The organism is Streptomyces sp. RPA4-2 (genome assembly GCF_012273515.2).
GTDB classification, from domain to species: domain Bacteria; phylum Actinomycetota; class Actinomycetes; order Streptomycetales; family Streptomycetaceae; genus Streptomyces; species Streptomyces kaempferi.
Genome location: NZ_CP050975.2, coordinates 4244595 through 4301090, shown reverse-complemented (window position 1 = coordinate 4301090; position 56496 = coordinate 4244595). Strand labels below are relative to the sequence as shown.

Sequence of the window (56496 nt, the reverse complement as noted above, 5' to 3'; positions counted from 1 at the left end):
GCGGGCGAGGGCGAGGGTGGCGACGGCGTCGCGCTCGGTGTGGAAGTCCGCCATGTCGCGCAGCGAGAAACGGGTCCAGATGTCGCCGTTGGTCGCGTACCAGGGCTGCTCCGGGTGCGGGAGGTGCGCGGCGGCGTACTTGAGGCCGCCGCCCCGGCCCAGGGGCTCCTTCTCCACGACCGTTATGACGTTGACCGGAAGGTGCGCCGAGTCCAGCCAGTCCTGGAGGACTTCGGCGAGGTGGCCGCAGGAGACGACGACGTCGGTGACGCCCTCTTCGGCGAGCCAGGTCAACTGGTGGCCGATGATCGGTGTCCCGGTGCCGGGGATCTCGACCATCGGCTTGGGCCGGTCGTCGGTGTAGGGCCGCAGTCGGGAGCCCTGACCACCGGCCAGGACAACAGCTTGAACGGGGCGCGACGCGGCGTTCGGATCGGTCATGCCCGAACTGTACGTGGCGCCCCGCTGGTGGTTTCTGTCGGCAACCGTTCCCTTAAGCAGCTGTTACCTGGCGGGCGGGAAGGGGCCGTTCCGGCCTCGGACGAGGCCCCGCGGGTTCAGAGGTGCGTGGCCGCGACCCCCGATGCGAAGGAGGTGTCGCAGACCGGGCGCGCGAACGCCTGGGCACGTGTCGGGCCGTACGCGCGGACCGCGGCGCGGCCGAGGGCGCGGGCGATGGAGACGCAGTGCTTCGCGAGCGACGGGCGGCCGTTCACCGCCTCCTGGAGGTGGGTGAGGGCGGTGCCCGGGTCCTTCTCCTGGAGTTCGAGCAGGAGCCGGTCACGCAGGACGTCCTGCGGGGCGCGGGAGACGGCACGCGAGGAGACGTCCGAGGAGGAGGCGGTGAGCACCGACTCCGAGGAGTTCCCCGACCAGTTGACTCGGGTGACCGCGAGGGTCCCGGAGAGCACCAGGACGACAGGCAGAACGAGGGCGAGGGTGCGGCCGATCCGGCGGGCGGGGCCACGGCCATGCCGGGTCCGTTGGTTAGTGGTGGAGTGCTTCACGCGAGTGAGGGTAGCGCGGGGTGATGATTTGGCGACATTTAGTCACCGGTTCGGGGGACGAGGAAGTGATGGTTTCCGGGTGGCGCGTTGACGTACACGTATCGAAATGACCGGCTTGCCGGGGTATTTGTCGACAACGAGGAGGGCCCCGCAGCAGGCTGCGGGGCCCTCCTCGTCAACTTGGGTGAATTCACCCGCTCCGGTGGTGTCGGAGCCGTGCGGGTTGCCTCAGTCGGAGAGGCGCTCGCCCGTGGAGGTCGAGAACACGTGGGTCTCGCCCGGACGCGGCACGACGTGCAGCGTGGCGCCCTTGTCCGGGACGGCGCGGCCGTTGACGCGGACGACCAGGTCGGTGACGGTGTCGTCGACCTTGGCGCTGCCGTAGACGTAACCGTCGGCGCCGAGCTCCTCGACGACGTTCACCGAGACGGCGAGGCCGGCCGGGGCGTCCTCGGTGTCCTTCGTCAGCGACTTGGCGGCTTCGCCGTTGTGCTCGACGATGTCGAAGTGCTCGGGACGGACACCGACCGTGACGGTGCGGTCGCCCTTGTCCGTGGCGGCCTTCAGGGCCTCGCGGTTGACCGGCACGACGGAGTTGCCGAACTTCACGCCGCCGTCCGTGATCGGGACCTCGACGAGGTTCATGGCCGGGGAGCCGATGAACCCGGCGACGAAGAGGTTCGCGGGGCGGTCGTACATGTTGCGCGGCGAGTCGACCTGCTGGAGCAGACCGTCCTTGAGCACGGCGACCCGGTCGCCCATGGTCATGGCCTCGACCTGGTCGTGGGTGACGTACACCGTGGTGATGCCGAGGCGGCGCTGCAGCGAGGCGATCTGCGTACGGGTGGAGACGCGGAGCTTGGCGTCGAGGTTCGACAGCGGCTCGTCCATGAGGAAGACCTGGGGCTCGCGCACGATGGCACGGCCCATCGCGACACGCTGGCGCTGACCGCCGGAGAGGGCCTTCGGCTTGCGGCCGAGGTACTCGGTGAGGTCGAGGATCTTCGCCGCGTCCTCGACCTTCTGGCGGATCTCGGCCTTGTTCACGCCGGCGATCTTGAGCGCGAAGCCCATGTTGTCGGCGACGGTCATGTGCGGGTACAGCGCGTAGTTCTGGAACACCATGGCGATGTCCCGGTCCTTGGGCGGCAGGTGCGTGACGTCGCGGTCACCGATGTGGATGGAGCCGGCGTTGACGTCCTCGAGCCCCGCGAGCATGCGGAGCGAGGTGGACTTGCCGCAGCCGGAGGGACCGACGAGGACGAGGAACTCGCCGTCCGCGACATCGAGCTCGAGCTGGTCGACGGCGGGCTTGTCGCCACCCGGGTAGATGCGGGTCGCCTTGTTGAACGAGACAGTGGCCATGGTGAGGGGCCCCCTTCACCGGCAGGAACGTGCCGGACGATCCGTTGTAAAGGTGGTGTCCACCGTGAAGCCTCACGGTGGTGTAGTCCACAAGAGTGAACTGATTCTGGACGGTACCTCCCGTTCACGTGCTCTGTCAGTACCCGCAGCCCTGTGAACTTCGCGGAAATTTTCGGCAGGGGCCCGCTGTGACGTGGGTACACTGCACGGGCACGCACGTGCCAGGCACGCGGCACGCGCGCGTGCAGGCCTCCTTAGCTCAGCTGGTCAGAGCGCCGCTCTTGTAAAGCGAAGGTCGTCGGTTCGAATCCGACAGGGGGCTCCGCCGCTCACCGGCGCCAACGCCCCCGCGATCTTGGACCATGGGGGCGTTGACGGCGGAATGTGACGGGGGTCTCGGTTGACGGCGCCGTTTGAGCCGGCCCAGGTGGCCCGTGGGTTCCCCGCCGGTCGCCGCCGCTCACGTGGGTGCGGACGTTCATCGTCACCGCGGTCCGCGAGTGCCCCGATGAAGACGTGATCACTGTCGTGCCGGTCCTCGCCGACCGCTTGCCTCGGGCCGGGCTGGTCGAGCGTGACGACGCAGGCGGGGGGCCCGCCTCGTGAAGAGGGAGACGCGGCCGCCGCGGATCTGAAGGTCATCATCAAGAGGGCGCTGTCCGAGGTGCCGAACGCCGGTATGGCCCCGAAGGCCCGAAGACGTTCCGGGCAGCGCACGGGCACGCGGGTCTCGGCTCCGGATACGCCAGAAGCGGTCCAGGGCGGCGACCCGTCGCCGTACAGGCTCCTGAGCGGCCGTCAGTCCCACCAGAAGCGCCAGACCGACCGCTCCAGCAGATCGCCGGCGTATTCGGGGAACGTGCACATTCCCTGCTCGACGTTGTCGGGGCAGGTGAGGTAGTGCTCCAGGGCGAGCACGTGCGCCTGATCGAGGTCGGCGGGCCTGGCCGCGACCGAGACGAAGGCGGTCGCGTGGCCGAGGCCGACGAGCCGGGCGCCGAAGCGGTCCTCCCAGGAGCGCAGTACCGCGGACAGATCGCCGGCGGACAGGCGGTTGGCCATGCCGGTCCATCCGATCGCGGCCGGTATGTCGGCACTGCGCGCTGCCGGTACCAGGGCGAGATGGCGAAGCGACTCCTTCCGTACGAGATGCGCCGCCGCGGCGGCGGCGCTGTCGTCGGGTCCGGCTTCCCTGGCCGGTGCCACCGCCAGGCCGGGCCAGGCGTCGAAGGTCGGGCTGCCGTCGGGCCAGTCGCACTCCTCCTCGTCCTCCTCCTCGGGAGACGAGGGCACGGGCGGCAGGGCCTCCCGTTCCGCCTTGTGCCGACGGTAGTTGCGCCACTCCTCCAGGAGGTGGTGTTCGGCCTTCGTCCCGGATCCGTCCCGGGCGTCCCCCGGGTGCAGTGCGTCGTCGGGGTACTCGAACAGGACGGGATGCAGGCCCGTCGTCAGCCGGTCCCGGTAGAGGCTCTCCCACCACACGTCCGCGTCGTCCAGCGGTTCGTCACTGACCCACAGCACCGGTGACCGCGGCGGACCGACCCGGAGAAGTCCGTCCTGGCGTGGCCGGAGGAGCCGTCCGGCGGGCAGTCCCGCGGGCAGTTGACGCAAGGCTTCGGGAACGTCCGGGGGAGTCATGAGGCGGAGGCTATTGCCCGGGTGTGACAGCGAGTTGACGATCCCGGTCCCGGGAAGGGACATCAGGCGCCGTTGCCCGTGCTTTTCGCTGCCACGCCCCGTGGTGCGGCCTTACCCTGTTGGGCACCATCAGGGAGCCGCGCCAGCTGTGTGGAGGTATACGGGGTGAAAGGGCGCAGTCCGGATCGGGTCCGCAACGAGCTCATCGTCTCCATCGTGGACGCACTGCAGAACTCGGCCACGGTGAGCCAGGCCGGCAGCCGTGAGGTCTGGCGGGAGATGCTGGCCGGCGAGCTGGCCTCGCCCGTGGAACCCTTCGGCGGGGACCGGCTGCGGCCCTGGCTGCTGCAGGTGGTGAAGGCGTGCACCGATGTCGGTGACGGCCTGGCCTGCCTGGTGCGGTCGCTGGAGTACGTGGAGCAGCAGTCGGCGACGGTCGTGGAGCTGTGGCCGCTCGTGGACGAGTGGGAGGCCGTCGACTTCTTCAACAACGCGGATCTCGGGCATCTGCGGCCCGTCCTGCTGGCGATGGGGTCCTCGGACCTGGCCGTCATGGCCCGCCGCTCCAGCCGGTCCCGGGTGCAGGAGCTGCCCGCGTGGTGCCGGACGGGATGGCAGGTCTTCCTGCGGCTGGCGGGTGAGAACTCCCCGGCCGGTGAACTCCCGCCCAGCATGGCCTTCCTCGCGCTGTCGGCCGACCGGCTGGTGGAGGACGGCCAGGCGGAGGGCGCCGAGGTGCTGCGCCGCTTCAACCGCGGCCAGGCCGCGGCCCTGGGGGTGGAGAGCGTGCTGGCGGAACGGCAGCAGGCGGACTTCCCGCATCCCGCGCCGTCCCTCGTCCCCGCCTATCTCATGATCCAGTTCGAGCCCGACCGGATCGAGGCGGACCACTACTACCTGTCGCACTGGCGTCAGTCCGACTCCGAGGGCTGGCACCCCGTGCGCGGCGAGACCGCCCATCTGGGCCGGGAGGAGCTCCCGGGCGCGGTGGAGCGGCTGATCGAGGAGGCCGAGGAGAAGTGGGCCGATCTGCGGCAGCCGGTGATCCTCGAGTTCATACTCCCGTGGGAGCTGCTCAACGAGCCGGTGGAGTGGTGGTCGAAGGAGTCCGGTTCCGGGTCCCCGACCCCGCTGGTCCTGGACTATCCGGTGGTGGTGCGCAGCATCGAGCGGTTACAGCGTGCCGCCTGGCACCGGCCCTGGCACAACAAGTGGCGGCAGCTGCGCGAGCGCCCGGCGGACAGCCATCCGTACTGGAGCAGTCCGGAGCGGGACGGGGCGTACTTCTTCCACCTGGAGCGCGAGCTGAAGGAGGACCAGCACGCGGTGTGCCTGGTGCTCAGCCAGCCGCCGGGCGACGAGTCGGGCACCGGCCGCCGTGAGGTCCTGGCGGGGCTGCGGGCCGGGGTGCCCGCGATGATCTGGCACCGCAGCGACTGCGCGGACCCCAAGTTCAAGGACGCCATCGGCGAGATCCTGCAGGACCGGGGGCTGGGCAGTCTGGCGGAACGGGTCGGGGAGTGGCGCAGGGAGGCGCTGGCCCTCGGCCCCGCGGCCTGGGACGGGCACGTCGGTCGCCATCTGGCCATTCTGCTCGACGATCCCGAGCGCAAGCCGAGCCCGCCCGGACCGGTGTAGGGCGTCATGCCCCCGCCGCCCGGAAGGGGCCCGCGACCGGCACGCGGAGGCGGGCACCCCGTGGTCTTGCACGGACCATCGCCGGGTGCCACGCTGGTGCCGAGACAGACTCACCGGCCGTCCACAGGGGGTGGGTACCGCCGAACGGGTGTGTGCCGCCCGGTTTTTGAGTTTTCATCAGTCCTGCCGCCCCCTGTGGCCTGCCGTCTTGCACCGCACGCAGACCACTGCCAGGCTTGGCACGTGGATGTCACGCATGCCCGCGGACTGCGGGACTCCTCCTCGGTGCTCCCTCCGTCGTCGGGCATGACCGGACGCTCTGAGGGCGCTTATGCAGCGTGACGACGGCCCACGACCACCATCGGCGAGGGCTTCTGGCGACGTGTCACCGTGCGCGGTGGCGCATGCTCTGCGGGGCCTGGAGCGGGCCGGGTCCGCGGACCGTCCGTCCGTCCTGCTCGTCGTCGACGACTATGTGAGCATGCGGATCTGGGCCGAGACGGTCGACCGTCTGGCGGAGGAGCTCGCCGCCCAGGAGTCGTCCGGCCCGGTCACGCGCTTACGGCTGCTGGGCTCCGACGACACCGAGCCGGGCCGGATCCGGCTCGAGCACCTTCCCCCGCCCGTGGGTGAACACCGGGTGGTGCTGGTCCTGACCGATGGTCTGGCGGCGGGCTGGCGGTCCGACGCGGTGCTGCCGCTGCTGAGGGAACTCGGCCGTTCCGAACCCCTCGCGGTGCTCCACCTGCTGCCGCAACGGCTCTGGTTCCGCACCGGCCTGGACGTGCACCGTATGCGGCTGAAGTCCGGGCGTCCCTGGGCGCCGAACGACGCCCTGCGATGGGAGCTGCGCACCTCCCCCCTCGAACCCGTGGACGACGATCCGGCGGCGCGCTCCGGCGTGGTGCCGGTCCCCGTCCTGGAGCGGACCGATCACTCGCTCTCCGACTGGGCCGACCTGGTGGCGGCGCGGGCCGGGGACTGGGTGGAGATGTCGGGCGTCCGGGCCCGGGACTGGAAGCGGCGGCCGGACGCCGCCCGTGCCGTCCCGTGGGTCGACGACGTCCCCGACCCCGCCAGCGCGATGCCGCCGTGGGAGCGGGTCTCGGAGTTCCGGGCGGCCGCGTCGCCCACCGCGTTCGCCCTGGCCACCCGTCTCGCGGCGGCCCCGCTGACGCTGTCCGTGATGAGCGCGCTGACGGCCTCGGTGCCCGGCGCCGGACCGGCCCACCTCACCGAGCTGCTGATGAGCGGCCTGGTGCGGCCGGCGGGCGCGGAGGCCGAGCGCGCGGCCGAGATGGTCTTCGCCTTCGGTCCGAACATCCGCCAGGAGTTACTGGCCTTGGCCCGCCGCCGGGACACCGTCCGGGTGCTGCACGACGTACGGGTGCTGATGGCGGCCGCCCCGGAGGGCTCCGAGCCGGTCCTGCCCGCCCCGGACGAACCCGTCGAGGCGACCGGTGTGCCGCCCGTGACCGCACGCAACGTGGCGTTCCTGCGCGTCGAACTGACCGCGCTGCGCGCCCTGTCCGGACGATTCCTGCCCCGGGCCGAGCGTCTCGCGCGGGCTCTGCGCGCGTACGACCGGCAGAACACCGTCGACCTGGGCAAGGACGCACGTACCCACACGCGGGACCAGGCCCCCGCCACCCGGGCCCGCCGGGATGCCGCACACGCCCCGAGGGGGCCCGAGACAACTTCAGAAGGAGCCACGACCATGGCGACCACGCAGCAGCCGACGGTGGAGAGCGCGCGCTCGACGCAGCCGCGCATCTGGGGGAACATCCCCCCGCGCAATCCGAACTTCACCGGCCGCGTGGACCTTCTGGAACGACTGCGAGAGCGCCTTCAGGAAGGCACGACCACCGTGCTTCCCGAGGCCATCCACGGCATGGGCGGTGTCGGCAAGACCCAGATGGCGATCGAGTACGCCTACCGGCACCAGTCCGAGTACGACGTCGTCTGGTGGATCCCCGCCGAGCGCCCGGGGCAGATCGGCCAGGCACTGGTGGAGCTTGCGCAGCGGCTGGGCCTGGGCACCAGCGCCGAGGCCAACATCGCGGGTCCCGCGGTGCGCGAGGCACTGCGCGAGGGGCGGCCGTACTCCCGCTGGCTGCTGATCTTCGACAACGCCGACAGTCCCGAACGCGTCCGCGACTACTTCCCCACCGGCGGCAGCGGCACCATCCTCGTCACCTCCCGCAACCGGCGCTGGAGCGTCGTCGGCCCCTCCCTGGAGGTCGACGTCTTCACCCGCGAGGAGAGCAAGGAGCTGCTGCGCCGCTCGGGTTCGCCGGGGGACCTCGACGACGCCGAGGCGGATCGCCTCGCCGATGCCCTCGGAGACCTCCCGCTCGCGCTCGAGCAGGCCGCCGCCTGGCGCGCGGAGACCGGGATGCCGGTCTCCGAGTACCTGCGCCTGTTCGAGGACAAGCGCAGCGAACTCCTCGAGGTGTCCCCGCCCCCGGACTACCAGCTTCCGGTCGCGGCCGCGTGGAACGTCTCCCTGGACCACCTGGAGACGCGCAGCCTCGCCGCCCTGCGTCTGCTCCAGCTGTGCTCCTACTTCGCGCCGGACCCCATCTCCCGTTCGATCTTCTCCGGCCTCGGCGGTTCCAGCATCGACCCCGAACTCGACCGGGCCCTCAACGACCCGATGCGGCTCGCCCGCGCCATTCGGGAGATCAACCGCTACTCCCTCGCCCGCATCGACCACCGGACCAACTCGATCGAGATGCACCGCCTGGTCCAGGCCGTGTTGATCAACCGCATGACGCCCGAGGAACAGAACCGCATGCGCAAGGGGGCCCACACCCTTCTGGCCGCCTCCGATCCCAAGGGACCCAACCAGTCGGTCAACTGGACACGCTACGCGGAGCTCTACGGCCACGTCATCGCGTCGGGCGCCGTCGAGTCCGACCAGCCGTGGGTGCGCGAGCTCGTGATGAACGTCGCCAAGTACCTCTGGTACTGGGGGGACCACAAGGTCGCGCGCGAGTTCATGGAGCAGGCCTGGCAGACCTGGCGGCAGCTGTTCGGCGAGGAGGACCAGCAGACGCGGCTGATGGCATGGTGGCTGAGCTTCGTCTATCTCAAGGTGGGTCGCTACGACGATGCCTCGCAGCTCGTGGCCCAGCTCAAGGACGTCTATGCCCGCACTGCGCCCGCGGACCGGGAGGACACCCGTGAGGACGCGCTGGAGACCCTGAACCTGGAAGCCGCCGTGCGACGGGTCCAGGGGGACTTCGCCGCCGGGGCCGAGCTGGACGAGGCGGCCTACGACCGGGCCCGCCGTGCCTTCGGCGAGGACGATCCCACCACGCTGGACAGGGCCCACAACCTCGGGGTGAGTCTGCGGCTGATGGGCGAGTTCCAGCGCGCGCTGGAACTGGACCAGCACACGCACGCCCTGAAGGCGCGGCTGTTCGGACGTGACCACCAGCAGTCGCTGATCACCGAGGCGAGCATCGCCGTCGACGTGCGCGAGACCGGCGACTACGTCGGCGCCCGGTCTCTGCAGCAGGCGGTCGTCGACGGTTTCCGCGCGGTCTTCGGGGCCGGCAACCCTTCGACCCTGGGTACCGTGCGCCAGCTCGGTGAGGCCTGCCGCAAGGAGGGCGACCCGGTCACCGCGCTGGTACTGGCGCGCGAGGCGTTCGACCAGTTCACCCGTCGGTACGGTGACACGCACCCGGAGTCCCTGACCGCGTCCCTCGCGCTGTCGGTGGCGCTGCGGCACAACGGTGAGCTGGAGGCGGCCCGTGACCGCGGGGAGAAGGCGCGTGAGCGTTACCGCAGGCTGTTCCAGCCCGAGCACCCGCACGTCCTGGCGGCTGACATCGACCTGGCCGTGACGTTGCGGTTGTCGGGCCGGGCGCAGGAGGCCCAGCGGCTGGACGAGACGGCGCTGGAGTCGCTGACCGAGCGCCTCGGGGCGGGCCATCCGATCGCGCTGGCCTGCGCCATCAACCTGGCGAGCGATCTGAGCGCGCAGGGACAGTCGGCCGAGGCCCGCCGCCTCGGCGAGAAGACGCTGGAGCTGTGCCGGGAGCGACTGGGCGAGGACCACCCCACCACCTTGGTGTGCGCGGCCAACCTCTCCCTCGACCTTGTCGCCGTCGGTCAGGAAACGGAGGCCATGGCCCTGCACGCGGACACGCTGGAGCGGATGGAGCGGGTCCTCGACGGGCCCCGGCTGAGCTCCGCGGAGCCCTCGCCGCACCCGGCGACGCTGCAGACCCGGGCGATGAAGCGGGCCAACTGCGACATCGACCCGATGCCGCTGTGAGGTGAGGGGCGGGTCCGCGCGACCGCCGACGGCTACCGCGAGCCCGTGGGCGAGGCGAGCCAGGCGGCCAGGCGGACAGGGTCCGGTGCGGTACCGGTAGCGCGTGACACGGCTTGGTGGACCGCCCGTGCCCGCTCGGGCCAGTGGCAGAGCAGGTGGGCCGCCGCGGGTTCCGTGCCCGCCGCCTTCAGGGCGTGCCCGAGGCCCGCCCAGGCGCCCGCCCGCTCAGGTTCGACGGCCAGGTGGGCCGCGTAGGCGTGCCGGGCCGCCGTGGGGTCTCCCGCCGCCAGCAGTGCGTCACCGGGCAAGGCCCCGGTGACGTGGGCCGCGGCCTTCTCGGGGTCTTCGGACGGCGCACGTTCGCCGGGGGTGGTGCTGAGGTGGTGGCGGGCGAGCATGGCCATGCTGTCCAGCCAGCGTGCGGACAGGTCGGGGACGAGTTCGGGCTCGGCCGTCAGGGCGGCGGGCGGTCCGCTCGCCCCGACCGACCAGGCGCGTACGGCCGCCTCCACCGCGGGGGCGGGGGGCCGCAGGTGGTGGACCCGCCAGCGGGCGACGTGGTCGGCGGCACACAGCCGCGCCAGGGCCAGTTGCTCCTCGGGAACCGGTTCCTGGAGCCACTGCGCGCAGTGGCCGCGCAGGGTGTCCAGCAGGGTGGCACCGAGCGGTGTGCGGCGCGGATGGCGGTGGACCTGTTCCAGCGCCGCGGCCACATGGGCCCGACACAGCGCGAACTCGAAGTGCGCGATGGCCTTGTGGGCGTCGGGGTTCTCCCGGTGGGCGCGCCAGAAGCGGGTTATCCCCATGAACGCGTAGATGCCCTGGAGCAGCCCGTCGAGAGGCCGGGGGTCGTCGCGCCAGGGCGCGTACCACAGCTCCGTACTCGCGTCGGCACCGTCGGTCAGCAGAGGTGCCAGGTGCAGGAGGCCGCCCAGTTTGGTGTGCTGGAACTCGTGCACGAGCGTGACCGCGAGCTGAACGGCGTCGTCGGGTTCCGAGGCCTCGATGCCGCCGAAGGCGTCCCCGGACGTCACGCTGCGCGGCCGAAACCTTTCCCTCGCCGGGGTCGGAGTCAGCGAGAACACCCCCCGCCGCATGGCCTCGGCCGTCCCGGGAAGTTCCCGCAGCAGCACCCCCCAGGCCCGCTCCAGCTCCTGCCGCCACTGCGTCACCGCCTCCTCGGACAGCGGGCGCGGCTCGGTCGGCTGCGGATACGTGCGATACGGGTCCAGGTCGTCCAGTGCCACGTCGAGCTGTCGCCCGGCCGGGCCGACCGCGAGCCTGCGCACTTCATGCCACCCTGGTCCGGCCGACCCGGGCGCAGCCGGTACGCCGATCGTGACGCCGGCCCTCTCCACCACCGCGCGTCCGCCCTGGGCGCGCACCGTGGCCGTCGTCCACGGCTCGGTCGCCGGCAGTACCGCGCAGCCGAGAGTCGGCAGCGGCACCCGGCCGTGCCGAACCGGGACCTCGATGCTGAAGTCCAGCTCCGCGCGTAGCGCCGCCACGGCGGCGAGCGCCGAGAAATGGCCGAGCACCACCCACAGCGGCGGATCATCCGGCGGGACCGACCCGCGCAGCCGACGTAACGCGGTGGCCAGCCACATTCCCGTCTGCGGATACATCAGCAGTTCGTCGACGACGGAAGGCGAGCGTCGCTGGGCCTCGCTGAGGAGGTCCCAGGCGGGACCCGGGTCCATGGCGTCGTCGAGCATCCGCAGCAACAGCAGACGGCGGCTGCGTTCGGCTTCGAGCAGGAGGCCCACGGTGGCCGGACCGCCTTCGCCACGGGCCAACTCGGCCAGCGCGGCGGAGGGCAGGTGATGATGGGGCGGGGACGGGTCAGCACTCATGGGCGGCCCTGGCGTCGTCAGTCGAAACGCTCTGCGGGGTTGAAGTCGCTGACACTGGCCTGCGGCAGGTCGATGCGCTGTTGCAGCTCCTCCAGCGACGCGGCGAGAACCCGGCGGTCAATGGAGCGCAGCGTTTCAAGGGATACCCCCGCGAGATCGACCAGGCTGGACTCGACGGCGGCCACAGGCGGCTCCATGACGGCCAAACCCCTTCCCCCCGGCTGCATTTGTGGATGCGGGCTGCTCACATCCTCCTGATAATGGCCCGCCGCACGGGGGATGAAACCCCGCACCTGCGGGGCGGCGCGATATCAGGTCAGCGGCGCCCATCGGATCGACGGTGGCGCCGGGACAACTCCACCGCCTCTTGGTCCATGCGGGCCACCCCTGCGGAGTCGCCCTCCAACAACCGTATCGCTTCGAGAAGTTGATCCAGGGTCCCTGGGTAGCTCAGGCAGGTCCGCAGGATCCCGAACAGATCGGGACGCAGCGCCGGCATCCGGGGACTCATCGCCGCGACGACCGGGTCGATGCTGCTCAGGACCAGGGCCAGCGTGGTGCGGTCCCTCACCGTGGGCAGTGTGGTCAACGCGGTGACCAGCCCCGCGAGTTCGCCGAGAGGCAGATCGTCGTGGAGGCCCGCCAGGGTGACCGGGACGGCGACGGTGGTGTCCGCGGGCGGGAAGCGGACCAGCCGGCCCGCAGACGCGGGAAGGCCCGCGTTCTCGTGCAGCAGAGCCAGTTCGGCCCCGGTCAGCAGCTCGTACCAGCGGTCCACACGCACCGCGGCCAGCCGGCCGAGGCCGTCCGCGCGGTGGTGGGCGCTGACCAGGCCGACGAGTGTGCCGTCGTGCCAGACGGCCGCGCCCGACATGCCCTCCCAGGGGGAGCGGTCCGGTTCGCTGTCCGACTCCGGTGGGGTCACCGCGAGTTCGAGCGTGCCCTCGCGGCGGTTGGACAGCACCGAGGTCATGCCCGTGGCGTGGCAGGAGTCGCGGTACTGGGACGCCGAACCGTCGTCGAGCAGCCGCATCCGGTCCTCGCGCAGCTTGAAGCGCGGAAAGCCCATCGCGCCGCACGGCAGGACGACGTCCGTGTCGGGCAACGTCCCGTACGAGGGAGATCCGGTCGCGGCCGCGTGCACGCCCTGTGGCACGGACCCGGTGATCTCCAGGAGCGCCACGTCCGCCTTGTCGGAGGCGAGGAGCACCCGCGCGGGCGCCGTCCACTCCGCGGCGCGGTCGGCCTCGAACCGTACGCCCGCGGTTCCTCCCTCGGCGTCGCGGACCACGTGCGCGGCGGTGAGCACCCAGCGGAGCCCGACCCGGTACCCGGAACCGCGCCGCCCGGGACCCCGGCCCGCCGCCGGACGCACCATCACCTCGGCCACCCGGACCGGGTCCAGTCCGCGGCGCGGTTCCTGCCCCGGCACGGCTCAGCGCTCCCGGTCGGCCTCGGACCCGCCCACCCACGGCGCGCGTCCGCCGCCGCTGTGGGTACGCGGATCGAGCGTCAGTTTCACCCGGTGCGTGACGCCCTCGGCCACGCGTCCGTCCGCGCCGGCCTCCACCACCCAGAAGCGGATCTTCCCGCCCGCCGTCGCCGACCGCTCCACGACCACGGCCGCCTCCAGCTCCACCGGACCCACCTCGAAGTACAGATCCTCCCCCTCCGCCGCCGTCCGGGCCGCGGTCAGTTCCCTGCGCAACTCCTCGATCAGTTCAGCGAGTTCAATCACACCCGGTCCCTACCCGCGGCGCCCGCGCGTCACTCGGTCCGGGGACGTCACCCGATCCGGGACGATTGCGCGATGTGGCTCTGTGTGACCTCCCTGATGCACTAGGGTCACTCAAGCAGCCTTAAATCACTGAAAAAGCCATATTTCAGTGATATATAGGGCATTGATCGCAGACGTTGCATCAGGCACTGCATCAGACGTTGCATCACAGACCTTGACCGCACACCTTCACCGTCACAGGGGCGCCGCCATGGAGAAGTCCGGAGTCGAGTCCGAGCTGATCGACCTCAGCGACGTTCCGCTGGACGCCTGGCCCCATCTGGACCTGCCGTCCGCGTCGGGCTCCATGCGCCGACTGCTCAGCCGCGTCGACGACCCCGCGGGCAGCCTCGGCGGCTACAACCCGCAGCGCGAGGACTGACAGCCGCGCGACCGCCCAAAGGCGTCGCCGCACCCTCCCCAGCAGCAGCGAACAGGCAGCAACGAACAGGCTCTCCCATGCACCAGACGGCCCGACCCCACGTCCTCTCACCGCGGTCGTTCGACGAACTGCTGGGCGGCGGGGGCGGCCCCGCGACGGTGGACACGCTGCGCAGGACCGAGCGGAGCTGGCGGCTCCTCGTCGTACGGGCCCTGCTGGACTCGGCGGCGACGGCCCCGCCCGGCCCGCTGCCTCCCCTCGAGGAGGGCTGGCGGCTGCTGTCCCGCGCCTGGGCCGCGTCCGAGGAGGCGCGGGAGGCGGTGGAAGGGTTGCTGGGGTATCCGGCGGTCGGCGTCTGGGCGTCGCACACCCTGCGCAGGCTGCGCGGGACCGCCCAGCACGACGCGCCCCTGTGGGCGGACACCGGACACCTCCACGCCATCGCGGCGGCCGCGGCCGTCCGCGCCGGTCTGGAGTTCCGCGCCGAGATCCCGGTCCGGCACGGATGGGCGGTCCTGCCCGCGCTCGGGGCGATGCGGGTACCCGGCCCGGCGGACTGGGACGTGGCCGAGGTCTCCGCCTCCGCCGGACGCGTGCGGATCGCCGGACGCCCGCTGGAGGGCCCGGACTGGCACGCCCTGACGGAGCTGCGCGCGGCCGGCTGCACCCTGCTCCTGGACGACACCGACCCCTACCGCGACCTGCGGAAACCGGGCCGGGTCGAACCGGTCGCCACGGCCGGCGAGTGGCAGGAACTGTTCGCCCCGGCCTGGGACATCCTCAGGCGGACCGACACCGAGGGCGCCCGTGCGCTGGCCCGCGGGCTGGTGTCGGTGGTGCCCCGCCCGCGCGCCGAACGGTTCCGGCCGCACAGCGCGTCCTCGGGTGAGGCCTTCGGCGGCGCCCTGGCCTCGGCGCCGGACGACGCCGAGCAGTTCGCCTCGACACTGGTGCACGAGTTCCAGCACAACAAACTCAGCGCGTTCATGCACCTGTTCACTCTGTACGACGACCGGGACGACCGGCTGCACTACGCCCCATGGCGCGACGATCCGCGACCGCTGGGCGGCCTGCTCCAAGGCGTGTACGCCTTCTTCGGGGTCACCGCGTTCTGGCGGCGGCGCGTCCATGTGCTCGGGCAGTTCGAGTTCGCGCTGTGGCGCTGCCAGACGGCGCACGCGCTGCGCGCGATCGGCTCGGCGGACGGGCTCAACGAGCTGGGGCGGCGGCTGGTGGCCGAGCTGACACGGCGCGTCGAACCCTGGCTGGACGAACCGGTCGACGTGCGGGCCAGGACCGCGGCGGCCCTGGCCGTCGCGGATCACCGGGCGAGCTGGCGCGCCCACCATCTGCGGCCGGCGGCGGAGACGGTCCGCGCGCAGGCGGCGGCCTGGTCCCGCGGTGAACCGCTGCCCCCGGCTCCGGACGCGGCGCCCGTCCCCCGCGGCCCGCACGGCAGCCCGCTCCGCGGGTTCGACACACGGGCCGTGCTGCTGCGGTGGCTGCTGGCCGACCCGGCGGGCTTCGCGGCACTGCGGGACGATCCCGGCGCCGTGGTCGCGGGCGCGCTCGCCGAGGACGTCGCCCTGGTCGAGGGCCGTACACCGGAGGCCCTGCACGCGTTCCGCGAGCGGGCGGTCCGCGGCGGCGACCCCGATGCCTGGGTGGGACTCGGGCTGGCGGCGCGGGCCGGCGCGGACCGGGCCGGCGAGGGTCTGCTGGCCCACCCGGAACTCGCGATGGCCCTGCACACCGCACTGGACGGGCGCGCGGACCCGCTGGAACTGGGCCGCGCCCTCGCTCCCGCGTGTTCGGTGTGAGTCCGGGGGCGGGCTCGACCGGCGCACTCCCGGCACCGGCCGCGTCAGCGTGCCCCGCGGCACTCCCGGTACCGGCCGTCCCCGCGTGCCCATGACCCGGATGGCGGACACGCGGACCACGGGACAGTCCTCAGCTGACCTCCCGCAACCGGCGGGCGACCTCCAGTCGAACGGGCTCCAGCGGGCGGCCGACCTCGATCTCCCACAGAGTGTTCTGTAGAACACGGCCGAGGGTCCAGGCGCGGGCCCGCGCGCGCTCCAGACCCATGACGTCGGTCATCGCGTCGAAGCGCCGGCGGATCTCGCCGGGCTCGAAGCGGTTGCAGAGCGCGGGACAGAGTTCGAATCCCGGGTCGCCCGCGAGCGGCTTGGGGTCGATGGCGACCCAGGGCGCGCGCCCCGCGACGCGGTCGCCGTCGTGATCGTGGGCGTTGTCGTGGGCGTCGTCGTGGACGTTGTCGTGGTGGAGGCCGCGCAGGACATTGTCGTAGTGGAGGTCCCAGTGGAGGAGACGGTCGCCCGGCTCGGTCACCACCTCGCGCACCGCAGCGGCGCAGTCCTCGACGAGCCGCCGGTCGGACGGGTCCGGAATCCGCCGAAGGGCGCCCGGCACCCGCTCCAGCATGTCCGCCGCGACGTCCCCGAGCCGGCGCACGCCCTCCGGTGCCGCCACGGCCGTCAGCCGGGCCAGCAGCCGCGCGATGACGAGGGCGGCCTCGCGCGTGTCGCGAAGGTGCGTCAACATACGGGTGTGGTCGAGCCGTTCGAGCAGCAGGGTGCCGGTGGCCCTGTCGTGGTCGAGAAGCCGTACGGCGCCGCCGCCGGCCCAGGCGCGCAGCGCGAGCGGCTCACCCGCGCTCTCCTCGTCGAGGAACTGGAGCTTCAGCACGGCCGGGGTGTTGTCGGCCCGGCGCACCGGCAGCACCAGCGCTGTCATCCCGTGCATCGAGGGGCCGTCGAGGCGCAGTTCCCAACGGTCCAGGAAGCGGGCCGCCCGCCGCGGGAGCGCGGCGACGAAGGCACGGCCCGCCGCTCCGTTGTACCGGCGCTGCGAGGCGGCCAGGGCGTCCGGAACCTCGATCACCCTGCCGACCCTACGCGCGGGGGAGCGGCCGCCCATGCGCGTTGACCGGATCGTGCGCTCCGTGGGGAGCTACATACGCAGCGCCCCCGGCACCTACATATGGCTGGGCGTCCTCTTCTTCACCACCGTGGCCCTGCACCACATGTCACCGGACTTCGAGCAGGACTTCCTGCGGGAGCGGTCCACCAACATCCACGAGCTGTCGAACGACCCGCTGCGGGTGCTGATCTCCAGCGCGATGTGGATCGACGGCGGCTACTGGTTCCCGTACGCCTTTCTCTTCACCGTGTTCCACGCGCAGGCGGAGCGCTGGCTCGGCACCCTGCGGTGGCTGTTCGTGTGCGTGGCCTCGCACGTGCTGGCGACGCTGGCCAGCGAGGGGGCGCTGCTGGAGGCGGTACGGCGCGGGATCGCACCGGAGTCCTCCGTGAACACCCTCGACATCGGCGTGAGTTACTCGCTGGCGGGAGTGATCGCCGTGCTCACGTACCGGATCCCGGCGCCCTGGCGGTACCCGTATCTGGCGGCGGTCCTGGTCTTCTACGGGCTGCCGGTCTTCGGCACCCCCACCCCCACCCTCACCCAATGCGGACATTTCCTCTCCGTGGTGATCGGGCTGGGCTGCTATCCGCTGGTCAGAGGCCGCGGAAAAGCACGGAATCCGAAGGAGACACTGGCCGCTCCCGGGGGTTAACGTCCCGGCCATGAGCAGCAGCGGCACGGTCAACGGCGGCATCTCCTTCTGGTACGCGGACGACGGGCTCCCCGTCCCGCGCGAGCCCCTGCCGGGCGACGCGACCGCCGACGTCGTGATCGTCGGGGGCGGCTACACGGGTCTGTGGACCGCGTACTACCTGAAGAAGGCGGCGCCCTCGCTGCGCGTCACCGTCCTGGAGCAGAAGTTCTGCGGGTACGGGGCGTCGGGGCGCAACGGCGGCTGGCTCTACAACGGCGTCGCGGGCCGCGACCGGTACGCGAGGCTGCACGGCCACGAGGCGGCGGTCCGTCTGCAGAGGGCGATGAACGACACGGTCGACGAGGTCGTCCGGGTCGCCGCCGAGGAGGGCATCGACGCGGACGTCCACCGGGGCGGTGTCCTGGAGGTGGCGTACACGCCCGCGCAGCTGGCCCGGCTGAAGGCCTTCCACGAGCACGAGCTGTCGTACGGGGAGCGGGACCGCGAGCTGTACGGCGCGCGCGAGACCGCCGAGCGGGTCCGGGTCGCGGACGCGGTCGGTTCGGCCTGGACTCCGCACGGCGCGCGTCTGCACCCGGTGAAGCTGGTGAAGGGGCTGGCGGCGGCCGCCGAAGCACTCGGGGTGACGATCCACGAGCGGACGCCGGTCACGGAGATCCGCCCGAAGCACGCCGTGACCCCGTACGGAACGGTCCGCGCCCCCTACGTCCTGCGCTGCACGGAGGGCTTCACCGCCTCCCTGAAGGGCCAGCGGCGCACCTGGCTGCCCATGAACTCGTCGATGATCGCGACGCAGCGGCTGACGCCCGAGCAGTGGGCACGGATCGGCTGGGAGGGGCGCGAGACGCTCGGCGACATGGCGCACGTGTACATGTACGCGCAGCGCACCGCCGACGACCGCATCGCGCTCGGCGGCCGGGGTGTCCCGTACCGCTTCGGTTCGCGCACCGACCACGACGGCGGCACGCAGCAGGCGACCGTCGAGGCCCTGTACGGGATCCTGGTCCGCTTCTTCCCGTCGCTGGCCGGCGTCCGGGTGGAGCACGCCTGGTCGGGCGTCCTCGGCGTGCCGCGCGACTGGTGCGCCACGGTCACCCTGGACCGCGCGACCGGCCTCGGCTGGGCCGGCGGTTACGTCGGCTCGGGTGTCGCCACCACCAACCTCGCCGCCCGCACCCTGCGCGACCTCGTCCGGCTGGACTCGGGTCAGGCGGGCCCGACCGGGCTGACCGGCCTGCCCTGGGTCGGCCACAAGGTCCGCAAGTGGGAGCCGGAGCCCTTCCGCTGGATCGGTGTGCACGGCATGTACGCGACCTACCGCACCGCGGACCGCCGCGAACTGGCCACGCGCAGCGCGGAGTCGTCCCGGCTGGCGCGGATGGCGGACCGGGTGGCCGGACGGCACTGACGGGACGGCACCGGCGGGGCGGCACTGACGGGACGGCACCGGCGGGCGGTCCCACGCGCGGTGGGCCGCGCGGCGGGTGTGTGACACTGCGCCCATGATTCGCACCGCCACCCCCGCCGACGTCCCCGTCATCCACGCGATGGTCCGTGAACTGGCCGAGTACGAGAAGGTGCCGGACGAGGCGCGGGCGACCCCGTCGCAGCTGTTCGAGGCGCTGTTCGGCGAGCACCCGGCGGCGTTCGCGCACGTCGCGGAGGAGGCCGGTGAGGTGGTCGGGTTCGCGCTGTGGTTCCTCAACTTCTCGACCTGGCGCGGGGTGCACGGCATCTACCTGGAGGACCTCTATGTGCGTCCGCAGGCGCGTGGCGGCGGCCACGGCAAGGCGCTGCTCACCGAGCTGGCACGGATCTGCGTGGCGCGCGGGTACGAGCGGCTGGAGTGGTCGGTGCTGGACTGGAACCGGCCGTCCATCGAGTTCTACGAGGCACTCGGCGCGCGTCCGCAGGACGAGTGGACGGTGTACCGGCTGACCGACGGGGCGCTGCGGGAGCTGGGTTCACGGGACCGACTCGGGGACGGGGGCCGTCCCGAGCGCGTGCTTGGGGGCCTTCGCGGTGATCAGCAGGCCGGCGATCAGACCGGCCAGGAGCATGATGCCGCAGGCCCACCAGACGGCGATGGTGTAGCCGTGCACGATGCCCTCGCGGACGACGAGTGCCCTGCGGGCCGGGTCGGTGAGGTGGGCGGCGATGTAGGTGGCGCCGCTGGTGGTGGCGACGGTGTTCAGCAGGGCCGTGCCGATCGAACCGCCGACCTGCTGTGAGGTGTTGACGGTCGCGGAGGTCACGCCCGAGTCCCGCGGGGCGACGCCGGCGGTGGCGGTGGCGAAGATCGGCATGAAGATCAGGCCCATGCCGAGCCCCATCAGGAGCATGCCGGGCAGCAGCAGGCCCGCGTAGTCGGGGTGCACGGTCAGCCGGGTGAAGACCAGCATTCCGGACGTGGCGAGGAGTGTGCCGGGGACCATCAGCACGCGCGGTGCGACGTGTTGCAGCAGCCGCGCGGAGATCTGCGTCGAGCCGACGACGATGGCGGCCGTCAGGGGCAGGAAGGCCAGGCCCGTCCGCACCGGCGAGTAGCCGAGGACGACCTGCAGGTAGTAGGTCAGGAACAGGAACATCCCGAACAGGCCGATGACGGCGAGTGCCATGGTCAGGAAGCAGCCGGCGCGGTTGCGGTCCCGGACGACGTGCAGGGGCAGCAGGGGGCTCGGGGCCCGTTTCTGCCACCACACGAAGACCGCGATCAGGGCGACGCCGGCCGCGAGCAGGGCGAGGACCAGCGGGTCCGTCCAGCCGCGCGGCTCCGCCTCGCTGAAGCCGTAGACGATGGCGACGAGGCCGCCGCAGCCGAGTACCGCACCCGGGACGTCGAGGCGACCGCCCCGGTAGCCGGGGCGGTCGCGCAGCAGGGTGGTCGCGCCGACGACCGCGACGACGGCGACCGGGACGTTGACGTACAGGCACCAGCGCCAGTTCAGGTACTCGGTCAGCAGGCCCCCCGCGAGCAGTCCGATCGCCGAGCCGCTGCCGGCCAGGGCGCCGTAGATGCCGAAGGCCTTCCCGCGTTCCCTCGGGTCGCTGAAGGTGGTGGTCAGCAGGCTCAGCGCGGACGGCGTGAGGAGAGCGGCGAAGGCTCCCTGCAGGGCGCGGGCGCCGTAGAGCATGGCGGAGCTGGTGGCCCCGCCGCCGAGTGCGGAGGCGGCCGCGAAGCCGATGAGCCCGATGACGAAGGTGCGTTTGCGGCCGACCAGGTCGGCGATCCGGCCGCCGAGCAGGAGCAGCCCGCCGAAGGCCAGGGTGTACGCGGTGATGACCCACTGACGGTTGCCGTCGGACATGCCCAGGTCACGCTGTGCGGAGGGGAGCGCGATGTTCACGATGGTCGCGTCCAGGACGACCATCAACTGGGCCAGAGCGATGATCACCAGACCCCACCAGCGGTGGGGATCCTCGCCTGCGGGTTCACCTGTCGGGGTGACACTCACCTGCCCAGAAGACCATGGATCGGTGGGCGACGCACCTTTCGGCGAGGCCCTCCCGCTCACGGTTCCAGGACCACCTTGCCGATGGTGGCGCGGGTCTCCAGGGCGCGGTGGGCGGCGGCCGCCGAGGCGAGCGGGAAGCGGGTCAGGGCCGGGGTGAGACGGCCGGCGGCCGCTTCGGCGAGTGCACGCAGTTCCAGGGTGCGCAGGGGGTCGGGACCGCCCGCCCGGCGCGTCATCGCGGGGCCGAGCACCTGCTCGGTCACGCCGGGCACGATCAGCGGTCCGCCGTCCCGGACGCCCTCGGCGGACCAGCCGAAGACGAGATGCCTGCCGCCGGGACCGAGCAGATCCACGGCGGCGCGGGCGGTGGTGCCCCCGACGCCGTCGAGGACGACGGTCGCCGTGCGGGGGCCGAGGTACCCGCGGACCCGCGCCGGCCAGGTGCCGTCCTGGTGGTCCACGGCGAGGTCGGCGCCGTTCTCCCGGACCAGGGCCACCTTCCGCGGACCGCCCGCGATGCCGATCACGGTGGCGCCCGCGTGCCGGGCGTACTGCACGAGAAGGGTGCCGATGCCGCCCGCGGCCGCCGGGATCACGGCCACGGTGTCCGGGGACCACTCGGCGAACTGCACGATCCCCATCGCCGTACGGCCCGTTCCGATCATGGCGACGGCCTGGGCGAAGTCGAGGTTCTCGGGTATTTCGTGCAGGCGGCCGGCGTCGGTCACGGCCAGTTCGGCGTAGCCGCCGGGCGCGAAGCCGAGGTGGGCGACGACCCGTCTGCCGAGCCAGTGGCCGGGGACGCCCTCGCCGAGCGACTCGACCGTGCCGGCGACCTCGCGGCCGGGGACGGTGGGAAGCGTGGCGGGGGCGGGCGCGGGGCCCCGGGCGCCTTCCCGCAGGGCGGTGTCCAGGAGGTGGACACCGGCCGCGGCCACGGCGACACGGACCTGGCCCGGACCCGGCTCGGGGTCCTCGGTCCTCTCGTAGGTGAGGTTCTCGGGCGGGCCGAAGGTGTGCAGGCGGACGGCGTGCATCGGAAGGGCTCCTCGGGGTGCGGGCGGTGAGCAGCCCCAGCTTCCGACCTCAAGCGTGCTTGAGGTCAAGGCGTTCGCGGATGCCGAAGGCCAGGGCGACGGCTTCGAGCGCGCTGTTGAAGGAGACCTCCGAGAGCATGCCGGGCGCGGCCACCTGGTCTCCCGCGAGGTAGACGCCGTCGCCGCGGTCGAGGGCCGGGCGGTCGCGCCAGGTGGTGCCCGGCGGGTCGACCGCACCGGTGCGCCCCAGCGCCACCGCGTCCCGCCGCCAGGTCACGCGCTCGCGCCAGCCCTCGAAGGCGAGGTCGAGAAGGTGTTCGGCGCGGGCGGCGCCGTCGCCGCGGGACTCGTGGGGGGCGATCGGGAACTGTCCCTGGACGAGTTGCTCCCCGTCCGGGGCGAGGGTGCGGTCCCGCGCCGTGGGACGGTCGAGCCGGCCGGGCGCGTCCAGGTCGGAGAGGGCGTAGGGGTCACCGCGCCGGGTGCGCAGGGCCAGGTCCACGAGGGCGGTCCGGCCGCCCGTCCAGGTGAGGGAGTCGTCCCCCAGGAGACGGCGGGCGGAGTCGAGGGAGGTGGCGACGACCACCGGACCGCGACGGTCGGGGAGCGTGTCGACGCGGGCGAGGGTCTCCACCCGGACGCCGAGGTTCCAGGCGCGGGCGGCCATGCGGTCGACGATGTTCGCCCAGCCGCCGCGCGGATGGCGTGCCTCCGTGGGCAGCCGGGCGGCCCTGCGCAGCCGTTCCTGCACGAAGGCCGCGGAGAGCGCGCCCGGATCGTGGTGGAACAGGGTGACGGCCGAGTAGTGCGCGGCGGCGCGGGCGCCCTCCTCGCCCGTCCGGGCGCTCGCCCAGCTCAGGAAGTCGGCGTCCACGGGCGCCTGCCGGGCATCCCGGCGCAGCAGTCCGATCAGGGCGAGGGGCGGGGTGCGGCGCAGGACACCCCGGTGGTGCAGGCGCAGCCGCGCGGTCTCCCGGGCCGGTACCGGGGCGAGCGGTCCGGTGAGGCCGCGCTGTTTGAGCCAGGTCCAGTGCGGGCCGCCGCCGTGCAGCGTGTGCGGGCCGTTGTTCGTCCGGTAGGGGCCGTCCGCGGTGCGGGCCCGGCCGCCGAGCGTGTGGTGGGCCTCGTACAGCGTGACCCTGGCGCCTGCCTCGGCGGCGGTGATCGCGGCGGTGAGTCCGGCGAGGCCGCCGCCGATGACGGTCAGGTGGTGCATGGTTGGCCTCTCCCTGCGGTCGGGGTCGTCTTGTCGGGTACGACTGTTCGCGGGGCCGGAATGTGACATCGGGGGACAGGACCGCAGGCCGGAGGCGTTGTCGGTGGGGGAGTGCAGGATGGGGGCATGGTGCGGAAAGCGGCGGGCGGTACGGGCAGGGCGAGCGGGGCGGTGAAGGGGGCGCGGCGGCCGGAGGTGCGGCTGCCGCCGCTGGAGCCCCACGAGGGCTCCGCGCTGGAGCTGGACGGGGACTACGACGGGCTGGAGTTCCGGGAGACGGACTTCGCCGGGCAGGACGGCGGCGGCGCGCGTTTCATGGACTGCGCCCTGACGGGGTGCGCGCTCGACGAGACACGGCTGCACCACGCGCGCTTCCTGGACTCGGTCCTGACGGGCGTACGGGGTGTGGGCACCGACCTGGCCGAGTCGACGCTGCGCGACGTCGAGCTGGTCGACGCCCGCCTGGGCGGGGTGCAGTTGCACGGTTCCGTGCTGGAGCGCGTACTGATCCGCGGCGGCAAGATCGACTATCTGAACCTGCGCAAGGCCCGCCTCAAGGACGTCGTCTTCGAGGGCTGTGTGCTGGTGGAGCCGGACTTCGCAGGCGCCCGGCTGGAGCGCGTGGAATTCGTGGACTGTGTCGTCAAGGGCGCCGACCTCACCGCGGCGACCCTGATCGACGTGGATCTGCGCCGCGCCGCGGAGCTGGACATCGCGCGGGGTGTGGACCGGCTGGCGGGCGCGGTGATCAGCCCGGTCCAGCTGTTCGAACTCGCACCGGTGCTGGCGGCGGCGCTGGGCGTGCGGGTGCACGGCGACGCGGGTGAGGTGTGAGGGGCGGGGCGAGCCGAAAGGCGGGCTGAGGGGGGCGAGAGCTGCGAAGGAGACCGAGGGGGAAGTCCGGGAGGAGACCGGGCAGGGCCGCGGGGGGATCAGGTGACGCGGGGGAAGCGGGCCTGGAGGGTCCACAGGGCCGGGTTCTCGGCGAGGTCGTCGTGCAGGTCGGTGAGGTCCGCGATCAGGTCGTGCAGGAAGTCGCGGGCCTCCCGGCGCAGCGCGGCGTGCGAGAAGGTCAGCGGCTCCTCGTCGCGGTGCATCCAGTCGGCCTCGATGTCGACCCAGCCGAAGCGCCGTTCGAAGAGCATGCGGTCCGTCGACTCGGTGAAGTCGAGCTCCGCGTGCTGGGGGCGGGAGGCCCGGCTGCCGTGCGGGTCCCGGTCCAGCTGCTCCACGATGTCGCACAGCGCCCACGCGAAGTCGAGCACCGGCACCCATCCCCAGGCCGTCGACACCTCCCGGTCCGCCTTGGTGTCGGCGAGGTACACGTCGCCGCAGAACAGGTCGTGCCGCAGGGCGTGGACGTCCGCGCGGCGGTAGTCGGTCTGCGGGGGGTCGGGGAACCGGTTGGAGAGGGCGTAGCCGATGTCGAGCACGTACGTGATGGTGTCATGGCCTCGTAGGATCGCGGACGTGCCCCGATCTTCCGTGATCGTCCCCTGCGCGCTGGCTCTCGCCCTCACCTGCGCGCTCACCGCGTGCGGCGGCGGGGACGGCTCGGCGGGCCCCCCGGGCCTGCACGACCCCTACTTCCCGAAGATGGGCAACGGCGGCTACGACGTCACGCACTACGCCCTGACCCTCTCCTACGACCCCGGGAGCAAGCGGCTGCGGGGCACCGCCCGGATCACCGCGCGGGCGACCCGGAGCCTGGACGCCTTCAACCTCGACCTGAAGGGCCTGGACGTCGCCGGGGTCTCCGTCGGCGACCGGGACGCCCGCTGGAGCCGGGCGGGCCAGGAACTGACGGTGCGCCCGCGCACGGGCCTCGGCAAGGGCGAGACGTTCCGCACCACGGTCCGCTACTCGGGCACCCCGGAAACGCTCACGGACCCGGACGGCTCGCAGGAGGGCTGGCTGCCCACGGCCCGCGGCGCGCTCGCCCTCGGCGAACCCGTCGGCTCGATGACCTGGTTCCCCGGCAACCACCACCCCTCCGACAAGGCGTCGTACGACATCACGATCACCGTCCCCAAGGGCCTGAGCGCCGTCTCCAACGGGGAGTTGAGGAGCGAGACGACGGCCGCCGACGGCCGCAGGACCTTCGCCTGGCGGACCGCCGAACCGATGGCGAGCTATGTCGCGACGCTCGCCGTCGGGGCGTACGACATCACCCGCAGCACGACCAGGAGCGGTCTGCCCGTGTACGTCGCCGTCGACCCGGCACAGACCGCCGCGAGCGCGAAGGTGCTGGCCCGCATTCCGGAGATCATGGACTGGGAGGCGTACAACTTCGGCCCGTACCCGTTCTCCTCGACCGGCGCGATCGTCGACGGCCCCGGCGTCGCCGGCTACGCGCTCGAAACCCAGAACCGCCCCGTCTTCCCGGGCGCCCCCGACGTCGAGACGCTGGTCCACGAGCTGGCCCACGAATGGTACGGAGACTCCGTCACCCCCGCGTCCTGGCAGGACATGTGGCTCAACGAGGGGTTCGCCACGTACGCGGAGTGGCTCTGGCAGGAGGACCACGACGGCGACACGGCCGACGAGATCTTCGACGCCCTCTACCGGGGCGACTACTACGACGACGCCGCCGACAACAAGGCGATCTGGGACTTCCCGCCCGCCAAGCCCTCCAGCGCGGCCCACATCTCCGACAGCCCCGTCTACGACCGCGGCGCCATGGTCCTCCACAAGATCCGCAGGACCGTCGGCGACGACACCTTCTACGACATCATCCAGGGCTGGGCCGCCACCCACCGCCACGGCAACGCGACGACCGCCGAGTTCACCGCGTACGTCGAGAAGAAGGCGCCGGGCAAGGACTTCCACCGCATCTGGAAGGACTGGCTGTACGGCGAGGGCAGACCGGCCACGGCCTAGACCGGCCCTTCCGGTACGAAGCGGGGGCGCCCGGTGCTCCGGACCGGCGGGGGGTCCGCCGTGTGCGGGCGGATGCGTGGGGGCGAGCGCCGGGGGCAGGGTGGGGGACATGACGACGACGCTCGGTGCCTTCGTTCTCGGTACTCCCGATCCGCCGGCGCCGGCCGACTTCTACCGGGCCCTGCTGGGCTGGCAGGAAGTCGACCGCGAGCCGGCGTGGGTCCGCCTGCGGGCTCCCGAACAGGAGCGCCCCGGCCTCAGCTTCCAGCTGGAGACCGCTCACACGCCCCCGGTGTGGCCGCAGCGCGCGGGCACCCAGCAGATGCAGGCCCACCTGGACCTCCAGGTCGACGACCTGGAGGCGGAGACCGAGCGTGCCCGTGCCCTGGGCGCGACGCTGGAGGAGCACCAGCCCCAGAAGGACGTACGGGTCCTCCGCGATCCTCACGGTCACCCGTTCTGCCTCTTTCTCCCGGGCGCCTGAACTCCTAGGGATTGTCCGTCCGGTCGGGGCCGGGGGAGTCCAGGGCCTTGCGCAGTACCGCGCACGGACGGCCCAGCCGACGGTCCTCGCGGTGGTCGATCACCTCGTACCCGAGGGCGGTCCAGAAGGCCAGGCCCTTGGGGTTGTTGTCGAGGACGGCAAGGCGCACGCCGGTGCGGCCGGCGGCCCGGAACCGCTCCTCGACACCGGCCGCCAGCGCCCTGCCGTACCCCTTGCCGTGCTCGCGGGCGTCCACGAGGAGCAGGCCGATCCACGGGTCCGGATCCGCCGGGTCGGGATGGTGCGCCAGCGTGATGGCGAACCCGGCGAGCCGCCCGGCGCCTCGGGCGAGCAGCAACTCCACGCCCGGGTGGGCGGCCTCCTCGGCGAGGGCCTCCGCGACCTGCTCGGGGCGGATGTCGTCCGGGTCGGGGAAGTCGCCGCTCAACGCGTTGAATTCGCGGTTGGAGACGTGCAGGGCGGTGAGTTCGGTCAGGAGCGGCCCCGGGATGTCGTGGTCCGGGGTGAGGGGCAGGGATTCGAGGATCACGCGGTGCAGGCTAGTCGGCGGGGCTGGGGATGTGGGCCTGTGCTGGGTCGTTGCGGACCGGGTGGAGGTGTCGGTCCGCGGTGGATGCCCCCGGCCGGGGGTATGTCCTTCAGCCCGTCCGGCGTTCGAGGACGAGGCCGTTCAGGCCGAACGGGGGTCTGGGGGCGGAGCCCTCAGGTATGGATGACGGGCCCCTGCCCGTCCACGCGAAGAGCCCCCGGCCCGGGTTCCCGGGTCAGGGGCTCTGTCGACTCGCGCGTACGGATCAGACGCTGACGCCGAAGTCCTGGGCGATGCCCGTCAGGCCCGAGGCATAGCCCTGGCCGACCGCGCGGAACTTCCACTCCGCGCCGTTGCGGTAGAGCTCGCCGAAGACCATCGCGGTCTCCGTCGCCGCGTCCTCGGACAGGTCGTAGCGGGCGATCTCCGTGCCGCCGGCCTGGTTGATGATGCGGATGTAGGCGTTGCGGACCTGGCCGAAGTTCTGCGAGCGGGTCTCCGCGTCGTAGATGGAGACCGGGAAGACGATCTTGTCGATGTCGGCGGGAAGGCCCGCCAGGTTGACGTTGATCGCCTCGTCGTCGCCCGCGCCCTCACCGGTGCGGTTGTCACCGGTGTGGACGATGGTCTGGTCCGGGGTCTGCTTGTTGTTGAAGAAGACGAAGTGGGCGTCCGAGTAGACCTTGCCCTGCTGGTTGACCGCGATGGCGGAGGCGTCGAGGTCGAAGTCGGTGCCCGTGGTGCTGCGGACGTCCCAGCCGAGGCCCACGGTGACGGCGGTCAGGCCCGGAGCCTCCTTGGTGAGCGAGACGTTGCCACCCTTGGACAGGCTTACAGCCATTGTTGGGAGTCCCTTCCCTCGTTGCGTACGTGCGGTGTGCCCGTACGGTTGGGCTTCGTACGGCCACGAAGCTACAGCTACCCCTAAGAACGCCAAGAGGGGTGCCGAAGGTTCCGGCTGTCTTTACTTCCTTTACCTTTGCGCCGGACGGACCCCCGCGCGAAAAACGGGTGACGTGGACCGGACATCCGGGGGACCATGAACCCATGTCCGGTCCCTATGTCATCCGCGGCTCCGTCTCCCTCCCCGAGGCCGAGCTCATGTGGCGTTTCTCGCGGTCCAGCGGGCCGGGCGGTCAGCACGTCAACACCACCGACTCGCAGGTCGAGCTGCGGTTCGACCTCGCGAAGACCGAGGCGCTGCCCCCGGTCTGGAAGGACCGGGCGCTCGCCAAGCTCGCCGGGCGGCTCGTCGACGGTGTGATCAGCGTGCGCTCCTCCGAGCACCGTTCGCAGTGGCGCAACCGGGAGACCGCGGCCGTACGGCTCGCCTCCCTCCTCGCCGAGGCGACGGTGCCCCCCAAGCCGCGCCGGGCCACCCGTATCCCCAGGGGCATCAACGAGCGACGGCTGCGCGAGAAGAAGCAGCGCTCGGACACCAAGCGCGGGCGTTCCGGGCGCGACTGGGGCTGAGGGCTGTCCCGTCCCGCCACCGGGCTCCGAGGGCCGCTCCGGCGGCGCCGCGCGAAACGCCCGGCGCCGTACGCGGATTGAGCGGCGGGCCGAGTCGGCCACTCGTGGCTACGCTCGGGGAATGGACGGAAATGAGGACAGAGCGCATCTGGAGTGGTGGGCCAACCGATCGAGCTGCCTGGCACGGATCCCCGTCCGGCTGGCCGCCGGGCCCGGCTCCCGGGCGTGGGACGCCGTCGTCTCGCCGCCGCTGGACAGGGGCGCGCGGGAGGACATGCAGTTCCTGATCGAGGCCAGCCCGTACTTCACCCTTCGCTTCGGCGACGATTCCGTGACGGAGGTCGAAGTGGAGCGGGCGGGAGACCCCGGCCGGCTACGGCTGAGCGCCGTGCCGGAGGCCTGACGTCACATCTCGGGCCCGCGATCCGTCAATCCACCGACGGACGAAGGACCGCGGGCCCGACGGGGAGATGTGACGGATGAGCGAGGGCGAATTTCTGAATGAGAACCATGAGCACACTCGGAACGCGGGCGAGAACGCGGGCGAGTACGCGGGCGGGAACACGTCCGGGAACGCGAATGCGAAGCAAAATGGCGGGGCTGTAGGGAACGGCGTGGGAAACGGCGTCGGGAACGATGCCGTGAACGGTGCCGTGAGCGCGAACGAATTCCTCGCCGAGCGTTTCGAATCGCATCGCGGCCGGCTGCGCGCCGTCGCCTACCGGATGCTCGGCTCGCTCGCGGAGGCCGACGACGCCGTCCAGGAGGCCTGGCTCCGGCTCAGCCGCGTCGACGCCGACCGGGTCGACAACCTCGGTGGCTGGCTGACGACGGTCGTCGGCCGCGTCTGCCTCGACATGCTCCGCTCCCGCAGGACCCGCGGCGAGGAGCCGCTGGAGGAGGGGCGAGGGGTGCGCATGCCCGAGCCGGTGCTCAGCCCCTTCGGCGGCGTCGACCCCGAACAGGAGGCGCTGCTCGCCGACTCGGTGGGAATCGCGCTGCTGGTGGTCCTGGGGACGCTGACGCCCGCCGAACGGCTCGCCTTCGTCCTGCACGACCTGTTCGCGGTGCCGTTCGACGAGATCGCGCCCATCGTGGGCCGCACACCGGCGGCCTCCCGGCAGCTCGCCAGCCGGGCCCGGCGCCGCGTCCAGGGCGGCGCCCCGGCACCCGATCCGGACCTGGCGCGGCAGCGGGAGGTCGTGGAGGCGTTCCTCGCGGCGGCGCGCGACGGCGATCTCACGGCCCTCGTCGCGGTGCTCGACCCGGACGTGGTGGCACGGTCCGAGGACGGGGTGACGGCCGGCGCGGTGAACGTGGCCTCGAACGCGAGCCGTTTCGCCCATCTGGCCCGGGTCGCGCGGCCCGCCTTCGTCAACGGCGCCGCGGGGGTCGTGGTGATCGAGGGGGGACGCCCCGTCGGCGTCCTCGCGTTCACGGTCGTACAGGGGCGGATCGCGGTGATCGACATCCTCAACGATCCGCGGCGGCTGGCCGGGGTGGACGTCACGGTCCTCGACCGGTGACCCCTGACCTGCGGCTGCCGGGGTGTCAGCCCAGCTGCCGGTAGCGCCCCTTGAAGTGCACCAGCGGCCCCCCGTCCGCACTCGGCACCGACGCCGTCAGCACCCGCCCGACCACGAGTGTGTGGTCACCGGCGGTGACCCGCTGCTCGGTGCGGCACTCCAGGGTCGCCAGGGCGCCGCCCACCAGGAGCGCCCCGGCCGCCTCGCCGCGGACGTACGGGATGTCCTCGAAGAGCAGACGGTCACTGATGCGGCCCTTCATGGCGAACCGGCCGGCGATGTGGCGCTGGCTCTCGGCGAGCACGGAGACGCCCCACAGGGGCTGCTCGTCGAGGAGGTCGTCCATACGGGAGCCCTCGCGCAGGCTGACGAGGACCAACGGGGGGTCCAGGGAGACGGACACGAACGCCGTCGCCGTCATGCCGACGTCCTCGCCGCCCGGTCCTTCCGGGTCCAGCGCGGGCTCGTGCGCGGTCACCAGGACCACGCCCGCGGCCAGCCGGGACATGGCGGCGCGGAACTCGTCGTTGCTCACCCCCTCAGCATGCACGGAGGGGGTGGAAGGAACGGCAGGGGGAGTGTTCAGCACGCCGAAACGCTAGTCTCCGACCCGGGGCGTCCACATCGGACCTCGGTCCGAGCCGGGTCCTAGGTCCCGGGACGGACACAACCGCTCACAGTGTCTGCACGGCATCTAAATATGTGTTCAGTTAACACACGGGGAAAATGCAGAAACCCCACTCAATTGTTCATCTTACGCTGTGACTTGAGTCACAGGGGCCATATTTTGTTGACCCTGTGTACCGAGTGGGCAGCGCGCTGTGATTCAGTGGCGGGGAAGCCAGGCAGGAAGCTACCAACCGGTACGCGCAAGAGAACTCAGGTACAGAGAACCGGTACAGAGAACCAGGTACGCCGAAGACAACCCTGGAGTTGCTGCGAGGTCTCGAGGGGAGGGCGAATGGAGACCGAGTCGGAGCCCTACGTCCGTCTTGCGACCCTGCGGCAGCTGCATCAGGTGATGGCGGACATGAACACCGCGCGGAGCCTGGCGGACACGCTGCAGACCGTCGCCGACGGCGTGGTCACGGGCCTCGGCTACGAGCTGGCGTGTGTCAACCTCGTACGCCCCGACGGCGACCTCGTGGTCGCCGCGCTCGCCGGCAACTCCGCCGCCGAAGCCCTGATCACCGGCCGGGTCGGCTCCCGCGCCTCCTGGGACCGCCGGCTGAACATGGGCGAGGCCTGGGGCGACCTGCGTTTCATACCGCACACCGAGGGCTGGGTCCTCGACGACGACGACGTACCCCAGTGGTACACCGACGGCCCCGCGCCCCGCTTCGAGGACGAGTGGCACCCCTCCGACCGCCTCTTCGCGCCGATGTACACCCCCGGCGTCGGCGGCAACACGGGCGAACTGATCGGTGTCCTGTCCGTCGACCGGCCGCGCAACGGACGGCAGCCCGGCGCCTGGGGCCGCGAGGCCCTGCAGATGTACGCCTTCCAGGCCGCCATCGCGATCAGCAACGCGCGTCTGCGGGCCAACATGCAGCGCGCCCTGGTCCGCCTCGAGCGCGAACAGCAGGCCCTGCGCGCCAGCGAGGAGAGCTTCCGCCAGGCCTTCGAGTACGCACCCTCCGGCATGGCCATCGCCGAGATGGGCGGCGACCAGCACGGCCGCATCCTGCGCACCAACGACGCCCTGTGCCGCCTGCTCGGCCGCCCCGCCTCCGCGATGCGCCGCTACTCCTTCTCCGACCTCGTGCACCCCGAGGACATCGGCACCCTGCTGCGCACCTCCGCCGAGGGCGGCCGCGCGGAACTCAGGCTCGGGCGCCGCGACGGCACCTACGTCTGGGTCTCGCTGCGCAACTCCGTCGTCGCGGACGCCGCCGACGGCCCGCGCTTCCTGCTCACGCACGTCGAGGACATAGAGGAGCGCAAGCGCCGCGAGCTGCAGCTCGCCCACCGCGCCTCGCACGACTCGCTCACCGGCCTGCCGAACTCGGCGGAGCTGCGCTCCCGCCTCGGCTCCCGGCTGTGCCAGCGCCCACAGGCCCTCCAGCCCGGCGCGGTCGAGTCGCTGGATGCCGCCTACGGGCACGGACCGTACGCGGAGCAGGCGGCCGAGCACGGCGCCTTCGACGGGCACGCCGCGGCGCACGGCTTCGACTTCGGGCCGGGCGCGGCGGCCTACGACGCCTTCGACCACCATGTGCACACCATCGCGCCCGAGGGCGAGACGGACGACGGCGCCAAGGGGCTCGCGGTGCTCTTCTGCGACCTCGACGGCTTCAAGTCGATCAACGACCGGTTCGGGCACAACGCGGGCGACGCCGTCCTCATCGAGGTCGCCCGGCGCCTGACCAACGGTGTCCGCGACGGCGACACGGTCGCCCGGCTCGGCGGTGACGAGTTCGTGGTGCTCGCCGACGGCCTCGGCCGGGCGGATGCGGCGGACCTCGCCGTACGGCTGCGGAACGCGATCATCCCGCCGATCCGGGTCGACGGCCGGGCGGTCCGGGTGGGCGCCAGCTTCGGCATCGGATGGGCACACTGCGGCATGACGGCGGACGAGGTCTTGAAATCCGCTGACGAACGGATGTACGTCGAGAAACGTTCTCGTCCCAAACAGCATCGGCGTGCCGGATAAGTCACAGGTCAGTGGGTTGATGCGGTGAAGGCCACCCGTTTGGGCCCCTGGAAGCGGGTAGGCTCGCCCTTCACGTGCTTCATTTCGTGTACCGCATCTGTACCGCACCTGTTGAGGAGTACCTAGGGATGACGCCCGGCAACAACGGCGCGAGCACGCCCGAGGACGACGACCCGTTCGGCTACCTGTACGCCGACGGTCAGGCCAACGGCGCCACCCCGCCCAGCGGAGGTGGCGGCTACGGCTACCCGGGCTCGGTCAACCGGGTGCGGGCGGTCGGTGAGCGCCAGTACGGACAGCAGCAGGCCGGCTACGGTCAGCAGCAGGCCGCCGCCCCCACCGCGCCCTACGGCCAGGTCCCGCAGCAGGGGCCCTACGGCCAGCCCGGCCAGCAGCAGCCCGGCTACGGCCGGCCGAACGCTCACTACGCGGCGCCCGAGACGGTCCCCGGCGGTGCGCCCGCCTCCCGGCAGTCGGCCGGCGGTGGCGGACGCGGTCGCGGCCCGAACACCAAGGGCCTGCTGATCGGCGCGATCGCCGTGGTCGCGGCCGTCGTCATCGGTATCGGCGTCGCGATGATGGGCGGCGACTCGAACGACAAGACCGGTGACGATGCGGGCTCGTCCCCACAGGCCTCGCAGAGCGCGGAGCCGAGCAAGTCGGCCGGCGAGCAGCCGCCGGAGGCAGGCAAGCTGCCCACCATCGACGCCAAGGCGCTGCGCCTGGAAGGCGGCGCCACCACGGCGTCCGACGTCAAGGGAGCGAAGTCGGAAGGCGGCGTCTACGTCGCGGGCTTCAATCAGGCCGGCGCCTCAGTCACCTGGACCGTCAACGGCATCCCCAAGTCCGGCAAGTACAGCGTGTACGTCGGTTACAGCGTCCCCGGCAAGGACGGCACCGCCACTCTCACGGTCAACGGCACGGCTTCCAAGACGCCTGTCGGCCTGAAGAACTGGGCGGGCGGCCCCGCGGGCGACTACGAGAAGGGCTGGACGAAGACCTACAACTGGATCCAGCTCGACAAGGGCACGAACGCCATCAAGGTCTCGTGCGAGCAGGGCAACCAGTGCGACGCCCTCATCGACCAGATGTGGCTGGTCAACGGCTGGGTCAAGTCCGGCGGCTGAGTCCCAGGGGGCGTCTGCCGTGGCCGGACCGTTTCAGGCCGCGCTGGTCTCCCCGGTCAGCGACACCCGTTCCACCAGTTCCTCGTACACGCCCCGGTCGAACTCGCCCGCCACCGGGGCCAGTACGGTCGCCGTGGACAGGGCGACGGCCCTGGTCAGGCGGGCCGGCCAGGGCAGATGTTCCACCAGGCCCGACAGCAGGCCCGCGACCGCCGAGTCGCCCGCGCCCGTCGGATTGCCGTGCACGCGGTGGGGCGGGGCGGCCCGCCAGAGGCCCTCCGGCGTGTGCGCGAGCAGCCCCTGGGCGCCCAGTGAGGCCACCACGGCGTGCGCGCCGCGCCTGCGGGCGTCGCGGGTGGCCTGCAACGGCTCGTGGGAGCCGGTGAGTTCGGCCAGTTCGTCGGCGTTCGGCTTGACGATGTCGGGGCGGGCGGCGACACCCCGGCGCAGCGGTTCGCCGCTGGTGTCGAGGAGGACCGGGACGGCCGCCGCGCGGGCCGCGCGGATCAGTCCCGCGTACGCGCCCACCGGGACCCCCGGCGGCAGGCTGCCGCACAGGGCCACCGCCGAGGCGGAGCGCAGCAGATACTCGTACGTCTCCTGGAAGGCCGCCCACTCCGCCGGGGTGATCTCCGGACCGGGCTCGTTGAGCTGCGTGGTGTCACCCGTCGCCGTGTCGACCACGGCTATCGTGCGGCGCGTCGGGCCGGACACCGGGACCAGCGCGTCCACCAGGCCGGGGCTGCCGGTGAGTTGCTCCTGGAGGGAACGGCCGGTGGCACCGCCCGTGAAGCCCGTGACCGTCACCCGGTGACCGAGGGCGGCGAGCACCCGGGCCACGTTCAGCCCCTTGCCGCCGGGGCGTTCGGTCACCTCGGTCACCCGGTGCGAGGTGTGCGGCCGCAGGGACCGTACACGGTAGGTGATGTCGACAGCGGTGTTCAGTGTGACCGTGAGGATCACCTGGGCCGACCTCCCCCGATGTGCTTGCCGACAGTTCCGGAGGCACGATCATGCCAAACGAGACGGCGGTCGGCCCAGTCCCCCGGGTCGACCGCCGCACGGCAACAAACGGATGAATCAGCCCAGTTGGGGATCGACCACCCATTCGCCCTTGCGCATCACGCCCTTGAGCGCGAACTCCGCGTCGAGAACCACCAGGTCGGCGTCCTTGCCCGGCTCCAGCGAGCCCACCCTGTCGTACGCGCCCAGCAGCTTGGCCGGGTTGGCGGACAGGGCCGCGACGACGTCCTCGACCGGCAGCCGGTCGATCGTGACCGCCCGCTGGAAGGCGCGGTCCAGGGTGAGCGTGGAGCCCGCGATCGAGCCGCCCTCGACCAGCCGCGCGACCCCCTCGCTGACCTCGACCTCCAGCGGACCGAGCAGATAGCGGCCGTCGCCGAAGCCCGCCGCGTCCATGGCGTCCGTGATGAACGCCACCCGGCCCGCGCCCGCGTGATGGAACGCCAGCTGGAGGGCGGCCGGGTGGAGATGGGTGCCGTCGTTGATCAGCTCGACGGTGATCCGCTCGTCCTCCAGGAGAGCCGCGATCGGACCCGGTGTGCGGTGACCGAGCGGGGGCATCGCGTTGAACAGGTGCGTGGCCACGGTCGCGCCCGCGTCGATGGCCTCCACCGTCTGCTCGTACGTCGCGTCCGTGTGCCCGATCGCCGCGATCACCCCGTGCTCGGCCAGCAGACGCACGGAGTCGAGGCCGCCCGGCAGTTCGGTGGCGAGGGTGACCATCCTGGCCCGGCCGCGCGCGGCGTCGATCAGCTTGCGGACCTCGGCCGGGTCCGGGTCGCGCAGCAGCTCCTCGGAGTGGGCGCCCTTGCGGCACGGCGAGATGAACGGGCCCTCGAAGTGGATGCCCGCGATGTCGCCCTGCTCGGCCAGCTCCGAGAGCAGCCCGGCGCGCTGCGCCAGGCCGTCCATGTCACCGGTCACGGTCGAGGCGACGACCGTGGTGGTGCCGTGCAGCCGGTGCGTGTGCACGCCCCGCAGGACCTCCTCGACGGTGCCGGAGGTGAAGGAGGCGCCGCCGCCGCCGTGGTTGTGCAGGTCGACGAAGCCGGGCACGAGCCAGTGGCCGGACAGATCGGTGGCCGGGGTGTCGTCGGCCGTGCTCCCGGCGATGCGCGTGCCGTCGACGATCACGCGTCCACCGTCCACGACTCCGGTGGGCAGGACCACCCTGGCACCGGAGAGAACCTTGCTAGGGGCCATCAGGTGGTTACCTCCGAGCGGTCGGTGAGGGGAGTTTCGAGCAGGTCCCAGGCCAGCAGACCGGCGCCCAGGCAGCCGGCCGTGTCCCCGAGGGCGGCGGGGACGAGCGACGGCAGCTTCTGGAAGGTGACGCGTCGCTCCACGGCGGCCCGCAGGGGTGCGAACAGGGTTTCCCCGGCCTCGGCGAGACCGCCGCCGATGATCAGGGTGCGGGGGTCCAGCAGGGTGAGCGCGGTGACGAGTCCGTCGGCGAGCGCGTCGACGGCGTCCTGCCAGACCCGTACGGCCCGTGGGTCCCCCGACTCCACGGCCTTCGCGCAGTCCGCCGCGTCGGCGTCGGGGGATCCGGAGGCCTCGGCCCAGGCCTGGCTGACGGCCGCCGCGGACGCGTACCGCTCCAGACAGCCGTGCTGTCCGCACGGGCACGCGGTGCCTTCGGGGCGTACGACGATGTGGCCGATCTCGCCGGCGAAGCCGTGCGCGCCCGCCTCGACCGTGCCGTTGATGCCGATGGCGCCCGCGATGCCGGTGCCGAGAGGGACGAACAGGAAGCGGTCGGCGCCCTGGCCCGCGCCGATCCGGCCCTCCGCGAGGCCGCCGGTGCGCACGTCGTGCCCGAGGGCCACCGGTACGCCGCCCAGCCGCTCGCCGAGCAGCCGGCGCATCGGTACGTCGCGCCAGCCGAGGTTGGCCGAGTAGACGGCGGTGCCGCTGTCGGCGTCGACGATGCCGGGGACGGCGACCCCGGCGGCCGCCGCGGATACGCCGAAGCGCCGCTCGCCGTGGGCGCGCAGCTCGGCCGCGAAGTCGAGGATCGCGCCGACCACGGCTTCCGGGCCGCGTTCCCGGCCGGTGGCGCGGCGGGCCTGGTGGAGCAGCTCGCCCGCCGGCCCGACGAGGGCGGCCTTCATCCCGGTGCCGCCCACATCGAGGGCGATGACATGTCTCACGGGGACAGTCTCGCCCCTTACCCCAGGAGAGGTCTAGTCCACTCACGTGGTGTAGACCTTGTATCCGCATTCCGAGACGGATGCAATGGACGCAGAAGCAAAGACGGCAAGACGGCGCAGGGGCGGGAGACGACAGCGTGCAGCGACGTAGGACAGGACTGGTCGCGGTGATGTCCGCACTGGGTATGACGGCGACCCTCGGGGGCTGCGGCAGCTCGGACGGGTCCGCGGACGTGACCCTCGAACTCGTGGCGGCCGACTACGGCGACTCCAAGGCCAACAGCTCCCAGCAGTACTGGGACACGCTGGTCAAGGGATACGAGACCGCGCACCCGGGTGTGCGTGTCGAGGTCAGCGTGTACCCCTGGACCGATGTCGACCGCAAGGTCGGCGAGCGGGTGGCGGCGGGCAGGGCGCCCGACCTGGCACAGATCGGCGCGTACGCCGACTACGCGGCCAAGGGCGAGCTCTACAGCGCCGATCAGGTGCTTTCCATCCCGGTCCAGGCCGACTTCGCCTCCCAGCTCACCGAGGCGGGGCAGATGAACCGGGTGCAGTACGGCATGCCCTTCGCCGCCTCCACGCGGCTGCTGTTCTACAACAAGAAGCTCTTCGCGGACGCCGGTCTCACCCCGCCGCAGAGCTGGAGCGAGCTCGCGGCCGACGCAGCGGTGCTCAAGACGCGGGGCGTGAAGTTCCCCTACGCCCTGCCGCTGGGCCCGGAGGAGGCGCAGGCGGAGACCATGCAGTGGCTGCTGAGCGGCGGCGACAGCTACACCGACGACGTCGGCACGTACCACCTCGACTCGACGCAGAACGTCGACACGCTCACCTGGCTCAAGAACGAACTGGTCGGTAAGGGGCTCACCGGACCCGTCGCACCTGCCAAGCTCAACCGCGCTGACGCTTTCGCGGCGTTCGCCCGGGGTGAGGTCGGAATGCTCAACGGGCACCCCACGCTGATGAAGGCGGCGGCCGACAAGGGCGTGAAGTTCGGCATGGTGCCGATGCCGGGCGTCGACGGCAGGGCCAAGGCGACGATGGGTGTCGCCGACTGGATGATGGCGTTCAAGCACAACGGCCACCGGGAGCAGATCGGCTCGTTCCTGGACTACGTCTACAGCGAGAAGAACGTGCTGGCCTTCTCCCACGAGTACGACCTGCTGCCGGTGACGACGTCCGCGTCCCAGGCGATGAGCGCCGACACGAAGGACAAGGATCTCGTCCCGTTCCTCGACGAGCTGCCCACCTCGCAGCTCTACCCGGTCGGCAAGACCTCCTGGGCGTCCGTCAGCGCGGACATCAAGCGGGACATCGGCAAGGCGGTCGCTCCCGACGGCAGCCCGTCCGGGGTCCTCGGCACGCTGCAGCGGACGGCGACCATCCGCGACAGCAAGGATTAGTGCCGCGGCACCAGCGGGCCGGCGCGGGTGTCGGTGGCTGGGGTTACGGTGCTGTCCATGACGTCCATGGAGGAGCTCGGGGCGCGGGAGCGGGCGGTTCTCGCCATGGAGCGGCGGGGGTTCGCGGGGCCGGGGGCGAAGGAGCGGGCGATAAGGGAGCAGCTCGGGCTGGCGCCGGTGCGGTATTACCAGCTTCTCAACGCCCTGCTCGACGATCCGCGGGCGCTGGCGCATGATCCGGTCACGGTGAACCGGCTCCGCCGGATCCGAGCGGGCCGCCGCGACGACCGCTGACCCGGGGTTCTTTCCCCCGCCGCCCTTACCCGACCCATCCGTTCCTGGGGGCTCCGCCCCCAGACCCCCGGTCGGCCTTGAGGGCCTTGTCCTCAAGCGCCGGACGGGCTGGTGGTGTCATGGCCGGGGCCCGCATCTCCAGCCCGTCCGGCGTTTGAGGACGAGCCCTTCGGGCGACGCGGGGGTCCAGGGGGCGGCAGCCCCTTGGCGGGGTCCGGGGCGGAGCCCCAGGCAGAGGATGGGTCGGGTAGGGGCGGCGGGGGCGAAGAACCCCGGGTGTGTTCGGGGCGGCGCCGATAGGGTCGGCGTATGGGCAGTCATGCGGAATCCCCGGAACACCCCGAGACCACGGACACCGTCCCGACACCGGCGACCGCCGCGGGAAGGGACGGGCTGCAAGCCATCCTCACGCACCCCGCCCGGACCGTGATCGCGCTCGACTTCGACGGAACCCTCGCCCCCATCGTCCCCGACCCCGAACAGGCCCGCGCCCACCCCGCCGCGGTCCCCGCCCTCGTGGCCCTCGCCCCGAAGGTCGCCTCCGTCGCCGTCGTCACCGGCCGCCCCGCCGGCTGTCGCGGTGCGCCACGGCGGGTTCGCGGGTGTCCCCGGCCTCGACCACCTCGTCGTCCTCGGCCACTACGGCGCCGAACGCTGGGACGCCCGCACGGGCACCGTCAGCGCCCCCGCCCCCCACCCCGGCGTGGCGGCGGTCCGCGCCGAGCTGCCGGGAGTCCTCGACCGGATCGGCGCCTGGCAGGGCACGTGGATCGAGGAGAAGGGCCGCGCGGTCGCCGTCCACACCCGCCGCGCCACGGACCCGCAGGCCGCCTTCGAGTCCCTGCGCGAACCCCTCGCCGACCTCGCCACCCGGCACGGCCTGATCGTCGAACCGGGCCGCATGGTCCTGGAACTGCGCCCGCCGGGCATGGACAAGGGCGTCGCCCTCCTGGAGTACGTCCGCGAGGTCGGCGCCGAAGCCGTCCTCTACGCGGGCGACGACCTCGGCGACCTCCCCGCCTTCGCCGCCGTCGACAAACTCCGCTCGGACGGCGTCCCGGGCCTGCTGGTGTGCAGCGGCAGCTCGGAGGTCGCGGAACTCGCCGAACGCGCCGATCTGGTGGTGGACGGCCCCGCCGGGGTCGTCGGCCTGCTGAGGGCACTGGCCGGCCGGCTGGACCGCTGAGGGCTGTCCGGTGATCCCCGGCGGACGGCGGCCTCACTCCTCCAGCGCGCGCAACTGCTCCAGGAACCACTGCGCCGGAGGCAGGGCCGTCGCCGCCGCGGCGAGCCGTTTCGTGCGCTCGGCCCGCTCACCGGCCGACAGCGACAGGGCCTCGTGCAGCGCCTGCGCGGTGCCGACCACGTCGTACGGGTTCACCGTGACCGCGTCCTCGCCCAGCTCCTCGTACGCCCCGGCCTCCCGTGACAGCACCAGCACGCACCCCTCGTCGGAGACGACGGGCACCTCCTTGGCGACGAGGTTCATGCCGTCCCGGATGGGGTTGACGAGGGCGACGTCGGCGAGCCGGTAGGCGGCCAGCGAGCGGGCGAAGTCGTCCTTGACGTGGAGCACGACCGGGGTCCAACCCGGTGTCGCGTACTGGGAGTTGATCTCGTCCGCCAGGGTCTGCACGGCGGCCGTGTAGTCCCGGTAGACCGCCAGGTCCTGACGGGAGGGGTAGGCGAAGGCCACGTGGACCACCCGCTCGCGCCACTCCGGCCGGTCCTCCAGGAGCTGCCGGTACGCCAGCAGGCCCCGCACGATGTTCTTCGACAGCTCGGTGCGGTCGACCCGCACGATCGCCCTGCGGGCGCGGCCGTCGGGTCCCTCGCCGATCTGCTCGCGCAGCGCGTCCATCCGCTCGGCGACGTCCGCCTCGTGGGAGCGCCCGCGCAGGAAGTCCGCGTCCGCGCCGAGCCCGTGCACGCCGACCCGGGTGTCGCCGAGCCCGCCGACGAGCGCCTCGCAGCAGGCGGTGAACGCGTTCGCCCAGCGGTGCGTCAGGAAGCCCAGCCGGTCCGCGCCGAGCATGCCGCGCAGCACCTGCCCGGCGATGTCGTCGGGCAGCATGCGGAAGTAGTCGACGGGCGCCCACGGGGTGTGGGAGAAGTGGCCGATGCGCAGGTCGGGGCGGAGTTCGCGGAGCATGCCCGGGACCAGGGTCAGGTGGTAGTCCTGCACGATCACCACGGCGCCCTCGGCCGCCTCGTCCGCCAGGGCTCGCGCGAACGCGCGGTTGTAGTCCTCGTACGACGACCACTGGCGCCGGAACTCCTGGTCGAAGACCGGCTCCAGCGGCGTCTGGTACAGCATGTGGTGGACGAACCACAGCACCGAGTTCGCGATCCCGTTGTACGCGTCCGCGTGCACCGCGGCGTCGATGTCCAGCATCCGCACGCCGTCCTCGCCGACCCCGCGCCGGACCGCCTCGCGGTCGCCCTCGCCGAGCGCCGAGCACACCCACAGGGCTCCCGCGTCCGGACCGATCGCGGAGAGGCCCGAGACCAGCCCGCCCCCGCCGCGCCGGGCCTGGAGGGAGCCGTCCTCGCGCACCTCGTAGGAGACCGGGCCGCGGTTGGACGCGACGAGGATCCGGTGGGCGCCGTGCGGTGAAGCCGATGAAGCCGTTGAAGCCATGCCTCGAAACCTAGCCCGGCACCGAAACGCTCAAACGTTCCCGTCGGCCGGATGCGACGAAGGACACGGACCGCGGGGCGGTGGGGCCGGTGGCGCCGTCCACCAACCCCTCACCAGGGACGCGGTTCACGCGGCCCTGCGTTTGACGTACTCGGAGATTTCGGCCATCGGGGGGCGTTCCTCCGTGTCCACCGAGTACGTGCGCGGCTCGAATCCGTCCTCGCCCCGCTCGAACTGGGTGAGGGACGGCCGGATGAGGTGACCGCGGGCCAGCCGGAGCTGCGCCGTGCGGTAGATCGCGGCGGACATCCGGCCCAGCGCCTGCCCGTCCTGGTGGCGGTGCTTTCGCTCGCCCACGTCGACCTGGGCGAGCGCGTCGAGGCCCACCAGGTGCAGGGCGTCGACGAGCATGCCCAGTTCGACGCCGTATCCGACGGGGAAGGGGAGCTGTTCGAGCAGCGAGCGGCGGGCCGCGTACTCACCGCCGAGCGGCTGGACGAACCCGGCCAGCTGCGGCCAGTGCATGTTCAGCAGCGGGCGGGCCATGAGTTCCGTGACGCGACCGCCCTGCCCCGCGGCGCCGGCCAGCGGACGGTCGTACATCCCCTTGACGAGGTCCACGCCCGGCTCGGTGAGCAGCGGGCCCACGATCCCGGAGACGAAGTCCGACGAGAACTCCCTCAGGTCCGCGTCGATGAAACAGACGATGTCCCCGCTCGTCACGAGCAGCGACCGCCACAGGACCTCGCCCTTGCCGGGCACGGCCGGGATACGGGGCAGGATCTCGTCCCGGTGCACGACCCGCGCGCCCGCCGCGGCCGCCACCTGCGAGGTGCGGTCGGTCGAGCCCGAGTCGACGACGACGATCTCGTCGACGAGGGGCACCTGGCGCATCAGGTCCTCACGGATGACGGCGACGATCTCGCCGACCGTCTCCTCCTCGTTCAGCGCGGGCAGCACGACGCTCACCGTGGAGCCCGACGCGCGCTTGGCGGACATGATTCTGTGGAGCGGGCGATCGGTCACGGACCAGGAGCGTGTGCTCAGCCAGCGCTCGACTTCCTTCAGCACAGTCGCGGCTCCTCACTGTCTGATCACCCGATGTCTCACGGTGTGATCCATCTCGCGGTTCGGACGACTATCTCAACTGTCCTGGCCTTCGGTTACAGTCTTGAACAACGCGGATGACCATCGCATGTCGTAGATCATCCCGGACAGCAGACCAACAACCGAATACCGCTCATCCAGAGGGGCAGAGGGATACGGCCCGATGAAGCCCCGGCAACCCTCCAGCCGGTCTCGTACCGATCATTGTCGATCGTGTCGCGGGGCTCCCGGCTCGGGAAGGTGCCAAATCCGTCTCACGGCGAAGTGCGTCGTGAGGAAGATGAGGAGAAAGGGCCTCGCCTCCATGGCTGCGCAGACTGTTGCAAGCACTCCGGACGCCGCGACCTCAGCGAACCCGTCCGCTTCCACCCTTTCCGCCGCTTCCACCGGCTCCGTCGATCTGGGTCCCGCCGCGGCGCTCTCCTGCCGCGAGTGCGGCCACCGCGTGCCGCTCGGCCCGGTCTTCGCCTGCGAGGAGTGTTTCGGACCGCTCGAGATCGCCTACGACTTCTCGGCCTACGACACCGAGGAGCTCCGGGCGCGCATCGAGGCGGGCCCCGCGAACATCTGGCGTTACGCGCCGCTGCTCCCGGTCCCGGCCGACGTCGCCGACAAGCCGAACATCAACCCGGGCTGGACCAGGCTCGTCAAGGCCGACAACCTCGCCCGCGAGCTGGGCGTCGACCCCGGCAGGCTCTTCGTCAAGGACGACTCCGGCAACCCGACGCACTCCTTCAAGGACCGCGTCGTCGCCCAGGCCATCGAGGCCGCCCGCGCCTTCGGCTTCACCACCCTCTCCTGCTCCTCGACCGGCAACCTCGCCGGCGCGGTGGGTGCCGCCGCCGCCCGCGCCGGCTTCCGCTCCTGCGTGTTCATCCCGCACGACCTGGAGCAAGGCAAGATCGTCATGGCCGCGGTCTACGGCGGCGAGCTCGTCGGCATCGAGGGCAACTACGACGACGTGAACCGCTTCTGCTCCGAGCTGATCGGCGACCCGGCCGGTGAGGGCTGGGGCTTCGTCAACGTCAACCTGCGGCCGTACTACGCGGAGGGGTCCAAGACCCTCGCGTACGAGATCTGTGAGCAGCTCGGCTGGCAGCTGCCCGACCAGCTCGTCGTGCCGATCGCCTCCGGTTCCCAGCTGACCAAGGTCGACAAGGGGCTGCGGGAGCTGATCGAGCTCGGCCTCGTCGAGGACAAGCCCTACAAGATCTTCGGCGCGCAGGCCGAGGGCTGTTCACCGGTGTCCGTCGCCTACAAGGCCGGCCACGACGTCGTCCGGCCCCAGAAGCCGAACACCATCGCCAAGTCGCTGGCCATCGGCAACCCCGCCGACGGCCCGTACGTGCTGGACATCGCGCGGCGGACGGGCGGGGCGGTGGAGGACGTGAACGACGAGCAGGTGGTCGACGCGATCAAGCTGCTGGCGCGTACCGAGGGCATCTTCGCCGAGACGGCCGGCGGTGTGACGGTGGGTGTGGCCAAGAAGCTGATCGAGAACGGGCTGCTCGACCCGACGCTCACCACGGTCGTGCTGAACACCGGTGACGGCCTCAAGACGCTGGACGCGGTGGCCGGCACGGGGCTGACCGCGACCATCCGTCCCAGCCTGGACTCCTTCCGTGAGGCCGGCCTCGCGTAGCCGCCCGGCCGGGGGAGGCCGTTCCCCGGCCGCGGGCCCGTGAGGGCCGGCCGCGCAGTTCCGCGCGCCCCCGCCGGGGCGCTTCCAGCCGTACGCCACCATCCGACCGGGAGGTCACCGCATGAGCGTCAACGTCCGCATCCCCACCATCCTGCGCACCTACACCGGTGGCCGGTCCGAGGTGACCGCCGAGGGAGGAACCCTCGGCGAGGTGATCTCCGACCTGGAGAAGAACCACACGGGCATCGCCGCGCGCGTGCTGGACGACGAGGGCAAGCTGCGCCGGTTCGTCAACGTGTACGTCAACGACGACGACGTCCGCTTCGAGCAGGGCCTGGAGACGGCGACGCCGGACGGCGCGGGCGTGTCGATCATCCCCGCCGTCGCCGGAGGCTGACGGGCGATTACCCACGGTGAGATCATTACCGTGGGTAATGCCAATCACCGAGAGTTCACCGAATTGCCCCCTCCGTGAGAGAAGCGGAGGGGGCAATTCTGTATGGTTGAGCGGGGTACAGTTGGGGAACCCGCCGCGTTATCCATGCCGGGTGCATATGAGTGCACGTACCGCCTGCGATAAGAAGTGGCCAAAGTGCCCGGCGCTTTTGAGTCTTATGTGGCCTTTATGGGGCCCGAGTTGCCCTGAATCTTCGCGAATTCTCCCTATATTCCCGATCGGGCCTGCCCAGAATTCTCGTCCGATTGACCTGTTGCAGACGGCAGTTGGGCAGATACATTCAGCCGCGGTCGACGCGTTCCGGCGCACACCCCCAATCCGTTGGGGGGTGGAGGTCTGACCCGGGTCCGCGAAGTGCGGTCCTGTGCAAGGGCCAGTAATAGGGGAGTTAGGCATGGCTCAGGGCACCGTCAAGTGGTTCAACGCGGAGAAGGGGTACGGCTTCATCGCGGTCGACGGTGGTGCGGATGTTTTCGTCCACTACAGCGCGATTCAGATGGACGGCTACCGCACCCTGGAAGAGGGTCAGCGGGTCGATTTCGAGATCTCGCAGGGCCAGAAGGGGCCGCAGGCGGACATGGTCCGGCTCGCGACCGGCTGAAGCACGCGCCGACTGACTGTTCGACGTGACGAAGGGCTCGTATCCCGCTGGGGTGCGAGCCCTTCGGTATGTCCGTGGACCGACCGGGATCCGGCCCTGAATCTTCCGGGTGCCCGGCCGCGAACCTGCGGGGACCCTGTCCGCGGCTCCTCCCGGGGCGTCCGCGTGACCTCGCGGGAGCGGTCGCGGACCCCCTTCGGAGGACGGTCGTGCCGCCCCTGTTCACCTGGGGATCCTCCCGAGTCGCTTGCACTCGGCAGGGGCGAGTGCTAATCATTGCGTTAGCACTCTGAAGGTGAGAGTGATAACGAAGGACCGGGTCGGTGAGGCCCGCAGGCCAGGTGGTGCAAGGAACCACGGTGGCAGGCAGGCCGTCCGTCGCGGGCGCCAGCGCGGTCCGGAGCAATCCACCCCAGTCCGGGAGGACCACTTCACATGGCCAAGATCATCGCGTTCGACGAGGAGGCACGGCGCGGTCTCGAGCGCGGGATGAACCAGCTCGCCGACGCCGTCAAGGTCACCCTTGGCCCCAAGGGCCGCAACGTCGTCCTCGAGAAGAAGTGGGGCGCCCCCACGATCACCAACGATGGTGTTTCCATCGCCAAGGAGATCGAGCTCGAGGACCCGTACGAGAAGATCGGCGCCGAGCTGGTCAAGGAAGTCGCCAAGAAGACGGACGACGTCGCCGGCGACGGTACGACCACTGCGACCGTGCTCGCCCAGGCGCTCGTCCGTGAGGGCCTGCGCAACGTGGCCGCCGGTGCCAACCCGATGGCCCTCAAGCGCGGTATCGAGAAGGCCGTCGAGGCCGTCTCCGGTGCCCTGCTCGAGCAGGCCAAGGATGTCGAGACCAAGGAGCAGATCGCTTCCACGGCCTCCATCTCCGCCGCCGACACCCAGATCGGCGAGCTCATCGCCGAGGCGATGGACAAGGTCGGCAAGGAAGGCGTCATCACCGTCGAGGAGTCCCAGACCTTCGGTCTGGAGCTGGAGCTCACCGAGGGTATGCGCTTCGACAAGGGCTACATCTCGGCGTACTTCGCCACCGACATGGAGCGGATGGAGGCGTCGCTCGACGACCCGTACATCCTCATCGCCAACTCCAAGATCGGCAACGTCAAGGACCTGCTCCCGCTCCTGGAGAAGGTCATGCAGTCGGGCAAGCCGCTGCTGATCATCGCCGAGGACGTCGAGGGCGAGGCCCTGTCGACCCTGGTCGTCAACAAGATCCGTGGCACCTTCAAGTCCGTCGCCGTCAAGGCCCCGGGCTTCGGTGACCGCCGCAAGGCCATGCTCGGCGACATCGCCATCCTCACGGGCGGCGAGGTCATCTCCGAGGAGGTCGGCCTCAAGCTGGAGAACGCCGGGATCGACCTGCTCGGTCGCGCCCGCAAGGTCGTCATCACCAAGGACGAGACCACGATCGTCGACGGCTCCGGCTCCGCCGACCAGGTCGCCGGTCGCGTGAACCAGATCCGTGCCGAGATCGAGAACTCGGACTCGGACTACGACCGCGAGAAGCTCCAGGAGCGCCTGGCGAAGCTGGCCGGCGGCGTGGCCGTCATCAAGGCCGGTGCCGCCACCGAGGTCGAGCTCAAGGAGCGCAAGCACCGCATCGAGGACGCCGTTCGCAACGCGAAGGCGGCCGTCGAGGAGGGCATCGTCGCCGGTGGTGGCGTGGCCCTGCTCCAGGCTTCCTCGGTCTTCGAGAAGCTCGAGCTGACGGGTGACGAGGCGACCGGCGCCAACGCCGTGAAGCTCGCCCTGGAGGCCCCGCTCAAGCAGATCGCCGTCAACGGTGGTCTCGAGGGTGGCGTCATCGTCGAGAAGGTGCGCAACCTGCCCGTCGGCCACGGCCTCAACGCCGCGACCGGTGAGTACGTCGACATGATCGCCGAAGGCATCATCGACCCGGCGAAGGTCACGCGCTCTGCCCTGCAGAACGCCGCCTCCATCGCCGCGCTGTTCCTCACCACCGAGGCCGTCATCGCCGACAAGCCGGAGAAGGCCTCCGCGGCCGCTCCGGGCGGCATGCCGGGCGGTGACATGGACTTCTGATCCGCCTCCGGCTGATCACTGTCCTGACGTTCCGAGGGCGGTACCCCTTCTCGCAGGGGGTGCCGCCCTCGGGCGTGTCCGGGGTCACACAAGGAGTCGGAGAGCACCGGAATGCCGCGCCGGACTCGGCGGTTGAGGTGTCGGGTGGTTGATGCGCATGCACATACCGAGGGGAATGCCCGTCAGCCGTCCGCCCGATGACCGACCGACCTCCCCGAGGAGTCCCGTACGTGACTGCCAACGCCGCCTCCCGTGCAGCCGAGATCCTGTCCCGCCCCGTCGCCCTGAACGGCCTGACCGTCCCGAACCGGATCGTGATGGCACCGATGACCAGGCAGTTCTCGCCGGGCGGTGTCCCGGGCGAGGACGTCGTCGGGTACTACGCCCGCCGTGCCGCCGCGGGCGTCGGCCTCATCGTCACCGAGGGCACCTACGTCGGCCACGAGTCGGCCGGGCAGAGCGACCGCGTCCCGCGCTTCCACGGCGAGGAGCAGCTCGCGGGCTGGACGAAGGTCGCGGACGCGGTGCACGCGGCGGGCGGCACGATCGTGCCCCAGCTGTGGCACATCGGCATGGTGCGTGAGGCGGGTCAGCCGCCGTTCGCCGACGCCCCGGCGGTCGGCCCGTCCGGTCTGACCAACGAGGGCGCCGAGGTCACCGGCAGGGCCATGACCCAGCAGGACCTGGACGACGTCATCGAGGCGTTCGCGAAGGCGGCCGCCGACGCCGAGCGCATCGGCTTCGACGGCGTCGAGCTGCACGGCGCCCACGGCTACCTGCTCGACCAGTTCCTGTGGTCGGGCACCAACCGCCGCACCGACGCGTACGGCGGCGACCCCGTGGCCCGGGCCAGGTTCTCGGCGGAGATCGCGGCCGCGGTCCGCGCCGCGGTCTCGCCCGATTTCCCGGTCATCTTCCGCTACTCGCAGTGGAAGCAGCAGGCGTACGACGCCCGGCTCGCCGAGACCCCGGAGGAGCTGGAGGCGATCCTGGCCCCGCTGGCCGAGGCCGGCGTGGACGCCTTCCACGCCTCCACCCGCCGCTACTGGCTCCCCGAGTTCGACGGCTCCGACCTCAACCTCGCGGGCTGGTCGAAGAAGCTGACGGGCAAGCCGGTCATCAGCGTCGGCTCGGTCGGCCTGGACGGCGAGTTCCTGAAGGCCTTCCAGGGCGAGGGCTCCTCCGTCCGGGGCATCGACGACCTCCTCGACCGTCTGGAGCGCGACGAGTTCGACCTCGTCGCCGTCGGCCGCGCGCTGCTCCAGGACCCCGAGTGGGCGGAGAAGGTCCTCGCCGGCCGCTTCGACGAGCTGAAGGCGTACGACCCGGCGGCGCTGCGGACGCTCAGCTGACCCCACTCCCGTGGCCGGGCCCGGACCTCGGCGCGCCGCTGTACGCCGGAGGGGTGCGGTCCACCGCGCTGCCGCCGTCGCGGTGAGCGGCGGGTCACGGGTGGCGCCCCTCGTACGGGGGGCGCCACCCGCGGCGTCCGGAGTGGTGCGGCGCGTGGTGCTACGGGAGGCGCTCGATGATCCAGGAGCCGAGGTCCTCGGTCATGACGGTGTGGCCCTCGTTCTGGGAGGCGAGCTTGTACTCGTCGAGGCCGCTGTCGCCCGACGGGATGCCGTCGGCCGGGGTGTACAGGTCGTCGCGTGAGGCGATCTCGCGCAGGTCGACCGCGCTGACCGCCGGGACGAAGCAGTGCTCGCGGATGAGGGCCTGGGAGCGCATGCCGTAGTAGAGGGGGAGTTCGTTGAGGCTGTCGGCCAGGATGCCGAAGCCTTCGAGGGTGCCGCCCGGGGCGCCGTCGATGTCGGGCAGACCCGAGGTGTGGATCTCCTCGGTTTCGAGGGTCAGCACCCTTAACTTCGCGACCAGTTGTTCGTCACCGGTGCGCTGGGCGTAGAGGCTGGTGCCGGTGATGGCCAGGCCCTGGCCCCGGAAGGTCTCGTCGCCGGGCAGGATGCCGTTGCCTTCGCCCGTGCCCACGCCGTTGGCCACGCCGATCTTGTGCGGCCGGGCCGGCCAGTTGCCCATGCGCTCCAGCTCGTCCAGGAAGTCGGTGCGGTCCTGGTGCGTCGCGGGAGTGTCCGGCCAGTCGGCGATGTGCTGCCACAGGAGCTGTTTGGCGGCGGGGCTGTTCATCTGGTCCGAGAACCGGTCGTCGAGGTCCCTGATGTAGTGCGCGAAGGCCTGCAGGCCGATGGGGATCCAGGCGCCGCGGTGCGGGCTGTCGTAGGAGAAGTAGAGCTCGGTGCGGTGGTCCGTGCGCCGGTGCTCCAGTTTGAGCAGGGCGTACCGCGTGACCAGACCGCCCATGCTGAAGCCGCCGACCGCGAGGCCGTGGCCGCCGCTCATGTCGTGGGTCGCCCGCTCGATCGCCGCGAGCGCGGCCCGGGCGTTGTGCTGGATCGGCGCGCTGCGCTCGTGGAAGCCGACGATGACGACGTCCCGGCCGCTGCGGCGGATCTCGCTCAGGAACGCGTACTCGCGCCGGTCGAGACCCTCCCAGAGCATCCCGACGTCGCTGGGGCCGGAGTTGAAGCCGTCCGCGATGATCACGGGACGGGTGAGGCCGTGCTTCCCCTCGCCGTAGTACACCCAGGCCGTGCCGCCCGGCAGGTCCCACACGTCGTGCGGCACCGGCGGGAGCTGGGTGGGCGCCTCTCTGGGGCCGGGGGCCAGCACGATCGGGGGTGCGGCGCTCAGCGCCTCGGTGACCTGCTGGGGTGTCGGAGTCTTCTGCTCGGTCATGGACGGTTCCCTTCACGCGGTGTCGATGCCGCGCCCTCGCCGTCGTCGCGGCAGGTGGGCGGGCAGGGAGGCAGGAGCCATCTTCGATACGCGGGGAGACCGCCGGAAGTCTTATGGCGAGATCCGAACTGATGTCGGGATACTTCCGGACAAATGGATGGTTGCTGGATTTGGACCATGCCGTACCTGGGGGAAGTGCGGCATTGGTCTGAATCACCGGAATTATTGCCCCACTTCCCGTTTGTGCGAGTCCCTGTGGGTGCCTCACACGTGGGCGGCGGACGGTCACTGCCGGGGGTAAACCCTCCTGACCAGCCAGCTGCAGGCCGCCGAGGGCCGTGCACTACGTCGCGAAGGGAGGCCGCGACAGGTGTTCGACGGGCCGCTACAGGTGCCTACAGGTTCCCCATCGGTTCGATGTCGACCTTGACCGGGGTGCCCCAGATGCGCAGCACCTCGTAGTCCGTGAACTCGTGGACCAGGCGGTAGGCCATGCCCGGCCGGGGGGTGCGGCGCTCCGCGGCGAGATAGCGCTCGGCCTCCTGGCGGTCGCGGCGCGGGGTGCCGCACAGCGCCCAGGCCTGCCCCGTCCACACCTCCGGGAGCCAGCGCTGCTGGGGCTGGGGGCGGTCGGCGCGCACGCCGTACCGGGACATCGTGCGCTCGGGGGACTCGTCGGGGCCGGTGGGGCGGGCGTGCCCGTAGGCGTCGTTGACCTCGGTGCGGCGGGCGGTGCGACGACGGGTCTCGCAGAGCAGACAGAGGTCCGGGGCGCCCTCGTCCACCGGGCCGTTCGGGTGCTCGGCGCAGCGGGTCGTGGGCACCGCCGTGGTGACCGTCTCCTCCAGCAGGTCCAGGGCCCGCTTGAGGTCGGCCTTGACCTCGTGCAGCTTCGCGTCGGGCGTGTCGGCGTTCAGCGCGTCGCCGTGCTCGCCGAGGACGCGCAGGGCCCGGCCGAGGGCGGTCAGCTGTGCGTGGTTCATGCGTCCACCCTGCCACGCCCCACCGACAACCCGGTGGGGCCGGCCCACCAGGTGCCGCTCAGCGGGGTGCCGCCGCGAGTGCCGCGCGCAAGTGGCCGTCGCTCTCCTCCAGGAGCCGGGCCGCGGTGGGCCCGTCCACCCCGCCGAGGAGGGCGAGGATGGCGTTCTTCACCTCGCCGTCGGTGGCCGTGAGGGCCTGTTCGATCTCCTCGTCCGAGGCGCCGGTCGCCAGCGCGACGATGCGCCGGGAGCGGGCGCGCAGCTTCTCGTTCGAGGCGCGGACGTCGACCATCAGGTTCCCGTACGTCTTGCCGAGCCGGATCATCGTGATCGTCGAGAACATGTTGAGGACGAGTTTCTGGGCCGTGCCCGCCTTCAGGCGGGTGGAGCCGGTCAGCAGCTCGGGGCCGACGACGATCTCGATGCCGTGCTCGGCGGCGGCCGCGAGGGCGCTGTCCGCGTTGCAGGACAGGCCGATGGTCAACGCGCCGCGGGCGCGGGCGTGTTCCACGGCGCCGACGGCGTACGGGGTGCGGCCGGAGGCGGAGATGCCGACCACCGTGTCGTCGGGGGTCAGGGAGAGCGCCTCCAGGTCGGCCGCCGCCAGCTCCCTGGAATCCTCGGCGCCCTCGACCGAGGTGACCATGGCGCCCGGACCGCCCGCGATCAGGCCCACGACCTCGGACGGGTCGGTGTTGAAGGTGGGCGGGCACTCGGAGGCGTCCAGGATTCCGAGGCGGCCCGCGGTGCCCGCGCCCGCGTAGATCAGCCTGCCGCCGCGGGACATCCGCTCCGCGATGTCGTCGATCGCGGCGGCGACGAGGGGGAGCCGCTCCGCGACGGCCGCCGGCACGGTCGCGTCCTCGGCGTTCATGAGCTTCGCGATCTCCAGCGTCGGCAGCCGGTCGATCTCGGAGAGTTCGGGGCGGAACGCCTCGGTGGTCAGCGTCTCCAGCTCGGCACGCAGATCGCGGTAGTTGGAGGAGGCGTCGGCGGTGGAGGTCATGTGGAGCGGCTCTTTCCGGTGCGGGGTGACAAGGGTGTGCCCTTCGGGGCGCTGGGGTGTGACGGGTGCGGCTCGGTCGCGTGGGCGTGACGGGCGTGACGGGCATGAGGGGCATGACGGGCGTGACAGTCCAGGGTCCTGGTACGGCCTCCGGCCTCCGGCCTCTCCCGGCCTCTGCGGCGGCGCGCTACCGCGCACGCCTCCTGGGGGTGTGCCGGTGGGCCAGCGCCTCGTAGGACGCGGCCAGCGCGGGCGCCGCCGTCTCGTACGTCCGCTGCGCGACCCCCACGAACAGGCAGTCGACCACCAGCAGCTGGCTGGTGCGCGAGGACATCGCCGCCGGGCGCAGTTCGCTCTCGCGGGCCGTGGAGGTGGTGAGGATGTGGTCCGCGTACTGCGTCACGGGCCCGTCCGGGCGGCCGGTGATCGCGATCGTGGTCGCCCCGCGCTCGAAGGCGACCCGGAGCGGCTCGATGACGTCGCCGGTGGAGCCGGAGTGGGTGATCGCGATGGCCACGTCCTTGGCGCGCAGCTGCACCGCGTTGGTGACGGCGAGGTGCGGGTCGCTGTGCGGGTGGGCTATCAGCCCGATGCGCAGGAGCTTCTGGGCGAGGTCCTGGGCGACGAGACCGGACGCGCCGACCCCGTAGATGTCGACGCGGCGGGCGGCGGCGAGCGCGGTGACGGCGGCGCCGAGCTGGACCGTGTCGAGCCCGGCCGCGGTGTCGGCGAGGGTCTGCTGCTCGTCGTAGGCGAGCTTGGCGACGACGTCGGCGATCGGGTCGTCGACCGCTATGTCGGCGGTGACCGCGGGGGCGCGGCCCGACTGCTGCTGGGCGGCGAGGCCCGCGAGCGCGAGGCGCAGATCGCGGTAGCCGGGGTAGCCCAGCAGGCGGGAGGTGCGCACGACCGTCGCCTCGCTGGTGCCGGTGAGCTCGGCCAGGCCGGTGACCGTGAGGGACGCGCAGCCGGCCGGGTCCGCGGCGACGGCCTCGGCGACCCGCTGCATGGAACGGGTCATCGACGGAGCCAGCGTCCGCACCTTGGCCGCGAGGGCGGCCGGTGCGGGCGGCGCCTCACCGGCGAAAATTTCCTTCACTTCTTGAGTCACCTCTGAAAGATATTTTCTGCTGGGGTATCCGGTCAAGAGTGCGCACAATGGGTGCATGCCCCCCCACAGTGATCCCATCAGCCCCTTGGAGCAGGCGTTGCACGCGGCTCGTGCCCTCGTCCTGGCCGACCTGGTCGCCGGGGAGGTGGCCGAGGCGGACGTCGTCTCGCTCGTCGAGGACTCGGTGGTGCAGCGCCGCTGGTGGGTCGAGCAGTGGCCGGAGGGTCTCGGCTATGTCGCCGGACTGGTCGCCCAGGACGTGCAGGACGCGCTCCTGGAGCGGTACGGGCGGTGGCCGCTGTGCCCGGTCTGCGGCTCCGGGGACCCGCACGCGCTCGACGTGGAGCCCGAGTTGGGCCCCGACCCGCACTGGGTGTGCCACAAGGCCGGGGTGAAGGTCGCGTCGGTGGGCACCCTCGGATCGGCCACCGGCGACACCCCGTCCTCGTGACCGTCTACATCGATCCGCCCACTTGGCCCGGCCACGGCCGCCTGTGGTCCCACCTGATCAGCGACCTGTCGTACGACGAACTGCACCGGTTCGCGGCCGGCCTCGGCGTCCCGTCGCGCGCCTTCGAACGTGACCACTACGACGTCCCGGCACACCGTTACGCGGACGCCGTGCGCGCCGGGGCGGTGGAGGTCGGCAGCCGCGAGGTGGTGCGGCTGCTGCACGGCGCGGGGCTGCGCCGGCGCAAGCACGCCGGCGGGTGAGGGCCGGGTCCAGGATGTGCCACGTTTCCCGGCGACCGGCGACCGGCGACCGGCGACCGGCGACCGGAGCCGGCCCCGGTCGCCCGGAAGAGCGCGGGCCGGCCGCGGCGGGCGCGGCGGACGACGGGGGCGGACGGGCCGCGCCCGTGGGCGCGGGTCAGTCCTCGCGGGCGTAGACCCGCAGGGCCGGGTGCGGGCCCGCCAGTTCGTACGCGTACTGGTCGGCGTCCTCGCTCACCCGGGTGAAACCGGCGCGTGCGACGACCCGTTGGGAGGCGGCGTTGTCCCGGTCTATGACCGCGAAGAGGACCTTGGCGTCGTCGCGGGCGAGGTACCGGGCGGCGAGGGCGCCGAGCGCCTCGGTCGCGTAGCCGTGGCCGCGGGCGTTCTCCGCGAGGTCGTAGCCGACCTCGGCGCGGCCCTCCTCGTCGGGTACGCCGTGGAAGCCCATGCCGCCGACGGCCAGGCCGTCCGCGGTCCGTACGAGCACGAACATGCCCCACTCAGGGCGGTGCACGCCCGCCTCGTACCCCTTCACGATCATCCCGGCGGCGTCCCGGGTGCCCTCGAAGGGTCCGCCCTCGATCCACCGGAATCCGCCCGTGCCGCCCATGAGCAGATCGGCGGCGGCCGCGGGCGTGACGCCCTGCAGGGTGAGCCGCTCGGCCTCGATCACCAGGTTGTTGCTCCAGCGCCACTCGGTGAGCGGGGCGCGGTCCGGCAGTTCGCCGCGGCCGGTCGCCCACAGCAGGGTGGGCCAGGGGGCCTGGCCGGGCCGCACCTGCGGGAAGATCCGGGCGAGGACGTCCTCGCACAGCTCGGCCGGGGGCTCGTAGGCGACCCCCAGCCCCTGCGCGATGTCGTGGGTGTGCACCAGCACCTCGGTGACGCCCATCGCGGCGAAGCCCTCGCGGCCGGCACCGCGGAACGGGTACGGGTGGAAGGCGCGCAGCTCGCGCGGTGCCGTACGGACGGCGGCGGCCAGCAGGGCGCCGGTCGCCTCGATCACGTCGACGACACCCGCCGCGTCGGTGCCGTCGTCCATGACGATCTCGAAGGGCAGGTAGGCCCCGGTCGCGCGGCCCGCCAACTGGCCCGCGTACGCGATGAGGTCGGACGCGATGTGCTCCGCCGTCCTGCGGCAGCTCCACTCCAGACGGCCCGCCCGGACCGCGTCCCAGTCCCGTCCGGTCACCGTCCGCAGCAGTGCCACGGCCCCGGCGACGGCTTCCTGCACCTGGTCCCCACCCATACCTCGCATGCGGGTGAGGATAAGTGCGCTAGGCCTGTGTGCGTACTGGATTGTTCGGGTTCCCGGCCGCCACCAGGCGGGAGGGCCCGCCGCGCCGGTGCAGGCGCAGCGAGACCGCCGCCACGGCCATCCCGGCCACCGTCATCGCGGCGCCCGCCCAGGCCGTCCCCGCGTACCCGAGGCCCGCGTCGATGACCGCGCCGCCGACCCAGGGGCCCCCGGCGTTGCCGAGGTTGAAGGCGGCCGTGACGGTGGCGCCGGCCAGGGTGGGGGCGGCACCGGCGAGGTTGAACAGGCGGGCGTTGAGCGCCGGGGCGGTGCCGAAGCAGGAGACACCGAGCAGGAAGGAGAGGGCGACGGCCGCGATCGCGTACTGCCCGAGCAGGGCGAGCGCGACGAGGACGGAGGCGGAGGCGGCGATACCGGTGAGGAGCACCCCGAACAGGTGCGCGTCGGCGATACGGCCGCCGATCGTCGTACCGATGAACGCGCCGACCCCGAACAGTGCCAGGACGCCGGGCACCCAGCCGTCGTCGAGCCCGGCGACGTCGGTGAGCAGCGGCGCGAGATAGCTGAACGCGCAGAAGACACCGCCCGCTGAGAGCATCACGACGGTGACGGCGAGCCAGACCTGCGGATCGCGGTAGATGAGCACCTCGCGCCGCAGCCGCGGTTTCTCGGCCGGCCGCGGGATGCGCGGGATCAGGGTGACGACGCCGGTCAGCGCGATCGCCGAGGCGGCGCCGACGGCCCAGAACGCGGAACGCCAGCCCAGGTGCTCCCCGAGGAACGCGCCGGCCGGCACGCCGAGGACGTTCGCGATGGAGAGCCCGCCGATCATCACCGAGAGGGCGCGGGCCCGGGCGGTCTGCGGGACCATCGCGATCGCCACCGCCGCGCCCACCGCCCAGAAGCCCGCACAGGCCAGCGCGCTCACCACGCGGGAGGCGAAGAGCACGGTGTACGTCGGAGCGAGCGCCCCCGCGATCTGTCCCAGACCGAAGACGGCGATGAGCGCGACGAGGGTGGTGCGGCGGGGCAGCCGCAGGGTGGCCACGGCGAGCAGCGGCGCCCCGACGACCATCCCGACGGCGAACGCCGATATCAGCAGGCCCGCCCGCGGGATGGTGACGCCCATGTCGTCGGCTATCGGCGGCAGCAGCCCCGAGAGCATGAACTCGCTGGTCCCGAGGGCGAAGACGGAGAGGGCGAGGATGTGGACGGCGAGGGGCATACGGGTGCGCGCGCCGGTCATGCGCCGGCCCCGGGCACGGTCGGGTCCAGCCGGCCCAGCTCGTCCCCGACGTTGTGCCGGGCCCGCTCCTCCCACTCCCGCTGCCCGTACGG

General features: G+C 71.9%; 51 protein-coding genes, 1 tRNA gene, 2 pseudogenes and 1 riboswitch (2 of these 55 running past the window's edge). Of the genes and pseudogenes, 26 read left to right on the top strand and 28 right to left on the bottom strand.

The window, feature by feature from the left end:
* The 3 genes from HEP85_RS18675 to HEP85_RS18665 all read right to left on the bottom strand — a co-directional run.
* A protein-coding gene (locus tag HEP85_RS18675; RefSeq protein WP_168528751.1) for a nucleotidyltransferase family protein crosses the window boundary here: on the bottom strand, positions 1 to 441 show its 5' portion. Its footprint begins 291 nt before the window's first position; the window shows 441 of its 732 coding nt (coding positions 1-441); it begins with the start codon at positions 439 to 441; the stop codon falls past the left edge of the window.
* Between the two features lie 116 nt (positions 442 to 557).
* Positions 558 to 1007 (bottom strand): hypothetical protein, encoded by a 450-nt coding sequence (locus tag HEP85_RS18670; protein WP_168528750.1) that lies wholly within the window; start codon positions 1005 to 1007, stop codon positions 558 to 560.
* A gap of 228 nt (positions 1008 to 1235) precedes the next feature.
* A complete protein-coding gene (locus tag HEP85_RS18665) occupies positions 1236 to 2372 on the bottom strand; it encodes an ABC transporter ATP-binding protein (RefSeq protein WP_168528749.1) in 1137 nt (378 codons plus the stop codon).
* Positions 2373 to 2620: 248 nt separating this feature from the next.
* Here HEP85_RS18665 and HEP85_RS18660 point away from each other — a divergent pair.
* A tRNA-Thr gene (locus HEP85_RS18660) sits at positions 2621 to 2694 on the top strand.
* A gap of 476 nt (positions 2695 to 3170) precedes the next feature.
* On the opposite strand, the gene HEP85_RS18655 is transcribed toward HEP85_RS18660, so the two are convergent.
* Positions 3171 to 4010, bottom strand: coding sequence for a DUF4253 domain-containing protein (locus HEP85_RS18655; RefSeq protein ID WP_369657760.1), 840 nt, complete (start codon positions 4008 to 4010; stop codon positions 3171 to 3173).
* Between the two features lie 216 nt (positions 4011 to 4226).
* Between HEP85_RS18655 and HEP85_RS18650 the strand changes: the two genes are divergently transcribed.
* Both HEP85_RS18650 and fxsT read left to right on the top strand, forming a co-directional pair.
* Positions 4227 to 5648 carry a hypothetical protein gene (locus tag HEP85_RS18650; protein ID WP_168528748.1) on the top strand — a complete coding sequence of 474 codons (1422 nt, stop codon included), beginning with the start codon at positions 4227 to 4229 and terminating at the stop codon, positions 5646 to 5648.
* Positions 5649 to 6045: 397 nt separating this feature from the next.
* Positions 6046 to 9936 (top strand): FxSxx-COOH system tetratricopeptide repeat protein, encoded by a 3891-nt coding sequence (fxsT, locus tag HEP85_RS18645; RefSeq protein WP_168528747.1) that lies wholly within the window; start codon positions 6046 to 6048, stop codon positions 9934 to 9936.
* 32 nt (positions 9937 to 9968) lie between these two features.
* Here fxsT and HEP85_RS18640 read toward each other — a convergent pair whose 3' ends face one another.
* From HEP85_RS18640 to HEP85_RS18625, 4 genes are all read right to left on the bottom strand, one after another.
* Entirely contained in the window at positions 9969 to 11789 is a 1821-nt protein-coding gene (locus HEP85_RS18640; protein WP_168528746.1) for an HEXXH motif domain-containing protein, read from the bottom strand.
* Between the two features lie 17 nt (positions 11790 to 11806).
* Entirely contained in the window at positions 11807 to 11974 is a 168-nt protein-coding gene (locus HEP85_RS18635; protein ID WP_159055260.1) for a hypothetical protein, read from the bottom strand.
* A gap of 131 nt (positions 11975 to 12105) precedes the next feature.
* The gene (locus tag HEP85_RS18630) at positions 12106 to 13221 is read right to left on the bottom strand and encodes a trypsin-like peptidase domain-containing protein (RefSeq protein ID WP_168528745.1); all 1116 of its coding nucleotides are present in this window, start codon (positions 13219 to 13221) and stop codon (positions 12106 to 12108) included.
* A gap of 3 nt (positions 13222 to 13224) precedes the next feature.
* Positions 13225 to 13527 carry a trypco2 family protein gene (locus tag HEP85_RS18625; RefSeq protein WP_211118022.1) on the bottom strand — a complete coding sequence of 101 codons (303 nt, stop codon included), beginning with the start codon at positions 13525 to 13527 and terminating at the stop codon, positions 13225 to 13227.
* 250 nt (positions 13528 to 13777) lie between these two features.
* Between HEP85_RS18625 and HEP85_RS18620 the strand changes: the two genes are divergently transcribed.
* The gene (locus tag HEP85_RS18620; RefSeq protein WP_168528744.1) at positions 13778 to 13948 is read left to right on the top strand and encodes a hypothetical protein; all 171 of its coding nucleotides are present in this window, start codon (positions 13778 to 13780) and stop codon (positions 13946 to 13948) included.
* Positions 13949 to 14025: 77 nt separating this feature from the next.
* Positions 14026 to 15768 (top strand): HEXXH motif domain-containing protein, encoded by a 1743-nt coding sequence (locus HEP85_RS18615; protein WP_369657759.1) that lies wholly within the window; start codon positions 14026 to 14028, stop codon positions 15766 to 15768.
* Between the two features lie 130 nt (positions 15769 to 15898).
* Here the strand turns inward: HEP85_RS18615 and HEP85_RS18610 are convergent, their stop codons facing one another.
* On the bottom strand, positions 15899 to 16852 hold the full coding sequence (locus HEP85_RS18610) for an aminoglycoside phosphotransferase family protein (RefSeq protein ID WP_211118021.1): 954 nt from the start codon (positions 16850 to 16852) through the stop codon (positions 15899 to 15901).
* 34 nt (positions 16853 to 16886) lie between these two features.
* On the opposite strand from HEP85_RS18610, the gene HEP85_RS18605 reads away from it, so the two are divergent.
* From HEP85_RS18605 to HEP85_RS18595, 3 genes and pseudogenes are all read left to right on the top strand, one after another.
* Positions 16887 to 17546: a rhomboid-like protein gene (locus HEP85_RS18605; protein WP_168528741.1), complete on the top strand. Its 660-nt coding sequence runs from the start codon at positions 16887 to 16889 to the stop codon at positions 17544 to 17546.
* Positions 17547 to 17556: 10 nt separating this feature from the next.
* A complete protein-coding gene (locus tag HEP85_RS18600; protein ID WP_168528740.1) occupies positions 17557 to 18957 on the top strand; it encodes an FAD-binding oxidoreductase in 1401 nt (466 codons plus the stop codon).
* A gap of 94 nt (positions 18958 to 19051) precedes the next feature.
* Positions 19052 to 19516, top strand: a pseudogene (locus tag HEP85_RS18595) (N-acetyltransferase family protein); the annotation flags it as partial.
* Here the strand turns inward: HEP85_RS18595 and HEP85_RS18590 are convergent.
* From HEP85_RS18590 to HEP85_RS18580, 3 genes are all read right to left on the bottom strand, one after another.
* Positions 19514 to 20920, bottom strand: coding sequence for an MFS transporter (locus HEP85_RS18590; RefSeq protein WP_348772505.1), 1407 nt, complete (start codon positions 20918 to 20920; stop codon positions 19514 to 19516). The pseudogene HEP85_RS18595 and the gene HEP85_RS18590 sit on opposite strands and share 3 nt — an antisense overlap.
* 140 nt (positions 20921 to 21060) lie before the next feature.
* Positions 21061 to 22041, bottom strand: a complete 981-nt coding sequence (locus tag HEP85_RS18585; RefSeq protein WP_168528739.1) for a zinc-binding dehydrogenase — start codon at positions 22039 to 22041, stop codon at positions 21061 to 21063.
* A 49-nt stretch (positions 22042 to 22090) separates the two neighbouring features.
* Positions 22091 to 23257, bottom strand: coding sequence for an NAD(P)-binding protein (locus tag HEP85_RS18580; RefSeq protein WP_168528738.1), 1167 nt, complete (start codon positions 23255 to 23257; stop codon positions 22091 to 22093).
* Positions 23258 to 23383: 126 nt separating this feature from the next.
* Here HEP85_RS18580 and HEP85_RS18575 point away from each other — a divergent pair, with 126 nt between their 5' ends.
* Entirely contained in the window at positions 23384 to 24091 is a 708-nt protein-coding gene (locus tag HEP85_RS18575; protein ID WP_168528737.1) for a pentapeptide repeat-containing protein, read from the top strand.
* Positions 24092 to 24189: 98 nt separating this feature from the next.
* Here the strand turns inward: HEP85_RS18575 and HEP85_RS18570 are convergent, their stop codons facing one another.
* Positions 24190 to 24690: a hypothetical protein gene (locus HEP85_RS18570; RefSeq protein ID WP_168528736.1), complete on the bottom strand. Its 501-nt coding sequence runs from the start codon at positions 24688 to 24690 to the stop codon at positions 24190 to 24192.
* Positions 24691 to 24727: 37 nt separating this feature from the next.
* Here HEP85_RS18570 and HEP85_RS18565 point away from each other — a divergent pair, with 37 nt between their 5' ends.
* Positions 24728 to 26137, top strand: a complete 1410-nt coding sequence (locus HEP85_RS18565; protein WP_248001986.1) for a M1 family metallopeptidase — start codon at positions 24728 to 24730, stop codon at positions 26135 to 26137.
* Between the two features lie 109 nt (positions 26138 to 26246).
* Positions 26247 to 26621, top strand: a complete 375-nt coding sequence (locus HEP85_RS18560; protein ID WP_369657758.1) for a VOC family protein — start codon at positions 26247 to 26249, stop codon at positions 26619 to 26621.
* Positions 26622 to 26625: 4 nt separating this feature from the next.
* Here the strand turns inward: HEP85_RS18560 and HEP85_RS18555 are convergent, their stop codons facing one another.
* Together HEP85_RS18555 and HEP85_RS18550 are read right to left on the bottom strand one after the other, a co-directional pair.
* On the bottom strand, positions 26626 to 27171 hold the full coding sequence (locus tag HEP85_RS18555; protein ID WP_168528734.1) for an N-acetyltransferase: 546 nt from the start codon (positions 27169 to 27171) through the stop codon (positions 26626 to 26628).
* Between the two features lie 265 nt (positions 27172 to 27436).
* Positions 27437 to 28012 (bottom strand): TerD family protein, encoded by a 576-nt coding sequence (locus tag HEP85_RS18550; protein ID WP_168528733.1) that lies wholly within the window; start codon positions 28010 to 28012, stop codon positions 27437 to 27439.
* A 206-nt stretch (positions 28013 to 28218) separates the two neighbouring features.
* On the opposite strand from HEP85_RS18550, the gene arfB reads away from it, so the two are divergent.
* The 3 genes from arfB (at position 28219) to HEP85_RS18535 (ending at position 30170) form a co-directional block, all read left to right on the top strand.
* Entirely contained in the window at positions 28219 to 28644 is a 426-nt protein-coding gene (gene arfB / locus HEP85_RS18545) for an alternative ribosome rescue aminoacyl-tRNA hydrolase ArfB (protein ID WP_168528732.1), read from the top strand.
* A 121-nt stretch (positions 28645 to 28765) separates the two neighbouring features.
* Entirely contained in the window at positions 28766 to 29047 is a 282-nt protein-coding gene (locus tag HEP85_RS18540) for a hypothetical protein (RefSeq protein ID WP_168528731.1), read from the top strand.
* A 250-nt stretch (positions 29048 to 29297) separates the two neighbouring features.
* Complete coding sequence (locus HEP85_RS18535; RefSeq protein WP_211118020.1) at positions 29298 to 30170, top strand: sigma-70 family RNA polymerase sigma factor; 873 nt, start codon at positions 29298 to 29300, stop codon at positions 30168 to 30170.
* 25 nt (positions 30171 to 30195) lie between these two features.
* Here the strand turns inward: HEP85_RS18535 and HEP85_RS18530 are convergent, their stop codons facing one another.
* Complete coding sequence (locus HEP85_RS18530) at positions 30196 to 30705, bottom strand: flavin reductase family protein (RefSeq protein WP_168528729.1); 510 nt, start codon at positions 30703 to 30705, stop codon at positions 30196 to 30198.
* 426 nt (positions 30706 to 31131) lie between these two features.
* Here HEP85_RS18530 and cdgB point away from each other — a divergent pair, with 426 nt between their 5' ends.
* Positions 31132 to 32823: a diguanylate cyclase CdgB gene (gene cdgB / locus HEP85_RS18525; RefSeq protein WP_168528728.1), complete on the top strand. Its 1692-nt coding sequence runs from the start codon at positions 31132 to 31134 to the stop codon at positions 32821 to 32823.
* Between the two features lie 128 nt (positions 32824 to 32951).
* Positions 32952 to 33950: a CBM35 domain-containing protein gene (locus HEP85_RS18520; RefSeq protein ID WP_168528727.1), complete on the top strand. Its 999-nt coding sequence runs from the start codon at positions 32952 to 32954 to the stop codon at positions 33948 to 33950.
* A gap of 33 nt (positions 33951 to 33983) precedes the next feature.
* On the opposite strand, the gene HEP85_RS18515 is transcribed toward HEP85_RS18520, so the two are convergent.
* The 3 genes from HEP85_RS18515 to HEP85_RS18505 form a co-directional block, all read right to left on the bottom strand.
* Positions 33984 to 34913, bottom strand: a complete 930-nt coding sequence (locus tag HEP85_RS18515; protein ID WP_168528726.1) for a 1-phosphofructokinase family hexose kinase — start codon at positions 34911 to 34913, stop codon at positions 33984 to 33986.
* A gap of 117 nt (positions 34914 to 35030) precedes the next feature.
* Entirely contained in the window at positions 35031 to 36176 is a 1146-nt protein-coding gene (nagA, locus tag HEP85_RS18510) for an N-acetylglucosamine-6-phosphate deacetylase (RefSeq protein WP_168528725.1), read from the bottom strand.
* Positions 36176 to 37126 carry an ROK family protein gene (locus HEP85_RS18505; RefSeq protein ID WP_329526742.1) on the bottom strand — a complete coding sequence of 317 codons (951 nt, stop codon included), beginning with the start codon at positions 37124 to 37126 and terminating at the stop codon, positions 36176 to 36178. Before HEP85_RS18505 ends, nagA begins: the two co-directional genes overlap by 1 nt.
* Before the next feature lie 137 nt (positions 37127 to 37263).
* On the opposite strand from HEP85_RS18505, the gene HEP85_RS18500 reads away from it, so the two are divergent.
* The 3 genes and pseudogenes from HEP85_RS18500 to otsB all read left to right on the top strand — a co-directional run bounded on the left by HEP85_RS18500 (position 37264) and on the right by otsB (position 40009).
* Entirely contained in the window at positions 37264 to 38529 is a 1266-nt protein-coding gene (locus HEP85_RS18500; RefSeq protein WP_329288591.1) for an extracellular solute-binding protein, read from the top strand.
* A gap of 66 nt (positions 38530 to 38595) precedes the next feature.
* Positions 38596 to 38823 (top strand): DUF3263 domain-containing protein, encoded by a 228-nt coding sequence (locus tag HEP85_RS18495; RefSeq protein WP_168533769.1) that lies wholly within the window; start codon positions 38596 to 38598, stop codon positions 38821 to 38823.
* A 309-nt stretch (positions 38824 to 39132) separates the two neighbouring features.
* Positions 39133 to 40009, top strand: a pseudogene (otsB, locus tag HEP85_RS18490) (trehalose-phosphatase).
* A gap of 33 nt (positions 40010 to 40042) precedes the next feature.
* On the opposite strand, the gene HEP85_RS18485 reads toward otsB, so the two are convergent.
* Both HEP85_RS18485 and HEP85_RS18480 read right to left on the bottom strand, forming a co-directional pair.
* Positions 40043 to 41464, bottom strand: coding sequence for a trehalose-6-phosphate synthase (locus HEP85_RS18485; RefSeq protein WP_168528722.1), 1422 nt, complete (start codon positions 41462 to 41464; stop codon positions 40043 to 40045).
* A 126-nt stretch (positions 41465 to 41590) separates the two neighbouring features.
* Positions 41591 to 42535 (bottom strand): glucosyl-3-phosphoglycerate synthase, encoded by a 945-nt coding sequence (locus HEP85_RS18480; RefSeq protein WP_168528721.1) that lies wholly within the window; start codon positions 42533 to 42535, stop codon positions 41591 to 41593.
* A 166-nt stretch (positions 42536 to 42701) separates the two neighbouring features.
* Positions 42702 to 42858, top strand: a riboswitch (SAM riboswitch).
* Positions 42859 to 42875: 17 nt separating this feature from the next.
* Between HEP85_RS18480 and thrC the strand changes: the two genes are divergently transcribed.
* The 5 genes from thrC to HEP85_RS18455 all read left to right on the top strand — a co-directional run bounded on the left by thrC (position 42876) and on the right by HEP85_RS18455 (position 48681).
* A complete protein-coding gene (thrC, locus tag HEP85_RS18475) occupies positions 42876 to 44213 on the top strand; it encodes a threonine synthase (RefSeq protein ID WP_168528720.1) in 1338 nt (445 codons plus the stop codon).
* Between the two features lie 121 nt (positions 44214 to 44334).
* Entirely contained in the window at positions 44335 to 44610 is a 276-nt protein-coding gene (locus HEP85_RS18470; protein ID WP_168528719.1) for a MoaD/ThiS family protein, read from the top strand.
* Positions 44611 to 45064: 454 nt separating this feature from the next.
* Complete coding sequence (locus HEP85_RS18465) at positions 45065 to 45271, top strand: cold-shock protein (protein ID WP_007493268.1); 207 nt, start codon at positions 45065 to 45067, stop codon at positions 45269 to 45271.
* A gap of 435 nt (positions 45272 to 45706) precedes the next feature.
* Positions 45707 to 47329 (top strand): chaperonin GroEL, encoded by a 1623-nt coding sequence (gene groL, locus HEP85_RS18460; RefSeq protein ID WP_168528718.1) that lies wholly within the window; start codon positions 45707 to 45709, stop codon positions 47327 to 47329.
* A 230-nt stretch (positions 47330 to 47559) separates the two neighbouring features.
* On the top strand, positions 47560 to 48681 hold the full coding sequence (locus HEP85_RS18455) for an NADH:flavin oxidoreductase (protein WP_248001984.1): 1122 nt from the start codon (positions 47560 to 47562) through the stop codon (positions 48679 to 48681).
* Between the two features lie 160 nt (positions 48682 to 48841).
* On the opposite strand, the gene HEP85_RS18450 is transcribed toward HEP85_RS18455, so the two are convergent.
* From HEP85_RS18450 to HEP85_RS18435, 4 genes are all read right to left on the bottom strand, one after another.
* Positions 48842 to 50083, bottom strand: a complete 1242-nt coding sequence (locus HEP85_RS18450; protein ID WP_168528716.1) for a triacylglycerol lipase — start codon at positions 50081 to 50083, stop codon at positions 48842 to 48844.
* A gap of 395 nt (positions 50084 to 50478) precedes the next feature.
* Entirely contained in the window at positions 50479 to 51066 is a 588-nt protein-coding gene (locus HEP85_RS18445; RefSeq protein ID WP_168528715.1) for a hypothetical protein, read from the bottom strand.
* Between the two features lie 58 nt (positions 51067 to 51124).
* The gene (gene murQ / locus HEP85_RS18440) at positions 51125 to 52072 is read right to left on the bottom strand and encodes an N-acetylmuramic acid 6-phosphate etherase (RefSeq protein ID WP_168528714.1); all 948 of its coding nucleotides are present in this window, start codon (positions 52070 to 52072) and stop codon (positions 51125 to 51127) included.
* Positions 52073 to 52259: 187 nt separating this feature from the next.
* The gene (locus tag HEP85_RS18435) at positions 52260 to 53183 is read right to left on the bottom strand and encodes a MurR/RpiR family transcriptional regulator (protein WP_168528713.1); all 924 of its coding nucleotides are present in this window, start codon (positions 53181 to 53183) and stop codon (positions 52260 to 52262) included.
* 55 nt (positions 53184 to 53238) lie between these two features.
* Here HEP85_RS18435 and HEP85_RS18430 point away from each other — a divergent pair, with 55 nt between their 5' ends.
* Positions 53239 to 53634, top strand: coding sequence for a hypothetical protein (locus HEP85_RS18430; RefSeq protein WP_168528712.1), 396 nt, complete (start codon positions 53239 to 53241; stop codon positions 53632 to 53634).
* Entirely contained in the window at positions 53631 to 53897 is a 267-nt protein-coding gene (locus tag HEP85_RS18425) for a DUF4031 domain-containing protein (RefSeq protein ID WP_329288580.1), read from the top strand. The genes HEP85_RS18430 and HEP85_RS18425 overlap by 4 nt, the downstream gene beginning before the upstream one ends.
* A 157-nt stretch (positions 53898 to 54054) precedes the next feature.
* Here the strand turns inward: HEP85_RS18425 and HEP85_RS18420 are convergent, their stop codons facing one another.
* The 3 genes in view from HEP85_RS18420 to HEP85_RS18410 are tightly spaced (at most 19 nt apart) and all read right to left on the bottom strand, a layout consistent with a single transcriptional unit that may run on beyond the window.
* Positions 54055 to 55158, bottom strand: coding sequence for a GNAT family N-acetyltransferase (locus HEP85_RS18420; protein WP_248001983.1), 1104 nt, complete (start codon positions 55156 to 55158; stop codon positions 54055 to 54057).
* Between the two features lie 19 nt (positions 55159 to 55177).
* On the bottom strand, positions 55178 to 56383 hold the full coding sequence (locus HEP85_RS18415) for a Cmx/CmrA family chloramphenicol efflux MFS transporter (protein WP_168533766.1): 1206 nt from the start codon (positions 56381 to 56383) through the stop codon (positions 55178 to 55180).
* Between the two features lie 17 nt (positions 56384 to 56400).
* On the bottom strand, positions 56401 to 56496 hold the 3' portion of the coding sequence (locus tag HEP85_RS18410) for a hypothetical protein (protein WP_168528711.1). 567 nt of this gene lie beyond the right edge of the window; the window shows 96 of its 663 coding nt (coding positions 568-663); its start codon lies beyond the right edge, outside the window — the gene reads right to left on this strand; its stop codon occupies positions 56401 to 56403.

Excerpts from the sequence above, each read along its gene's own strand:
- HEP85_RS18575 (WP_168528737.1), top strand. The coding sequence starts at position 23,384 with ATGGTGCGGAAAGCGGCGGGCGGTACGGGCAGGGCGAGCGGGGCGGTG.
- HEP85_RS18430 (WP_168528712.1), top strand. The coding sequence starts at position 53,239 with ATGCCCCCCCACAGTGATCCCATCAGCCCCTTGGAGCAGGCGTTGCAC.
- HEP85_RS18495 (WP_168533769.1), top strand. The coding sequence starts at position 38,596 with ATGGAGGAGCTCGGGGCGCGGGAGCGGGCGGTTCTCGCCATGGAGCGG.
- HEP85_RS18520 (WP_168528727.1), top strand. The coding sequence starts at position 32,952 with ATGACGCCCGGCAACAACGGCGCGAGCACGCCCGAGGACGACGACCCG.
- HEP85_RS18415 (WP_168533766.1), bottom strand. The coding sequence starts at position 56,383 with ATGCCCCTCGCCGTCCACATCCTCGCCCTCTCCGTCTTCGCCCTCGGG.
- HEP85_RS18470 (WP_168528719.1), top strand. The coding sequence starts at position 44,335 with ATGAGCGTCAACGTCCGCATCCCCACCATCCTGCGCACCTACACCGGT.
- HEP85_RS18590 (WP_348772505.1), bottom strand. The coding sequence starts at position 20,920 with ATGGTCGTCCTGGACGCGACCATCGTGAACATCGCGCTCCCCTCCGCA.
- arfB (WP_168528732.1), top strand. The coding sequence starts at position 28,219 with ATGTCCGGTCCCTATGTCATCCGCGGCTCCGTCTCCCTCCCCGAGGCC.
- HEP85_RS18600 (WP_168528740.1), top strand. The coding sequence starts at position 17,557 with ATGAGCAGCAGCGGCACGGTCAACGGCGGCATCTCCTTCTGGTACGCG.
- HEP85_RS18550 (WP_168528733.1), bottom strand. The coding sequence starts at position 28,012 with ATGGCTGTAAGCCTGTCCAAGGGTGGCAACGTCTCGCTCACCAAGGAG.
- HEP85_RS18420 (WP_248001983.1), bottom strand. The coding sequence starts at position 55,158 with ATGCGAGGTATGGGTGGGGACCAGGTGCAGGAAGCCGTCGCCGGGGCC.
- HEP85_RS18665 (WP_168528749.1), bottom strand. The coding sequence starts at position 2,372 with ATGGCCACTGTCTCGTTCAACAAGGCGACCCGCATCTACCCGGGTGGC.
- HEP85_RS18485 (WP_168528722.1), bottom strand. The coding sequence starts at position 41,464 with ATGGCTTCAACGGCTTCATCGGCTTCACCGCACGGCGCCCACCGGATC.
- HEP85_RS18540 (WP_168528731.1), top strand. The coding sequence starts at position 28,766 with ATGGACGGAAATGAGGACAGAGCGCATCTGGAGTGGTGGGCCAACCGA.
- HEP85_RS18580 (WP_168528738.1), bottom strand. The coding sequence starts at position 23,257 with ATGCACCACCTGACCGTCATCGGCGGCGGCCTCGCCGGACTCACCGCC.
- cdgB (WP_168528728.1), top strand. The coding sequence starts at position 31,132 with ATGGAGACCGAGTCGGAGCCCTACGTCCGTCTTGCGACCCTGCGGCAG.
- HEP85_RS18585 (WP_168528739.1), bottom strand. The coding sequence starts at position 22,041 with ATGCACGCCGTCCGCCTGCACACCTTCGGCCCGCCCGAGAACCTCACC.
- HEP85_RS18465 (WP_007493268.1), top strand. The coding sequence starts at position 45,065 with ATGGCTCAGGGCACCGTCAAGTGGTTCAACGCGGAGAAGGGGTACGGC.
- thrC (WP_168528720.1), top strand. The coding sequence starts at position 42,876 with ATGGCTGCGCAGACTGTTGCAAGCACTCCGGACGCCGCGACCTCAGCG.
- HEP85_RS18445 (WP_168528715.1), bottom strand. The coding sequence starts at position 51,066 with ATGAACCACGCACAGCTGACCGCCCTCGGCCGGGCCCTGCGCGTCCTC.
- HEP85_RS18640 (WP_168528746.1), bottom strand. The coding sequence starts at position 11,789 with ATGAGTGCTGACCCGTCCCCGCCCCATCATCACCTGCCCTCCGCCGCG.
- HEP85_RS18655 (WP_369657760.1), bottom strand. The coding sequence starts at position 4,010 with ATGACTCCCCCGGACGTTCCCGAAGCCTTGCGTCAACTGCCCGCGGGA.
- HEP85_RS18615 (WP_369657759.1), top strand. The coding sequence starts at position 14,026 with ATGCACCAGACGGCCCGACCCCACGTCCTCTCACCGCGGTCGTTCGAC.
- murQ (WP_168528714.1), bottom strand. The coding sequence starts at position 52,072 with ATGACCTCCACCGCCGACGCCTCCTCCAACTACCGCGATCTGCGTGCC.
- nagA (WP_168528725.1), bottom strand. The coding sequence starts at position 36,176 with ATGGCCCCTAGCAAGGTTCTCTCCGGTGCCAGGGTGGTCCTGCCCACC.
- HEP85_RS18620 (WP_168528744.1), top strand. The coding sequence starts at position 13,778 with ATGGAGAAGTCCGGAGTCGAGTCCGAGCTGATCGACCTCAGCGACGTT.
- HEP85_RS18450 (WP_168528716.1), bottom strand. The coding sequence starts at position 50,083 with ATGACCGAGCAGAAGACTCCGACACCCCAGCAGGTCACCGAGGCGCTG.
- HEP85_RS18605 (WP_168528741.1), top strand. The coding sequence starts at position 16,887 with ATGCGCGTTGACCGGATCGTGCGCTCCGTGGGGAGCTACATACGCAGC.
- HEP85_RS18560 (WP_369657758.1), top strand. The coding sequence starts at position 26,247 with ATGACGACGACGCTCGGTGCCTTCGTTCTCGGTACTCCCGATCCGCCG.
- groL (WP_168528718.1), top strand. The coding sequence starts at position 45,707 with ATGGCCAAGATCATCGCGTTCGACGAGGAGGCACGGCGCGGTCTCGAG.